Source organism: Pseudomonas sp. B40(2017) (assembly GCF_002112855.1).
Classification (GTDB): Bacteria; Pseudomonadota; Gammaproteobacteria; order Pseudomonadales; family Pseudomonadaceae; genus Aquipseudomonas; species Aquipseudomonas pharyngis.
Map to the genome: position 1 here is coordinate 55,326 of NZ_NEIT01000010.1, position 57,126 is coordinate 112,451.

A 57,126-nucleotide genomic window follows, 5' to 3' on the forward strand; every position below is an offset into this window, starting at 1 on the left:
GCCGTCAGGGCGCCGGTGCACGCACCCACCTGATGAGCCCGGCGATGGTCGCCGCCGCCGCCATCACCGGCCATTTGACTGACGTGCGCAACGTCGCGCTGGAGGCTTGAACCATGCAACCTTTCGACACCGTCAGCGGCAGCGCCGCGCCGTTTCTTGGTTCCAACATCGACACCGACGTGATCATGCCCAAGCAGTTTCTCAAGGGCATCGATCGTCAGGGGCTGGATCGCGGGCTGTTCTTCGATCTGCGCTTTCTCGCCTCCGGCGAACCCAACCCGGAATTCGTGCTGAACCAGCCGGCCTGGCAGGACGCGGTGTTTCTGGTGACCGGCCCCAACTTCGGTTGCGGTTCCAGCCGCGAACACGCGGTGTGGGGCTTGAAGCAAGTGGGGATCCGGGCCTTGATCGGCACCACGTTTGCCGGGATTTTCTACGACAACTGCCAGCGTAATGGCGTGTTGGCGATTCAGCTGGACGACGTGCAGTTCAAGCGTGTGGCCGAGGCGATCAGCGTCCCGGCGACCGCGCGGATCAGCGTCAACCTGGCGCAGCAGACGATCGAGCTGGCGGACGGCACGCGGATCGGATTCGAGATCGATCAGCTGCGCAAACAGTCGTTGCTGCTGGGACTGGACGCCATCGGCACCACGCTGCAACGCACCGAGCAGATCCGCGCTTTTGAAGCGCGGCATCTGGCGGACAATCCCTGGCTGGGTTGATGGCAAAAAAACGGGCGGTTCATTGAACCACCCGTTTTCATTCCACGGACAAATCGCGGAAATACTCTTCCAGAAACTCCACGCACACCCGCAATTTCGCCGACTCGCTGAGCCGGGTCGGATAGACCGCCCAGACGTTGGCGCTCTGGGTGTAGCCGTCCAGCACCTGCACCAGCCTGCCCTGCTCGAGCATCGGTTTGACGTCCCACATCGAGCGCAACAGAATCCCGCCGCCGCTCAAGGCCCACTCCAGCACGATCTCGCCACTGTTGGAGGACAACGGACCATTCACTCGCACCGTTTCTTCCTGTCCGTCCTTGCTCAGGGTCCAGATGCCGAATGCGTTGTTGCGCTCCTTGAGCACCAGACAATCGTGGTCTTTCAGGTCTTCGAGGGACTGCGGCGTGCCTCGGCGTTCGAGGTATTCCGGCGTGGCGCACAGCACGCGCCGGTTGCTCACCAGTTTGCGCGCCAGATGCTGGCCCGGCAGGTCATCGCCGACGAGGATTTCCAGATCGAAGCCCTCGCCTACCAGATCGACCACCCGGTCGAACACGTCCAGCCGGATATCAAGTTTCGGGCAAGCCCGGGACAACTGGCTGATCGCCGGCGCCACATGATTGCGGCCGAAACCGAAGCTGCTGCAAATGTGCAGCGATCCCGCCGGCTGGTGCCGGGCCTGGGAAATCTCGCCGAGAAACTGATCGAAATCCCCCAGCAGTTTCTCCGCCCAGATCCGCACCCGCTCGCCATCGTCGGTCAGCGCAATGCGCCGGGTGGTGCGGTGCAGCAGCTTGGTCGCCAGCGTGGTTTCCAGCACCGAGATGCGCTTGCTGACGTAGGCCGGTGAGAAGCCCAACTCGTCAGCGGCGCTGGCAAAGCTGTTCTTGCGGATGACGGTGAGGAACACCTTGAGGTCTTCGGGCAAGGGAAATTGGTCACGATTCGTGTTCATAGGCCGCATGCTTCCGCTGTTTATCACGCATTTTGCGAAGGATACCATCGAATCACCGCCTCGCCACCCGAGCCCGGTGCACCGTGGTTTCCCGTCCATCCTCGATAAAAACAAACATGAGGACATGCGTCATGAGCGACTCCCTTGAGCAATCCCTGAACGTCGACGGCCCGCGCGCCGGCGGGTTCATCCAGCGCCTGCGCAGCTATGAGATCGGCGTGATTCCGCTGCCGATCTTCCTCGGCATCGCCGTGATCGTGTTTCTGTCGGCCCACCTCGGCTTTCTGCCGAAGAACATGATCGGCGGACTGGCCGTGATCATGACCATGGGCGTGTTCTTCGGCCAGATGGGCTCGCGTCTGCCGATCCTGCGGGAAATCGGTGGCGGCGCGATCCTGTGCCTGATGTTGCCGTCGGTGCTGGTGTTCTACGGTTTCTTCGGCGCGCCGACGATCGACGCCACCAAAATGCTGATGAAGGAAGCCAACTTCCTGTACTTCGTGATCGCCAGCCTGGTGGTCGGCAGCATCCTGGGCATGAGCCGGTTCATTCTGGTCCAGGGCATGATCCGCATGTTCATCCCCTTGCTGGCCGGCACCCTGGCCGCCGTCGCGAGCGGGCTGATTGTCGGCAAGCTTGCCGGCTACAGCGTCTACCACACGTTCTTTTTCATCATCGTGCCGATCATCGGCGGCGGCATCGGCGAAGGCATCCTGCCGCTGTCCCTGGCCTACTCGGCGATCCTCGGCGGCACGCCGGACATCTACGTCGCGCAATTGGTCCCGGCGGCCGTGGTCGGCAACATTGCAGCGATCATCTGCGCCGGTTACCTGGCACGACTGGCGCTGAAACGCCCGGCCATCAACGGTGAAGGGGCGCTGATCCGGGCGAAAGCCGAAAACGATAAATTCAAGGTCAAGGATGAGTCCGCCACCGCCATCGACCTGCGACTCATGGGCGCTGGCGTGCTGGTCATCTGTGCGTTCTTCGTGCTCGGTGGCCTGCTGGAAAAGGTCGTCGGGATTCCGGGGCCGGTGATGATGATTCTCGCGGCGGTGCTGTTCAAATACGTGCGCGTGTTGCCGGAGAAACTGGAAAAAGGCGCGCAGTCTTTCTACAAACTGGTTTCCGCCGCTTTCATCTGGCCGGTAATGATTGGCCTGGGCATGCTGTATGTACCGCTCGACAGCGTGGTGAAGGTGTTTTCGATCGGCTATGTGCTGGTGTGCCTCAGCGTCGTGGTGTCGATGACCGTCGCCGGTTTTTTCATTGGCAACCTGATGAAGATGTACCCCATCGAATCGGCCATCGTGACCTGCTGCCACAGCGGTCTGGGCGGCACCGGCGACGTCGCGATCCTGTCGGCCTCGAACCGGATGTCACTGATGCCCTTTGCGCAGATTTCCACCCGGATCGGCGGCGCTTCGACGGTGATTCTGGCGACGCTGTTGCTGGGTTTTGTCGCCTGAACAAATATCGGCTTGTTGCCGGTGAGCTACCGGCGTTCATCAACCCGGCTCCGCAGTTTTCTGCACGGTTGCCGCTAAAAAACTCGAACTCGCTCCATGGCGCTGCATCCAACGTTTAACCCAACGGAGGTCAACGCCATGAACAACGACAGCAAAGCCCCAGCCACGGATACGTCCGGCAAACCGGTCGATGTGGTGAAACGCGATCTTGAGGATCCGGACGACAAGACCCGCGGCGTGGATGAGGTCATAACGCCCTCGTCGACCCGCACCAAGGAGCAGGACGCTGAGGAGTTGCAACGCAAGGTCGACGAAATCGAACGCAAGGTTGCAGACGGCAACTGATCGGTTCATCGAGGCAGGTCTTGGCCAGGTTTTCGGGCTACAGCGGTCGCGCCGGTTTTCATGGCAATCGCTGAAAAGCCCGAAAAACCTGACCGGCGATACCGTCCGGGAAATAAGTAGCTGTTTTCCCTGAAATTTATTTGTTTCAGGGGTTCACAGAACGCAAGAGCGCTGGTAAAGTGCCGCCCACTGTTGCAGAGGTCCTCCCGGGACTGAAACCAATAGCTACAGGGGCGTCGCCAAGCGGTAAGGCAGCAGGTTTTGATCCTGCCATGCGTTGGTTCGAATCCAGCCGCCCCTGCCATTTTTTTCCTCGTTTCACCCTCCTGCGCTTCACCTCCGCCTCAACGGCAAATCACTTCTTTGAATTCAACGTAATCGCCGAACGCACCAGAGCTTTAAGAGCCTTTGCATCGATCTTGTCGTCTTCGTGAACATCTATCGCCCGCCGGGTATTGCCCTCCAGGCTGGCGTTGAACAGTCCCGACGGATCCTCCAGTGCCGCGCCTTTGGCGAAGGTCATTTTCACCACCGCCTTGTAGGTTTCCCCGGTGCAGATGATGCCGTTGTGCGACCAGACCGGAACGCCGCGCCACTTCCACTCTTCGACTACCTCCGGGTCCGCTTCATGAATGATCGCGCGGATCTCGGCCAGCTTCTGGCCGCGCCAGTCGTTCAGTTCCTTGATTCTTGCGTCGATCAGCACAGAGGGATTCTCGGTCGCCGCGCCGCTGCTGTCCTTCTTCATGTTCTTGTACTCCCGAAAACCTTTTCCGCTATCCAGCGTAGCGCCGACTGCGCCAAACGCCGGGCAAAAAAAAGCCCCGCAAGGTGCGGGGCAAAGGAATTGGTTGGTTGCGGCCAACCAAAGGAGCATCGTCAAAAGCGTTAACCGTCAGGCGTTACAGGCACTCCTGGGCAGCCCGTTCAAAACTCGACGGCATGAAACTCGACGCCAGCAAGTGGCGCTCATACAAAAAGACCTTCCCACCGCCCTGTGCCTTGTAAGCCTCCAGCACGTTGTCCGCTGCGACTTTGCTTGGCACCACGATCCGGTAGCTGCGCTGGGTCTGCGACACGGTCGGATTCAGCGCACTGCCCTGCAGTTTCGGCACCACGCATTCGGCGTACTGGGCGGGCGTCTTGTGCGTCTGCAAGGTCAGCGTCGGATCGTTCGGCGCAGAGGCGCAAGCGGTCAGCAGCAAAGTGGCAGAAGCCATGGCAGGGATAAGAAAGGCACGCATGGGTAAAATCCTGAAAATAAACGGTTCGGTTCTTCGGCAACGTTCAGTGTCACGGGCACTGCCGTTGCCGTTTTTGATTTGGGTGCTCAGCCTGCACTCACCAGGGCTTTGAGCGAGTCATCGAACTGCTTCAAGGCACTCAGTTGCAGATCGCGTTGCTGTTCGATCCCTGCAGCGATTTCGGGCGCTGCCTTGTTGTGCACCCACACCGAAGGCAGTTGCTTCTCCACCGCGCCCTCGGCCTTGCCGATGTATTGCAGGTTGGCGTCGTAGAAGCGTGCGGCGAACCGCGCTTCGACCTGGCTGTTGCGTTGGGTCAGCAGACGGTTGTGGGTGTCGAGCATCACCACCACGTCCGGATGAGCCTGCACCAGCGCATCGAGGCTGTCGTAGACGGTCACCGAGAGAAACTGTTGTTGCAGCGAACTCATCAGCCAGTCGATGGCCAGCTCCGGGTCGGAGCTGTCGACGAAGGCGTCACGGATCCGCGCATCGAGCGCATTCTTGGCTCCGTTCACCGCCACGTCGTGGTAACGCTCAAGGTATTGCAGGTTGTCCAGGGTGTTTTCGCTGTACAGCACACCGACGGTTTGCGAGTGCTGCAACGCGGCGCTGCTGGCGGCGACGGGCAGAAAATGGCACGACTTGGCGTCGTCTGCGTAAGCTGGGGCTACGGTAGCGGCCACCCCTCCCATCAGCAGGGCGACTACAGCCAGTCGGTTCAAAGTCTTCATCGCGCAATTCCTTCAGCGGTGTGTTCGATGGAGGCGATTTTCCGCCCATCGGCACCAAAGCAGAACTTGCGTTTCTTGATGGTCACTATTACTTGAACCGATAGTTGCGCGGCGTGCAGACTGCGGCACACTCAATCACAACGAAAACAGATGAGGATTACCCGTGCGAACCTTTGATCTGATCCGCGATGCCGTCGTGCCCGAATTCCGCGACCGCGTGGCGGAATACCTTGTCGAATACGAAACGGTCCTGGGCCAGAACGTTGCCGATTCCGAATCAGTGCGGGCCGTCGCCTATCAGCTGCGCGGCTATTTACGCGGCCTGAACACCACGCGCGTTTTGGGCATGGCAGATTGGGAGGAACTGGATCGACGCGTGCTTAACACCTGGCTAGCGCCCGCTCGATGACACGCGGACAACCTCGACCCGGTCCTCGCCGGCCCTTTGTTTTGCGCAGGCTCCACAGTCCCCGCTTTCGTAAATATCCTGGCCTGAGGTTCGCTGATGCATCCCAAGGGAACGTCAGATGCTCGACAATAGGAATGCCAATAGCAACAACGCACAGATAGCGACCAGACTCACGGCCATGCTCAGCCACTTGGATCCGCCATACAGAGCCTTCATGCCGAGCTCGCCATTGCGCCCGGCGAGCCTCATGGCTACGCCTATACCGAGCAATGTCACGAGCACTCCGGTTTGATGCTGTTCAACGTATTGATTCAAGAGCATCGCAAGGTCAACTTGAGCCTTCCACTGCCACAAGCCATACACAACGACAGCACTGTAGAGACTCAGCCACAGCCCCCACGCTGCAGTGGTGACGACGAAGTATTTCAGCGGTGGATTGCTCAGATTGGGACGCCATCTGCGTATGAACGAGATAGCCCCGAAGTGATAGCTCCAGCGCAGGCCGGCCAGGGCATAAACCAATACTGCGGAAAAAACGAACGCAAACCAGAAATAGCGTCCCTCGGTATTGTGCAGCATGAGCAGCAAGTCGGCCGCTGGACTGGAAGGATCGGACTTGTTCATTTCACGCCAGAACACCCACTGGTAAAACGACCGGATAGTCGCCGCAACCACGCCGGCCACCAACAGGGGCGTTCCCCAAAGGCCTGGCAGTTTTGCATAGATCGGCTGAGCCTCATGAGGCACTCTCACAAATGCCAAGGGTTTGATAAACATTGGGCCCAGCATCAGCAAAACGTAGGCAGTGGCTTTGGCTCCGCGCAGAAAGCGCCAGGCTCGACGAAGTAAGGGGGGCATCAAGACCATCTCTGAATTTCAAAACACAGACGCTATCCGTCACCTGCGTGAAGACCAACCTAAAATTCGATTTGCCAAATTCGCAGAAAAGAAGCCGAGTATGTATCGCCCCCTTACCGCCGATGACAAAGAAAAATCGGCGAACCGATCAAATAACCAGAAAGCATTAATAAATAAACAATCAGTATTTATCGTTATAAAAATCTCGGCGTACTCTCACCTCATCCCGTCATTGAACACAGTGAAGTGCGCCATGAAACCAACTGACAACCTGATCGACTTCGCCGTCTACCGCAAACGCCGCCACGCCCAGCAACAGGCCCGGCTGATGTGGGAAATGTATGCGCGCAATGCCGGTTATCAGGCTTGGCAGTGGGTGCAGGCCGCTCGTTCCAGCGAGACGCGTCAAGCGTGAACGCGCGTGAACCCTCGCGCTTTCTGGCGAGCGCCGATGAACCTGTGCTGGACCTGAACAATCTCGAATCCCTGGAAGAAGACCCGATCTGTGAACGCGTCGCGCAGAACCTGCAACGGCTGCGCGGCAAGCGGCATCTGTCGCTCGACGCCCTAGCCCGCCAGTGTGGCGTGAGCCGGGCGATGCTGGCGCAAATCGAGTCCGGACGCAGCGTGCCGTCGATCAAGGTGCTGTGCAAAATCGCCAAGGGTTTGAAGGTGTCGGTGGCGGCGTTTCTCGAACATCGCGCGTTTGAAGGCGTAGCCGTGTTGTCGGCGAGCCAGAGCAAGCGGCTGGTCAGCGCCAGCGGTGCCTTTGTCAGCCGTGCGCTGTTTCCCTTTGATGTGGCGCGCCAGTCGGAATTCTATGAACTGCGCCTGAGCCCGCTGGGCGAGGATCAATCCGAAGGCCATGGCCCGGGCGTGCAGGAAAACCTGGTGGTAGCTCAGGGCGTGCTGGAGATCAGCGTCAACGACGAGCGCTATCTGCTGTCGACAGGCGACTCGATCCTGTTTTACGCCGACCAGCCCCACCGCTACCGCAATCCCGCCGACAGTGAAGCGGTGGCGTACCTGGTGGTGACCTACCCCGAACGCCTGGACTGAAAAACAGACAGACATGAAAAAGCCCGACCGGGAATTTCCCGGTCGGGCTTTTTCATGCGCTGGCGAAAATCAGCAGGTGCAGCACATCATCGGCATGCCGTTGCAGCTCATCATCATTGGCATGCTGCAGTCGTTCATCATCTTCATCATCAGGGCGCAGCAGTTTTTCATCATGTCCATGTTCATGCCCGGCATCGGCATGATTTTGCACATCATGCAGTCGGCCATCATGGTGCATTCCATCACGCACTTCATCGATGGCATCGGCATGCCCATCATCGGCATCGGCATCATCATGTTCATCATCGGCATGGCCATGGCCGCCGGGGACATGCACATCATGCTCATGTTGCCGCAATGCATCATCATCGGCATGCCGCAGTCCATCATCATCTGCATCATTTGCGCGCTGTTCTTGAACATGGCCATGTCCATGCCAGCGGCCGGCATCATCTTGCACATCATGCCGTCGTCCATCATGTCGCAGCTCATGGTCGCCATCATCATCGGCATGCCCGTCATCGGCATCATCGGCATGTTGGCGTTCATCGGCATTTGCATCTGCATGGCGTTCATCATGGTGTAGCTCCCTGAGGATTAAGAACTGGATGAGAAGTTGATGGAGCCGATTCTAAGGGTTGGAAAATCCGCAACAAGCTGTCCATCGAGCAGCAAAAAGTGCTGTTCAAACGCTTCAAGTGCAGCGTTCCGTGCGACTTGAACCGTTGCAGCAGCAGAGTAGACGCCATGACAGATCCGGCAAATGCGGGAGCAGGTTTTTAAATGTCATGGATATGCGATCCAACACCAAGCAAATAACTTAAAGAAATAATCGTTCTAACCAACGGGCATTATTTTCACTTTGTTTGCTTATTCCATTAGTTCAACGTTAATCCACTTTTTAATCTTTTATTGCTATTAACCGTCCCCTCTATAATTCGGGACAGTTCTTAACAATAAGGAAGTTCCATGCCGCAACGTTTAGTACTGGCAGCACTGTTTCTGGCGGTCGCCGGGTGTGCCAGCCCTCCTCCGGTTTCCGTGCATACCAAGGATCCCGTCAGTTCGACCCTGCAAGGCGATGCCACGCGACCGGCGCAAGCACAGTGGGTGCGCACCGAGTTGTACTTCTCGGTGGGGCCGCTGGAAGGCAAAGAAGGTGTGGTGAGCCCGGCGCGCTGGCGCGAGTTTCTCGATCAGGAAGTGACGACGCGGTTCCCGGACGGGTTCAGCGTGTTCGATGCGTATGGGCAGTGGAAGGACCACGACGCGAAAGTGCCCGAGCGGCTGGCGACCAAGGTGATTGTGATCCTGCACGAGAGCAGCGCGAAACGTGAGAGTGACATCGAGGCGATTCGTTTGGCTTACAAGCGGATTACCGGGGATTTGTCGGTGCTACGGTTATCTCAGCCGGCGGCGGTGTCCTTCTGATCGCCTGCCCTCACCCTAGCCCTCTCCCGGGGGGAGAGGGAACCGGACGCGGGATGCTTCAGTACTACGCCGACCTGAACCTGCCCTTCTGAATCCATAATCGACTCGTTCTCTCAGGTCGATGTATCTCGCAAGTCACCTCGGTCGGCCCCCTCTCCCTCCGGGCGGTCCGACGTTTCGGGAGGGCTGGGGCGAGGGCCTGGCGTCAGTCGCCCCACCACTGCCAAAAGCACAGCCCCCACCAGCAACACCCCAATCCCCAGAAAAGCGCCAAAACCAACCACCGTAACGCTGGAATACAACATGTAAACGCACAAGCCAAAAAACAGCAGCGGCAAAACCGGATAAAACGGCACCCTGACCGGCCGGGGGATCTCGGGGAAACGCCGCCGCAGAATGATCAACGCCAGACTGCTCAGACTCAGAAACAACCAATACACCGGCGTCAGATACTCAACCATGGTGTTGAAACCGCTCTGGGTAAAACTGCCAAACAGCACCAGCAACAACGCCACCGCGCCCTCGGCCAGCAACGCCTTGCGCGGCACGCCGTCGCGTTCGTCCCATTCGCCGAAACGGCGCAGTTGCGGCACATCGCGGGCGGCGGCGTAGGTGGTGCGGGCGCCGACCAGCAAGGTCGAGTTGATGGTGGCGATGGCCGCGATGCCGACCATCAGCAGGATCAGCAAAACACCGGGGGCACCGAAAGCGCGGTTCAACAGTTCCACCGCCGGCGCGTTGCTCGCCGCCAGGCCTTCGAATCCCAGCCCTCGGACGAACGCCCAGTTCAGCGCCAGATAGATCGCCATCAGCACCGCCAGCGCACCGAGCATGGCAATGAAAATGCCGCGTCGACCGTCGCGCACTTCGGCCGATAACGTCGCCGCATCACTCCAGCCGCCGAAGGCCAGGAACACAAAAATCATCGCCGCAGAAAACCCCGCCTCGCCAGTGTGTTCGGGCACGACCGGATCGCTGGGCAGCGCGGGTTCGATCCCTTGCCACGCCAGCCAGACCCCGGCGCTGGCAATGCTCAGGAACCCGAGAGCAAGCAGCCCGACCAACACAGTCTGAGTAATGAAACCAACGTGCTTGCCCGTCAGATTCAACAGCACCAGCGCGGCAATGATCGCACCGGCAAACAGCCCCGACCCGTAATGTCCCAACGGCACGACCGCATTGAAGTAGTCGGCAAACATGAACGCCGACAATGCGATCCACCCGGTGTGCATCACCGAGAATCGCGACCAGGCAAACAGGAAACCCATGCGCTCGCCGTAAGCGGTGCGCAGGAAATGATAGTCACCGCCCGGATGCGGGAACGCGGTGGCCATCTCGGCAAAGCACAAGGCCCCGGCCATCGACGCCAATCCGCCGAGCACCCAGACCCAATAGAAATGTTCCGGCCCGACGTTCAAGGCAACGGTCGGTGCGGTTTTGAGAATATCGGTGGTGATGACCATGCCCAGCGTTATCAGCAATGCCTGGAACACCGGCAGGTGCCGCTTGGGGCCATTGGTTTGAGTCATGAAGGTTCCCGCTGATGATCCGCCATCCATGGCGGAAAAGACTCAGAAGCCGTAGGTGGCGGTGGCGTAGTAATAAGCGCCGTTGGTGCCGATCGGCGAGAGCACGTCGTACGGCAGGTTGCCGCCGTAGTTGATGGCCGAGCCGGAGCGTTCCGGGTAGTTGTCGGTCAGGTTGTTGCCGCCCAGGGCGATGCTGAATTTCGGGGTGAATTTGTAGGTCACCTCGGCGTCCAGTTGCCACACCGCGCCGTAGGTTTGCTCAGGCTGCGAGTCGCCGAAATCGAACACCCGAGTCGTCTCGCCCTGGCGGGTCAGACGCCCGAGCAAACCCCAGTGTTCGCTGGTCCAGTTGGCAGAAAACACGAAGCGATCCTTGGGCGCGGCGTCGGTCAGGGTATTGCGTTCTTCGACCCCAACCAGCGCGTCGTTGTCGATCCCTAAGGCGGTCAGCTGCGACGGCGTGCCCTTGGTGCTGGTGACCTTGGTGTGGTTGTAGGTGTACGCGGTGGTCAGGCCGAGTTGCCCGTCGTAGAACGGCTGATGGTAGTTGAGCACCAGTTCGGCGCCGTCAGTGCGGGTGTCGGCGGCATTGGTGAAGAAGTTGACGTCGTGCACGCCCGGCACGCCGAAGTTGTCGTTGATGTAGCTTTCCAGCGCGTCGCTGCCGATTCGCTGCGACAGGGTGATCCGGTCCTTGACGTCGATACGGAACACGTCGAGCGACGCATCGAAGCGCTCGTTCAACTGGAACGTCAGGCCGAGGCTGAAGTTCTTCGAGGTTTCCGGATCGAGTTTTTCCGCGCCCAGGGCACGGGCAATCGGGTCGTTGACCGACAGCACGCGGATGTCGGTGAGCGTGCCGCCGTCGCCGAAGTTGCTGGTGGTGTTCTGGAAACCGCTCTGGGCCAGCGACGGCGCGCGGAAGTTGTTCGACACCGCACCGCGCAACGCCCATTGATCGGTCAGTTTGTAGCGACCGCTGAGCTTGCCGGTGAGTTTGCTCCCGGCGTCGTCGTAATGTTCCCAGCGCGTGGCGGCATCGACGAAGAAACGCTCGGTGAGATCACCGGACAATTCGGCGTAGGTGCCGAACACGTTGCGATCCAGATCCGACTCTTCACTCGGGCGCAAGCCGTTAGCGCCATCGGCCCCGGAGCCAATCCAGGAGGCCTCGTCCCCGGCGAAGGTCAGGTAGTTTTCGTAGCGATATTCGCCGCCCAGCGCCAGCACGAACGAGCGGCCGCCGAGGCGCAATTCGCGGCTGAAATCCAGGTTGGTGGTGGTCTGGCGCAGCTCGTAATCGCCGGTGTCGAAACGGGTCGGCGAGTCCGCGCCGAGGCTGACGTTGAGGGTGCGACGGGTCGCCGATTCGAAGCGGTTGCGCCCGTGGGTGACGCTGCTGTCGAAATCCCAGTCGTCGCCGATCAGGCCTTTGTAGCCGGCGGTGGCGGAGATGTCGGTGTTGTCGCCCAACGATTGCGGCAGGTAGCCGTTGGGGTAGAACTGCGGCTGCTCGGACGGGTAGCGATAGAACTCGGCGCCGGTGGTGTGGCGTTCGTTGTAGGTGCCGAAGCTGTAGGCCTTGCCGCCGGCCAACGGCAATTCTCCGTTGAACCAGGCGTTGACGTCCCGCGCCACGCCGTCGCCCATCACGTAGTTGCGCTGGCCCGGGGTGTCGGCGAAGCCGTCGTAGCCGGCGCGGTTGGTCGGGTTGCGATCCTTGTACTCGGTGCCGCCACGAATGAAGCCGCCCTCCTCGCCCAGCCGTGTGCCGATCTTGGCGGTGGTCACGCTGTTCTGGCCGTCGGTGGTGGTTTTGCCGATGGCGTCCTGGCGGGTGTGGTAGGCGCCGTAACTGGTGGAGACTTCGCCGCCTTCGGGGGCGTCGTCGAGGATGATGTTAATCACCCCGGCAATCGCGTCCGAGCCATACTGCGCGCCGGCGCCGTCGCGCAGCACTTCAATGCGTTTGATCGCGCTGATCGGGATCGAGTTGAAGTCCACCGGCGCCGTGCCGCGCCCGATTTTCGATGAGTCGTTGACCACCGCCGAGGTGTGCCGGCGCTTGCCGTTGACCAGCACCAGCACCTGATCCGGGCTCATCCCACGCAGCTGTGCGGCGCGCACATGGTCGGCGCCGCCGGAGTTGGACTGGCGCGGAAAACTGAACGACGGCAACAGCGTCTGCAACGCCTGGCCCAGCTCGCCGCCACTGGCGCCGGCGGTCTTCAGGTCCTCGGCGGTCAACACATCTACCGGCACCGGCGAATCCAGCACTGTACGAGCAGTGCCCCGGGTGCCGGTGACCAGCACGGTACCCAGCCGTGTGTCATCGTCGACGCGCGCGGAAGACTCTTCGGCTTGCGCAGGAAGTTGCCAGATTGCACTGACAACAGCGATGGCGAGTAATGAACGCGAACGGTGAATCATGCGACAGCTCCTTGAATCGCAGTTAATAACCGGCCGCTGCCGAATCATGAAGTGTCGGCAATCGGTGCACGGCAATTTCTGCTGTAGTTTTGATATTCAGAAAGGCAGCCAAGTGTGTTGAGCAACTATCGGCTGTTAGAGCGCAAGAACCCCAAAGTTAGTAGAACCCCCTGTTTACCGATGCTAGACGAGCGGTCCTCTGCCGCAAAAGAACCAATAACGCTTAGGTTATGCCCGACGAACGGAGTGTTGCCTGAGCAACACTTGTGTTTGCGCAACAACATGAATACCCAACTAACCAACAACTAATCACGCACAAAAACGCACTCCAAATTGTTGTAGAGAGCGTTATTAATCTGTGCTTTTTTCGGTGCGAAGTTAGATGCCGTCAGTCGAAGTCCTTTTCCCGCCAGGCATCTTCGGCAATGTCCAGCGCATCGCCGCTGAAGCGCTGTTCAATGAACGGATCGGCGTGCAAGTGAAAACCGTTACGCTCCCAGAAGCCCGGTTGTTCCTGATCGGTGAACTCGAGCCCGCGCAGCCATTTCGCGCTCTTCCAGAAGTACCGCCCCGCCACCACCAGACGCAGCGGCCAACCATGCTGCGCGGTCAGCGGCTGACCGTCGTAATGGGTGGCCAGCAGGCTGTGCGGATTCAGCAGGTCGTCGAGGCGCAGGTTGGTCTGGTAATCGTGATCGGCGTGGGCCATGACGAAGGACGACGTCGGCCGGATATCCAGAGCCTGCAACAGGTCTTGCAGGTGCACGCCGCTCCAGCGGGTGTCGAACTTCGACCAGCGTGTCACGCAATGAATGTCGCATTGCAACGAGCGTTGTGGCAGCGCTTGCAGATCGGCGTAGGTCAGCTCGACCGGGTTGGCCAAAGTGCCGAACAGTCGTAGCGACCACGTCGTCAGGTCATAGGCCGGCACCTCGCCCTCGTGAAGGATCGGGAAGCGCTCCGTCAGCACTTGCCCCGGCGGCAGCCGTTCGCCCAGCGCCACATCGGCTTTCGGCGAACGGCTCTTGCGTAGGCGCGCAGCCTTGTCGTGCATGTCGGTTCCTCAGTTCGCCACGGGAATCCACGGTGCCCGCGCGACATTGGCGGTGTCACCGAAGGCCGGCAGTTTCTGCCCCAGGTCCTGTACGTTTTTCACGTCCAGATCCAGCAGCTGCTGACGGGTGATCAAGGTCGGCGGCACCAATACTTTTGGTCCTGGATTTTCCCCGGCGATCAGCATCGCCAGGCTGCGTACGCTGATCGCCCCGGCCACCTGCGGATTGACCGCGGCGGTGGCGGCCCAGGCGCTGTCCGGTTCTTTCATGATCTGGATGTCGGCGGTGGAAATGTCGGCGCTGTAGATCTTCACCTTGCGGCTCAGACCCGCCTCATCGACGGCGATCTTCGCGCCTTTGGCAAACTCGTCGAACGGCGCAAAAATCACGCTGATCCCCGGATTGGCCCGCAACACGGCGCTGGCCTGATCCGCCACCGAGTTGGCAATCGGCGGATTGAGCGTGCCGAAGCGCGCCTTCTCGATGATCCCCGGATTGCTCGCCTTGACCTGGCTCCAGATCTCGTCGCGGCGCTCCATCGGCGTGAAACCGCTGATGTAGACATACCCGGCGTCGAAGCGGGTGCCGTTGTCCTTGAGCGCTTGATCGAGTGCCAGCCGCGCCAGTGCGTGGTGATCCTGCTCGACCTGAGTCACTTGCGGCGTGTTCAGGTCGACGTCGAATGCGACGACCTTGATGCCTTTGGCCAGCGCCCGCTCAATCGGCCCTTTGAGGGTTTCCGCCAGCCCCAGTTGCACGATGATCCCGTCGACACCGAGATCGGCGGCCTGATCGATCATCTCGCCCTGGCTCGCCGCCTGTTGCCGCGCGTCGAACACCCGCAGGTTGGCGCCCAGCGCTTCGGTCTGTTTCTCCACGCCGCGCAGATAGGCTTCGGGAAAATCCCCGGAAAACAGATAGCCCACCAGCGCGATCTGTACCTGACCTTTATCGAACGGCGCCGGTGCGCCGGGCAAGGCCTTGGCCTGGGCATTGAGGGCCAGCGCCGAGAGCAGCGCCCCGGCGAGGCAATGACGTGCGAACTGTTTGATTGAACCGTGCATGGATCTTTCCTTGAAGCATCAATGAACCGGCTCAGCGCGCCCGATGCGCGAGGCCGAAGGTGAACATCAGGGCCAGCACCAGCACCAATCCCTTGACGAAATCCTGCGCGTAATACGGCGCGTTGAGCATGGTCAGGCCGTTGAGCAACGAGGCCACCAGCAGCGCGCCGACCAGCGTGCCGAACGCGTTGGGCTTCTTCGCCCCGAGCACGGCAAAACCGATCAGCGCAGCACCCAGCGCATCGAGCACCAGACCGTTGCCGGAGCTGACATCACCGCGCCCCAATCGCGCCGCCAGCAGCAAGCCGCCCAGCGATGCGAGCAGCGCCGAAAGCACATAAGCCAGCAACTTGAAGCGCTGCACCGGCGCACCGGCCAGACGCGCCGCCTGCTCGTTGCCGCCAATCGCATAGAACAACCGGCCGATGCGCGTGCGTTCGAGAAACAGCCACACCGCCACCGCGACCACCGCCGTGATCAACACCGGAACCGGCACGATGTCCCACAGCCGTCCACGGCCCAGCGCCAGAAACAACGCACTGAACGATCCTTCGGCTTCGTCGCCATTGGGCAGGGTCATGCCCACCGCAATCGAGCGGCCGCCCGTGGGGATCAGTTGCACGCCGATCACCAGGAACATGCTGCCGAGCGTCGCGAGAATGTCCGGCACGCGCATCTTCACGATCAGCCAGCCGTTGAGCAGCCCGACCAGTGCGCCACCCGCCAGGCTGATCAGTACCGCCGGCACCGCGCCCCAACCGAGCACCACCATCACGTAACTGGCGATCATCAGGCTCATGGCCGCCACCGCGCCGATCGACAGATCCAGCCCGCCGACAGCCATGGTCAGCGTCACGCCCAGCGCCAGCAGCGCGACAATCGACACCGACTGCAAGATGCTGAACAGATTGCCGACCCGCAGAAACGCCGGTTCCGCCACACTGAAAAACACCACGATCAACGCCAGCACCCACAGCAGGCCATAGCGGATCAGCGCTTGCACGAATCGCTCGGACGGCGCCAGGGCGGATGACAACAGGGAACTCGAATCAGGCACTCGCTCTACTCCTTGGCGCGGCATGAACAACAGAATTTTGCGGATCGCTGCCGGCCAGCCCTGCGACCAGAGTGGCGCGATCCAGCCCGGCACGCGGGTACTCGGCCACCACCGCGTGATCGCGCACCAGTAGAATGCGGTCGGCGATCTCCAGCGCTTCATCGACATCGGAACAGATCACCAGCGTGGCGCGGCCAGCGGCGCTGTCGCGCAGCAACTGGCCGATCTCGCGCCGGGCACGCACATCGACGCCCTGAAACGGCTCGTCGAGGATCAGCACCCTGCCCTCGCCGAGCAACCAGCGACCGAGCACGACTTTCTGCTGATTGCCGCCGGACAACGCACTCATCGGCACATCAATGCCGGCGGTCTTGATTCCCAACGCCGAGACTTGCGCCTCGACCGCCGCGGCTTCGGCACGGTTGCGGATGAAACCGCCCCGGGTGAAGCGTTCGAGGAACGGCAAGGTCAGGGTTCGGCGCAATGAAAAATCCGGCACCAGCGATTGGCTCGCGCGATCTTCTGCGGCGAAGAACACGCCATTCTGGATTGCCTGGCGTGGCGAGCCCGGTTGCCACTCGATGCCATCCAGTTGCAGAAAGCCGGACAACGGTTTGCGCAGCCCGAACAGCACTTCAGCGATTTCGCTTTTGCCGGCGCCGAGCAATCCGGTCAGCACCACCACTTCGTTTTCGTGCAAGGTCAGATCGAAAGCCTGGGTGCGCGGCAGGATCTTCACGTCGCGCAGTTTCAGCACTTCGCGCCCCGCCGCTCGCGGTGTGTAGACGTGAGCCTCCAGCGCCTGACCAAGCATCGCCTCCAACGCCTCGGGCAATTGCCGGGCACTGAACTCACCCGCCAGTTGCCCGTCACGCAAGACCACGGCGCGGTCAGCCACTCGTTGCAGATCGGACAGCCGATGAGAGATGTACAGAATCGCCACGCCACGGCTGCGCAAGGTGTCGATCAGCCCGAACAGGCGCCGCGCTTCGGCATCCGACAGGGCCGCCGTCGGCTCGTCGAGAATCAGCAGGCGTGGTTGCAGGGCGAAGGCGCGGGCCAGCACCACCAGTTGCCGCTCGGCCTGGCCGAGGTGTTCGATCGGCTGCTCCAGCGGCAGCACCAGCCCGAGGCCAGCGGCGATACTCGCGGCGCGTTCCAGCAGACGTCTGCGATTGAGCCAGAAGTCCGCATCGGGCCGGCACAGTTCATCGAGCAGCAGGTTTTCCGCCACGCTCAAGCCGGGCGCGATGCCTTCATTGATCTGCTGATGAACCGCGACGATGCCGAAGCGGCGCGCCGACAGCGGCGAACTGAAATGCCGGGGCTGATCATCGATCCAGATCTCGCCGCCATCGTGGGTCTGGCTGCCGGCGAGGATTTTCACCAGCGTCGATTTGCCCGCACCGTTGGCGCCGAGCAGCGCCACCACTTCGGCGGGAAAAATATCCAGGCTGACCCGGTCCAGCGCCCGGTTCGAGCCAAAGGTCTTGCTCAGTTCACGTACACGAATCAGTGGCTCGGAGACCACGGCGACAGGCGCACCCATAAAATTCCTTAACGTCGATGAGCCAGCGAACGCACCAGTCGATCGCCCAGGCTTTGCACGCCCTGGACGAGGATGACCAACACCACGACGGTGGCGACCATCACTTCATTGTTGAATCGTTGATAGCCGTAGCGGATCGCCAGATCGCCCAGTCCACCGCCCCCGATCACCCCGGCCATGGAAGAAAAACCGATCAGCATCACCAGCGTCAGGGTGACGCCCGCCAGCAAGGCCGGCAGCGCTTCGGGCAACAGCACTTTGAAAATCACGTGGCGGATGTCACCGCCCATGGCGAGGATCGCTTCGATCCGGCCCTTTTCGACTTCGTCCAAAGCGTTCTCGACGATCCGCGCAAAAAACGGAAAGGCGCCGATGGTGATCGGCACCACGGCGGCAGTGCTGCCCAACGTAGTGCCGACCACCAGCCGGGTCAGCGGGATCAGGGCAATCAGCATCACCACGAACGGCAGCGAACGACCGAGGTTGATCACCGCGCCCAAGGCCTGGTTGAGCCTCGGCAACGGGTACAGACCCTGACGACGGCTGATGAACAGCAACACCCCCAGCGGCAAACCGATCAGCAACGTGAACAACCCGGCGAGCAGCACCATGTACAGGGTTTCGCCGGTAGCGTTGAGCACCAGTTGCAGGATTTCATTCCAGTCGATCACGCGGTTCATGAGTGGGCCGCCCGTACGCCGTATTGCCGCAGAAAACTCAAACCGGGCGCGTCATGTCCCAGCGGCAAGTCGCAACTGGGCCGCAGGGAAGCGCCGAGGGCGGACTGCGGATCGGCCAGCAATCGAGCGACTGGCCCCGCCTCCACCAGTTTTCCATTGGCCATGGACGCGGCGTGATCGCAGATCGACTTGACCACGTCCAGTTCGTGGGTGATCAGCACGATGGTCAAACCGAGTTGCCGATTGATGTCGCGCAACAGCTCCAGAATCGACGCGGTGGTTTCCGGGTCGAGGGCGCTGGTGGCTTCGTCCGACAGCAGATACGCCGGTCGTGCCGCCAGGGCCCGGGCAATGCCGACCCGCTGTTTCTGCCCGCCGGACAGTTGCGATGGAAAGGCTTCGGCCTTGTCGCCCAGGCCCACCAGATCCAGCAGTTCCCGAACCCGTTCATAACGCTGTGGCTTGGCAACCTTGGCGATTTCCAGCGGCACCGCGACGTTGTCGAACACGTTGCGCGAATGCAGCAGGTTGAAGCCCTGAAAGATCATGCCGATGCGCTGACGCTGGCGGCGCAACTCACGGTCGGACAGCGCGGTGAGGTCTTCGCCGTCCAGCAGAATCCGCCCGGCATCCGGGCGTTCGAGCAGATTGAGGCAGCGCAGCAGCGTCGATTTACCCGCGCCGCTGCGCCCGAGAATCCCGTAGATCGCGCCATCGGGAATGCTCAGCGACACCTGATCCAGCGCCGGAGCCGACGCTGACGGATAGGTCTTGCTCAACTGCTCGACGACGATCATGGCTTGGCATCCGCCACCGGGATCACAGAGCCCTTGAAGTTCTCGGCGATGTACTTGGCGACTTGCGGCGAGGTCAGGTCCTTGGCCAATTGCTGGATGCGCGGATCGTTTTCCAGTTTCGGCGTGGTCACCAGAATGTTGGCGTACGGGTTGTGCTCGGCCTTCTCCAGCCCCAGCGCATCCCTGGCCGGCACCAGCCCCGCTTCCAGCGCGTAGTTGCCATTGATTACTGCCAGGTCCACGTCATCCAACGCACGAGGCAATTGCGGCGATTCGATTTCGAGGATCTTCAGCTGTTTCGGGTTTTCGGCGATGTCCTTGGGCGTTGCCTGATCGGCCGCCGGGTCATTGAAACCAGGCTTGAGCTTGATCAGGCCGTTGTCCTGCAACAGGTACAGCGCGCGGCTCAGGTTGGTGACATTGTTCGGCACCGCGACCGTGCCTTTGTCCGGCACCTGGGCGAAGGTTTTGTGGCGATGGGAGTAAATCCCCAACGGCTCGATGTGCACCGTGGCGGCCACCGCGAGTTTTTCGCCGAGAGCCTTTTCCTGGGATTGCAGGTACGGCAGATGCTGGAAGTAGTTGGCGTCCACATCGCCGTGCACCAGCAGTTCGTTGGAGTTCACGCCCTGCGGGATTTCGATCACCTTGAGGTTGAGCTGCGGATCGAGTTTCTGGATGTACGCCAGAATCTGCGCGTGGGGCACCGGGTCGGCGGCAACGCGCAATGGCTCCAGCGCCTGAGCACTGAACGAAGTCACCAGCGCGCCGAGGACGGCCAGGGTCAGGCCTGCTTTTTTCAACACTGCTGTTTTCAACATGGGAAAAATCCTTTTGCGAGTGATGGATCAGGCGTTGGCGGTCTTGCGCAACGGTGTCGGAGTATTCGCGACATCGGCGTAGAAGCGCTGCGCGACATCGGGATGGGAGCGCAGTCGACCCTTCAGATAATTCCAGCCGACATCGCGGAACAGCGGATTGAGCGGATCACTCGCCGGGCCGCGCGCCTCACGCAACAGCGCCGTCGGCAAGGGATAAAGCGGCACCACTGCATCCAGTTGTGCGCCGAGGAAAAACGCGATGGACAAGCGCTCGCTGCCCACCGGCGGCGACACCACACGATGCACCGTGGCACGCAGGTAACCGTTGGTGGCCAGCTCCAGCAATTCGCCGATGTTCACCACCAAGGTGTTGTCCCGAGGCAGCGCATCGATCCAGCGCCCCTCTTCGATTTCCACTTGCAGACCGGCCTGCTGGTCTTGCAGCAGGAAGCTGAGAAAACCCGAATCCTTGTGCGCGCCGACGCCCTGATTGCTCGCCGTCGAGGCTTGCCCCGGATAGCGCATCAGCTTGATGTGTTCGTTGGGTTTGTCGCCGTACAACCGGTCAAAAGCGTCTTCCGGCAAGGACAGCGCCTGAGCGAATGCGCGCAGCAGGCGCAGCGACATTTGGGTCATCGCCTGCTGCCAGTCGAGCAACAGCGGCTTGAGTTGCGGCAACGCCTCGGGCCATTGATTCGGCCCTTGCAGCCGCGCCCACAACGGACTGTCGGCGTTCAACGGCAAGACCTCACGCTCGGCGCCCAGATCGAATTGCTCACGCTGATCGGGCTGACCACGGGTGATCTCGGAGGCGGCGCTGTTGTAGCCGCGAAAGTGCGGCGAATTGATCATGCCGACAGCGGTTTTCTCGCTGTCAGGCAAAGCAAAGAACTGGCGCGCGTGGTCCTGCACTTGCTCGAGCAGGCCGGCGTCGATGCCATGACCGGTCAGGTAGAAAAAACCCACATCGCGGGCGGCATGGCGCAAGTCATCAAGAAATGCCTGGCGTTGCGACGGCGTACCGTCGAACAGGGACAGGTCGAGGATGGGTAATGCGGTGATGTCTGAAGTGTGCGGCATGATTCACTCCCGTGTGAATCAAACCTGAAGAGTCCGTGATCGATTCAGCGTGTGCCGTCATGGCAATCGGGGGTCTGTCGGTTTGATGCTTTTGGTTCGTCTATGAAACAAAACTAAACGATATTAAAAACACCGAACAAATATCTTTTTTGCATTAGCTTAGGTCTGTCTGACTACGGAGCTCAGCTGACTAACACGCCTTTCGGGCCGCTGGCGATAAGCGCCGCCCCACACGCAGTTTTCATCCCACCCAGCGCAATGGGCGTGCCATCGACGGTATAGGTGCTGCTGCCCCGGTGCGGAAATGAAGAAGTGAATAAGAGCCGGGCGCTGGCCGTGTTTGCGCGAATCAGAATTGACGGCCCCAACGAAAAAACCACCTGCGAACAGGTGGTTTGATCTGGCCGGCACACCCGATCACTCAGCGATCGGCATGCTGCTCCAGCATCGCATAGGCCTCGCCGGTGAAACGGTAGCTTTTGTCGGGCTGAAACACGATGACGCCCTCTTCGCACAAACGCTTGAGCACTTCCCTGACGCTGATGAACTGAATGCCGCTGACAAATGCCTGCAGATACCCATGCACCCCGCGCCCGCCAACGGCGCGTCCTTCCCGTGTGGCAACCAGCAAGGCATCGATCACCTTGATCCGGATCAGGCTGGTGCGCAGCCCGTAATAATGCAGCAGCTCACGGATATGCTCGTTGGTGCTGCGCTCGAAATCGAAGGCTCGCTGGACTTTCGGAATCGGCAATGGCGTACCAGAGGAAGTCGATGCCGGGCTGGTTAACATTCGAATACTCCTTTCCTTGAAGGCTCTATGATCAACCGCTGTGCGTAGCTCTATATAGAAGAAGGCGCACCCGACAGTGCGCCCCCGGATCAGAAGTCGACGGTCGCCGACAACTGCAACGTGCGTGGGTAGCCCGGGGAGAACGCGCCATAGGACGCCACACCCGACCAGTACTCGCGATCAAACACGTTCTGCACCGTGGCGCGGAATGTCGTTGGCCGACCTTCGATCTTGGTGGCGTAGCGAGCGCCGGCGTCGATGCGGGTCCAGGAAGGCAGTTCCTGGGTGTTGGCCTGATTGACGTATTGGCTGTCGGTGTAGATCGCGCCGCCGGTCAGGGTGAAACCTTCGACCCACGGTGTGTCCCACTCGGCCCAGAGGTTGGCCTGGACATCCGGCACGCCCACCGGTTTGTTGCCACGGTTGGCGGCGGTGGCCGAATCCGTCAGTTCGCCATCGAGCAAGGTCACGCCGCCCATCAGGCGGGTGCCCGGCGCGACTTCACCGAACATGCTCAGCTCGACACCACGGTTACGTTGTTCGGCTTGCACCGAGAACACGTTGCCGGCGCCGATTTCGCCGCTCGGCTTCTCGATCTGGAACAGCGCCAGGGTGGTCATGAACGTGCCGTGTTCGTACTTCACGCCGATTTCGTGCTGCTTGGACTTGTAGGGTGCGAAGGTTTCGCCGGAGTTTGCTGCAGTGCCCGGAGCGATATCACCTTTGCTCAGGCCTTCGACGTAGTTGTAGTACAGCGAAACGTCGTCCCACGGTTTGACCACCACGCCTGCCAACGGCGTCGTCGCGTTGTCGTCGTAACGGGAGCTGACCGCACCCGAAGCGTTGTAGTTACGCGATTCGATGTCCTGACGGCGCACGCCGAGGGTCAACTGGATCCGGTCATCGAGAAAGCCCAGGGTGTCGGTCAACGCGATGCCGGACAGTTCCGATTCGGAAATGCGCAGCACTTTCGGCGAGTTGATGTACTGCTTGGGCACGTCCACCGGGTGGTAGATGTTCGAGCGGATCTCTGTGCCGTTGTTGATGCCACGGGACAACTCGTCCTGATAACGGGTCGCCATGATCGTGGTCGTGTGGGTGACCGGGCCGGTGGCGAACAGCGCACGCATGCCCACGTCGGCCGTCGAACGGTCGACGTTGAATTTGTAGTAGCCGGGGATGTTGCTGGTGTCGCCGGCGTCGTTGAGGATTCGCGGCACCTGGTCGGACATGCGCTTGACGTCGGAGCGGCCACCGCCGGCGTGGGCGAATACCGTCAGATTATCGTTGAGGTCGTACTCGCCGCCGAGCAAGGCCGACTGCTCCTTGGTGTCCGACCAGCCCCAGTCCTGCGGCAGGTTGGTGCGGCCGTTGGGCGCCGATGGAATCTCGACGCCCGGTGCGATGGTGAACGGGCGCGACGCCGCCTCGAAGCTCTCTTTCTGGCTGATGAAATCCAGGTTCAGACGCAAGCGCTCGCCCTGGTAGTCGAGGGCGATGGCACCGATGTTGAGGTCCCTCTCCTGATCATCCACCGCAGTGTCGCCGCCCTGAAGGCTGCCATTGAAACGTACGCCGAACTGGTTTTCGTCACCGAAACGCCGACTGATGTCCAGATGCCCGCCCACTTGCGAGTCCGACGCGTAACTGCCGGTGAAGCGGGTCAGGTCTTCGGCCAGCGGCCGTTTGGGTACGATGTTGATCACGCCGCCAACGCCACTGTTGGGCGAAATCCCGTACATCAGCGCGCCTGGACCCTTGAGCACTTCGACGCGCTCGGCGTATTCGGTGAACACGCGATAGTTGGGCGCAACGCCGTACACACCGTCATAGGCCAGCTCGCCGAGGTTGCCCTCGCCTATCGCAAATCCCCGGATGAAAAACGAATCGACGATCCCACCGGTCTGCCCGGTCGAGCGCACCGATGGGTCGCGCTCCAGTGCATCAGCCACGGTGACCGTTTGCAGATCCGCGAGGGTTTTGGCGGTGTAGCTGGTCACGCTGAACGGCGTGTCCATCACGTCTTTGTTGCCCACCATCCCCAGCCTTGCGCCTCGGGCAACCTGCCCGCCGGCGAGGACTTCCGGCAATGCGGTTGCGCCGTTGTAACGGGCGTTGACGTTGGTGGTGTCCAGCGTCAGCCCTTCGGTGGCGGCGGCGTCCTGTTGCTCGGGTTGCTTGGGGTCTGCTGCCCAGGCAGTGGCGCTTCCTGCGGCCAGGATAGAACTCAGCATCGCGGTGCGAATGGCCAGTGTGAGGGCGCGTTCACTGCAGGGTCGGCGTGCAACAGACATGACGATTGGGTCCTTCTCGAATGGCTGAAAATGGTAATGACTCCTATTTGCCAGTCGACAATCGAAAAAGTATCAGCGTGGCCGAATATTTTTTTGCGCGGATCGCCCGCAGGGGAAAACGCCGGAGGATGGGGCAGTGAAACCCACCCTCCGACGCCGATCAGTCATACAGGCAGTGCAGCGGGATGGAGACCACCGGCAGCGCGGGGTCGAACGCGTGGCGGGTGGTCTTGTACGGGAACAATTCGCCACGCTCGATGGTGGTGAAAATCTGCGCCACTTCGAACGCTTGTCCGGTTTGCCAGTGGCGCACACAAACCCGTGGGTCGGCGTAGTCGAGCTGGATGCACGGCACGCGTTTCAACCCCAGTGCCCGCGCTGCGTTGAACCGGTGGTTGCCGTCCATCACGATGCCCCGGGAACGCTCGACGATGATCGGTTCCAGCCAATGCCCGGCCTGGATGATCGCCTCGCGCAGACGTTGCACGTTGAGCGGATCGACCTGCTCGGATTGCCGCACGTCGCACAGCGCACGCAAGGCAATCTGGTAACCATGTCCCATGCTTCACCCCCGGTTTCAGCAGGCATCCGCGTTGGCGAGCAGCGCGTACTGGCTGGCCATGTCCCGCAGGCGCTGGGCCTGTTCGATGAGCGGCAGATCGACCATTTCGCCGTCGACCTGCACCGCGTGACTGCCCCCGGCCACCGCGCTCAGGACCCGATCCGCCCACGCCAGTTGGCGGGCGTTGGGCAGGAAGGCTTTCTGCACCGTGGTGATTTGCGAAGGATGGATACACAGCTTGGCGCCGAACCCCAGCGACCGGGCGTAACGCGAGTCGCGCTCGACCAACGCCATGTCGCTGATGGCCGGGGTCACGCCATCGATCGGCGCCGGTAACCCGGCCACCCGCGAAGCCAGCACGATGCGATTGCGGGCGAACAGAAACGCTTCGGGAATCTGGCTGCAATCGATGTCCAGGGAAAAATCCAGCGAACCGAATGCCAGCCGCGCCAACCCGGGAATCGCCGCAATCGCCTCGACCTGATGCAAGCCCTTGGCGGTCTCGATGATGGCGACGATCTGCAGCTCTGGGTTCCATTCCAGCAGGCGCCCGACGACATGGGACAGGCTCTGCGGGCATTCGGCCTTGGGCAGGAAAATCCCCGCGCAGCGCTCGGGGTAGCGCATATCGCCCAGCCACGTCATGTCCTGGCGAAACAGCGAACTGCCGACGCTGTTCAGCCGGATGTAACGCCGGCAGGCGGTTTCAGGCGTGCTCTGTTGCCAGGCCCAGATCGACGCCCGGGCCACGGCTTTGCTGTTCGGATGAACGGCATCTTCGAGGTCGAGAATGATCGCGTCCGGCCCGGCTTCGACCGCTTTGGAAAAACGCTCCGGGCGGTTGCCGGGAACGAACAGGTAGCTGATGGGAAGCGTAGCGTTGGTGCTGTGACGAACAGTCATCGGGACTCTCCTGAGCGTGCTTCAGTCGTGGGTTTAAAAAAAATTCGAACACCTGTTACAGGGGAAAAACCGGGTTGATTTCAGGCGCATTGAATCAATCGTCAACACCTTGAATAACAAGGCGTTAAGAGAATTTTTAATCAATACGCGAGCGCTTACTTGAGCATGCGAATAAGCGGCTTCGCACTCCCCTGTTGTGTGTGTTCATTCAAAAATATTTGAAAACCTTACTTGATAATCGTTCCCGTTCGCAATATTGTTCGAGCCGCTGACAGGGTCGAGACTCAAATCAAGACTTGCGATTTTGTTCACGGAAAGTTCGGCGCAATGATGTCATTTACATGTCAGGCAATGGCACTTCAAAAGCGACAAGGCCATATTTTATTGGCCTTCTCCTTGCCTGCCTGAGCCTTAAGGAGTGGGGTTCTCATGAAACAGATTTGTGAAAATTTTATGAAAGAGCATGCCCCTTGTTTAATTCCAGAGCGGATCTGTCATCCGCCTCCACCTTTTTAAACATTCGTATCTGACGAGCAGCAAGAACACGCAACATACATATGGCGATTATTTACGCCAGAGGTTTTCTATGCCTGAATTAATTGCGCCGCCCATTAAAGAAACAACTGTAGCTCAGTACACAAAAGTGCTGAAACCGTTACTCGACCCTATTATCGAAAACTTTCTTCAACATTCACCGGGAAAACTTGTTGAGCTTGTTAAACAACACGGATCGCCGCTGAATCTGGTGTGGCCACATGCCTTTGAGGCCAACGCCCAGGCGCTGCAATCGGTGCTGAAGAAGCACAACGTTGACTACGCGATTTTCTACGGCGCCAAAGCCAACAAGTCCCAGTGCCTGCTGGCTGCGGCTGCGTCGTCAGGCATCGGCACTGACGTATCGAGCCTGTTTGAACTGCAAGCTGCGCTGCGCGCCGGGACCGAAGCGGAACATCTGTGCGCAACCGGGCCGGCGAAGACGACCGCGTTTCATCAAGCGCTGGTGCAAGGCGGTTCGCTGATTTGTGTGGATTCCCGAGAGGAATTCAGCGAGCTAACAGCGTTGCTCGACACCTCGCCGTCACCGGCAAAAGCCCGAGTCCTGCTGCGTTACAGGCCAACAAATTGCTCGTCGAGCCGCTTCGGAATGGGCGCCGATGACGTGTTTCAGTGCCTGCAATGGCTGACGGAACATCGGGAGTCGTTGCACTTCGAAGGGTTCCATTTCCACCTCGGCGGATACGGCTACGAAACCCGGGTGCAGGCTTTCCGTGAAGTGACCGGTTTTTTCGATGCAGCCAGGGAAATGGGCCTCGACCCGGTCATGATCGACATCGGTGGTGGCCTGCCGATGCGCTATGTCGACCCGCAGGAGTACGACAGTTTTTTGCAGAACGACAACAACCCTGGTCATTATCAGAATCGTCGAGTACCCAACTCTTATTACCCTTATGGCAGCAGTCTGACGGCTTGCCAGTGGCTGGACTTATTCCTGGCGTCGGAGCATTCCCCGGAAAAAACCATTGCCGGTTACTTGAAGAGTCAGAATATAAAACTGGCACTGGAGCCCGGCCGAAGTCTGGTGGATCAAGCAGCGGTCACCGTCTTTCGCGTAACGCGCACCAAACAATTGGCCGACAACAAAGTTGTGATATTCGCCGAAGGCAGCAGTTTCAGCGCGTGCGAAACCTGGTTTTCATCTGAATACCTTGTCGATCCAATCCTGATCACTTCGAAAGAATCGAGACACGTTCCGATGCAAGCCTACATCGCCGGACATAGTTGCCTGGACGATGATGTGATTACTCATCGATTGATCAACTTCGAAACAACACCGCAAACCGGCGATTTATTGATCTATGCCAATACCGCCGGTTATCAGATGGACTTGCTGGAAAACGAATTTCATCGCCACCCGTTGCCACGGCGACTGATGGCGACTTGTTGTACGGAAGGTAACTACGCATTCACACCTGACTATTAAGGGAAGACGTCCAGATGATACTGAATAAAGTTTCGGATCTTATTGGCAATACACCAATGTTGGGCATTGATGTTCCGGATAGCAACGCTCGACTTTTGCTCAAGATAGAGAAGAACAACCCCGGCGGCAGCATTAAAGACCGTATGGCGCGCAACATGGTATTGGCGGCGCTCAAGTCCGGAAAGTTGAAACCCGGTGGCGTGGTCGTGGAATCGTCCTCCGGCAATACCGGCATCGGCCTGGCGATGGCAGCCGTGGAGTTCGACCTGCATTTCATTGCGGTGGTCGATCACCATGCGGCGCAGGACAAGATCGCGGTGATGAAGGCTCTGGGCGCCGAAATCCGTTTTGTCGCCGGCACTTACCGCGAAGACGAAGTGGCCGTGGTCGAGCGTCAACGGTTGGCGGCCGAACTGGCTTCGCAGATCCCCGGCGCGGTGTTCATGAACCAGTCCGACAACGCGGCCAACGCTGGCGGCTACAGCGATTTTGTGCGTGAAACCATCGCCCAGGCCGGTGGCCACATCGGCGCGTACGTTGGCTGCGTCGGCACTGGCGGTTCGATGACCGGCATCGCCCGCGGTCTGAAACTGCACAACCCGGACATCGTTACCGTCGCCGTCGAACCGGCCGGTTCCATCGTCTTCGGCCATCCCGGCTATCCCTATTACCAATCGGGAACCGGCACGCCTGCCGGTGACACCGTCGGTCTGGTGCTCGACTACAGCTGCATCGACCTGGGCTTGCAGGTCACCGATTCCCAGGCCTTCGAAACCGCCCGCTACATCGCGCGCAACCTGGCACTGCTGGTCGGCGGCTCCACCGGCGGAGCGATCTTCAAGGCGCTGGAGCTGATTCACAAAGGCACGTTGACCGGCAACGTTGTGGTGCCGATTGCCGACGGCGGCGAGAAGTACTTGCACACCGTGTTCGACGACAAATGGCTGCAAGAGCGGGATCTGCTCGACCCGGACGTCGCCCCGCAACTGGACCGCTGGCTGGGCAAGACCCGCTGGCTGGAATCCGACGCTACTCCCTTGCAATTGAGCGTCGCCTGACGCGTCTCCCACACAGGAAAGTCTCTGTATGAAACCGCTGAAAGTCGCCATCTGCGGCGCAGGCCGGACCGGGCATCTGAATGCCATCCTGTTTAAACAGTTGCCCAATGTTCACGTTTCGATACTCACCAATAATCAAGAGGTGGTTGATCGTCACCTCGCCAATCTGCCGATGCTGGCGCTGATGCCGGACGGCTCGACGCTGAGCGCGCGACCGAACCAGGTCAGCAGCGATGCGAGTGTTGTAGTTGCCGACGCTGACATCGTGATCATTACGGTTCCGGCCCACGCACGACCGCAGACCCTGCAAGCCATCGCACCGCATTTGAGTTCAGGCAAACCGGTGTACGTCGGCGCAATCCCGGGTTTCTGCGGCTTCGACTGGCTGGCGGAAGCTTCGCTGGGCGAACACTCGAACGTGGTGATCTGGGGCATGAAGGATGTGCCGCATACCGCGTTCGATCTGAAGCCGGGCGTGTCGGTCAAGATGGGCGGCGGCAAGAGCCAGTTGTATGTCGCGTTGCACGACCGCGAATCAGCGCAATCACGGCAACACCTGGAACAAATCCTCACCACGCTGTACGGCCCCTGCGTGACGATGCTCGACCACTACCTGGAAATCACCCTGACACCGGGCAACCCGATCATGCACAGCTCGGTGATCTACGGTTTGATCGGTCCTTACGGCCAATGGCATCGCAAGATCTTCCCGCAACGAATGTGCTGGTGGACCGAATGCCCCGAGCTGGGCGCCTATTTTCTGGAGCGCATGGATCAGGAAAGTCAGGAACTGTGCAGCGTGATCAGCCAGCGCATGGGCATCGACCTGTCATCGGTCAAATCCCTCAAGCAGGAAATCGTCGAGGCCTATGGCGAGCAGATCCGCGATCAGAGCAGCATGCTGTCGATCCTGCGCACCAACCAGGCCTACAACGACATCCTCGCGCCAATGATTCCGGCCGACGACAACCGCGCCGGCTACGTGATCGAGCGCGAAAGCCGCGCCTTCAACGAAGACGTTGCCTACGGCCTCGTGCTGCTGGTGGAAATGGCCCGGCGCTTCGAACTGAAAGTCCCCTACATCGAAGAAGTCCTGCAATGGAGCGTTTCCTATATGCAGGGCCTGCGCGACTCGGCGCTCGACTACTTCCCCCGCCATTGGCCGCGCACGGCGTGAGCGGGTTCAACTTTTCATTAATTTCTCGACGAGCAGATAGCTGATATGGATGACTTCAAGACACTCATCGCCTACTCCCGCAAGAACGCCCTGCGACGGATGATCCGTTGCCTGTTTGCCGAAAACATTCTGGATCGCGCGGGCCTGCGCTTCTCTGAGGCCGGTAACGAGGCCACGTACGCGCTGAAAGACGGTCGTTCCCATGTGTTCTTTTCCAACATCGCCAAGGGCCCGGCCGATACCGTAGTCAATGACGGCGACGTGATCCTGATGACCGATGAAGGCGTACGACAGGTGATCTACACCCATCAGGACCTGCTGGATGTGCTGCGCGACAGCTTCGATTTCGAACCCACCGATGAAGGCATCGCCGGGCTCAAGTCGGACATGGAAAACAGCCTGATGAACGACGCCCACGCGCGTCAGCATCGCCAGCAATGGAACGCTCGACTGGCCGCCGCCGCCCGGGAACAGGGCCTCGACAGCCTGACCGATTACCTGCGCCAGCACGCCAGCACCAAGGACGCCGCGATCCTTCTCGACCAGTGGGGCTCGCTGGAAGGTCACCCCTACTATCCAACCTGGAAAGCCCGCCCGGGCCTCAGCGATGAGGAAGTCGAGCAACTGTCACCGGAGTTCAACGCCCAGGTGCCGCTGCGCATTGCCGCGCTGCGGGCCGACATGGCGAAAAGCGAAAGCATGCCTCACGTCAGCGATTACCACAGCTGGTTCGCCAGTAACTTCCCAACACAATGGGCGCAATGGAAGGCGTCGCTGAACGACAAGGGCCTGGACGAATCCCAGTGGTTGCCGCTGCCGATTCACTCATGGCATTTGCAGGCTTACGTGCTGAAAAACTTTGCGGCGGAAATTGCAGAAGGCATTCTCATCACCGACGGTCCGGACATCCAGACCCTGCCGACCATGTCCTACCGCACGATGATGCCGGTGCTCAAGGAGAGCGCGCCGCTGATCAAGTTGCCGATTGCCGTGTGGATGACCAGCGAACTGCGCAGCCTGCAAGCCAAGTCGATTCACATGGGGCCACGCATCAGCACCGTCATCACGAAGATCCTCGAGGTCGAAAACGGTTTCGAGCAACGCCTGGAAATCTTCCCGGAGGAGATCGGCGTGCGTTACAAGCACGCGATCACTCAGGACGACCACCCCGGCCGGCATCTGTCGGTGGTGTTCCGTGCCAGCCAGCAAGCGTTCGAGCGTAACGACGATTGTCTGCCGATCACCGTGGCTTCTCTGTTCACTCGCTTGCCGGGCAACGGTCGACCACTGTTCACCGAGCTGATCGAGCGCGACGGCGTTCGGGCCAATGCCGCTCAGGTGGAAGACTGGTTCCGTCAGTACGCCAAAGTGGTCACCCATCCGGTGGTGGCGATCTACCTGATGTACGGGATCGGGCTTGAGGCGCATCAGCAGAACACGATGGTGCTGTTTGCCCCGGATGGCAAAGCACGTAGTCTGCTGATCCGCGATTTCGGCGACGGCAGGACCTACGCCCCATTGCTGGAGGGACGCGGCTACACCCTGCAACCGCATGTGCAGCCGGGCATTCTGCCAACGGTGTTCGAGGGCGATATCGAGCCGGTGCGCATGTTCGTGCTCGACGCTGCATTCCTCACGCACCTGCATGAAATGGCCCTGTGGCTGACCAAGGAGTACGCGCTGGACAACAACCGGATGTGGGACATTCTGCGTGAAGAGACCGAGCAGGCGTTTGCGGCGGTACGCGAGCGTGTCGCGCCGGATCTATGGGAAGTCGAACGCAAGGCCTTCCTCAATGATCCATGGCCGACCCGTTCGTTGCTGCGCATGCACATGATGCAGTATTCCAACTACCGGATTCAGCACACGCTGACCAACCCGCTCAATGTCGTTCAATAACCGAGGCTGACTCATGACCCAAGCAGGTGCCATCGCGGGTTCGCGCGTAAGAGTCCTGATTTATCTTCTGTTCGCGATCCAGCTCATTTCGATGGGCGCGATGGAAATGAGCGGGCCATTCTGGCCTGTCCACCTGCGCGGGCTGACCTCGTCAGACTCGCTTTTCAGCTTCGCCAGCATCGCCGTGTACGTCGGGCCGATGCTGGGCATTATTCTGACCAGCGCATTCTGGGGCCGTATCGGCGACCGCTACGGCCACAAGTTGATGATGATCCGCGCCCTCGCCGGCCTGTCATTGACCCAGCTTGGGCTGGCCCTGTGCAGTGACATCTGGGTGATCCTGATCCTGCGCTTCCTGCAAGGCGCCTTCGCCGGCTACATCGCCCCGGCCCAGGCGTACGGCGTGAGCATTGAAGCACCTTCGCGGCGGGCACGGCTGTTCGCGATCCTGCAGATCTCCACCAACGTCGGCTCGTTGCTCGGCGCAGTGGTCGGCGGACTGATCCTCGATTACGCGACATTCTTCTGGATCAACATGATCGCCGCTGTGTTATGCGCCATCTGCACCGTGGTCGCAGCCGTGACGTTGCCGGATGTACCGCCAGTGAAGAAAGCGCCGGTCGCTGATAAAGCGGCTCCTGCCAGCCATAACACCAGCGTCTGGCAAGGCACGCCCCTGCTGTCGCTGCTGGGTGTCATGGGCATCCTGCTGCTGGCGCGGATGCTGCCGCAGACGTCGTTCTCGCTGTACGTCAGCTCGGTGTTCGAGGTCAGCAACTCGGTGGTCGGGCTGTGTTATGGCTTGCTGGCGCTGGGTTTCATTCTGTCGGCAACCGCATGGTCGCGTTACTTCGAGCACCGTACCCAGCAGGACACCCTGCAACGCATCACTTATGTCGTCCTCGGCTGTATTGCGCTGACGGCCCTTGCCGGCTACACGCGCAACCCGATCGTGTTCGTCGGTGCCTATTTCATCTGGGGCGTATTGCTGGGGGCCACCACGCCGGTGCTGATGGCCCTGATTTCCAAAACCGCCGACAGCTCGCGCCAGGGCTACGTGCTGGGCATTGCCCAAAGCACTGCGCAATTCGCGTCCATCGCCGGCATTTCGGCCGGTGGGTTACTCAGCCAGGTCTATGGTTTGCAGTACACCTACCTGTTTGTCTGCCTCGCCTACATGCTCGCGCTGATGCCCATCGTTGCCTTGCGCTACCGGCCGATGGTCATGCAACCGAGCCAGATGCCGCCGGGCGACTGACCAAGGAGTTTTCGTTGAACATTGAACAACTGCGCGCCGACACCCCTGGTGTCGAGCAACTGATTCACTTCAACAATGCGGGCGCGGCGCTGATGCCCAATCCAGTCATCGAAGCGGTGACCCGTCACTTGCAACTTGAAACCCGGATCGGCGGTTACGAAGCCGCCGGGCAACAGGCCCGGGAAGTGGAGGATGTCTACGACGCCATCGGCCAACTGATCAACGCGCGTCCCGATGAAATCGCGGTGATCGAAAACGCCACCCGCGCCTGGGACATGGCCTTCTATTCATTGCCGCTGCGGCCTGGTGATGTGGTGCTGACGTCGACTACCGAATACGCCGGCAACTACATTCCCTATCTGCAACTCAAGCAGCAGCGCGGCATCGAGATCAGGGTGATTCCCAACGATGAACAGGGACAGGTGTCATTGCCGGCGCTGCGGGACATGCTCGGCGATGATCGGGTCGCCCTGGTGTCGCTGCCGGTGATCGCCACCAACGGCGGCCCGGTGCAGCCTATCGAGCAGATCGGCGCCCTCGCCCGCGCGGCCGGGGTTCTGTTTCTGCTGGATGCCTGCCAGGGCGTCGGGCAGATGCCGATCGATGTGCAGAAAATCGGCTGTCATATGCTGGCGGCCACCAGCCGCAAATACCTTCGTGGCCCTCGGGGCATGGGGTTTCTCTACGTCGAAAAAACCTTGTGCGAAAACCTCGAACCGACGTTTCTCGACCTGCACGCGGCCTCATTGCTGACCCCGGATACCTTCAAGATCCGAGGCGATGCCCGACGATTTGAAAACTGGGAATGCAACGTTGCCGCGAAACTGGGCATGGGGGCGGCAGCCCGTTACGCCCTGGCGCAAGGCATCGAACCGATGTGGCAGCGCATTCAACGATTGTCGGCACACTTGCGCAATCGCCTGACCGACCTGCCCGGGGTGACACCGCAGGATCGAGGGGCGGTCAAGTCAGGCATCGTCACCTTCACCTGCCAGGGCACCAGCGCGGCGCAAGTCCAGACATGGCTGGCGCAGCAGGAAAAACGCGTCAATGTCACCACCTCGACTTTCCGCTCGACGCTGCTCGACATGCAGCAGCGGGACCTGCTGGAAGTCAGCCGCGCATCGCTGCACGCTTACAACACCGAGGATGAAATCGATGCCATGGTAAACACGTTGTTGAGAATGCCCCGCGCCTGAAAACGGATGCTGATTCGCGCTTGCGTCGCGGGCTCTTTGTACACTAGCATTGGGAATACTTCTCAATTGCAAAACACTGCAGCCATGAGCGAAACCCTTCCCGCGAACAACGACAACCATCTGCGCGTGATCGAAGCGCTGTACAGCGGCCATCACGGCTGGCTGTACGCCACGCTGAAGAAAAAACTGGGTAACGCCATGGATGCGGCGGATCTGGCGCAGGATACTTTCACTCGGATCCTCGCTTCTCAGGTCACGACCATCGAGCAACCCCGGGCGTACCTGAGTTGCGTGGCGAAGGGCATTCTCATCAACTGGTATCAGCGCAAGGCACTGGAACGCGCCTACCTCGATGCCCTCGCGCATTTGCCGGCGCCGGAAGTGCCCTCCCCCGAGTTGCGCTTCGTGGTGCTGGAAACCCTGCACGAAATCGACGCGATGCTCGACACCCTGCCGCCGCTGGTCAAACGCGCGTTCCTGCTGTCGCAGATCGGCGGCTTGAAATACGCCGACATTGCCGAGCAGCTGGACGTCTCGCTGATCACCGTCAAGCGCTACATGAAACAGGCTTTCGTGCAGTGCCTGATGCTGGTGGAATGAATGCTTACGCGCCGCAGTGAACCGCCGCTCGATCCGAAAATCCTCGAAGAAGCCGCCGAGTGGCTGATGCGCCTGAGCGAAAACGACCTCAGCGAAACCGAGCGTGCAGAGTGGGAATACTGGAAAGTCAGCAGCCCCGAGCGCAACCGGGCATGGGCCCGCGCGCAGTTGCTGCAAAGCAAGTTCGGCGGTCTGCCACCGTCGCTGGCGATGTCGGCGCTGGATCGTCCGAGCAACCCGGAACGTCGCGCAGCCCTCGGCAAACTGGCCTTGCTGCTGGCAGCGGTACCCGCCGGCTGGGGCAGCTGGAAACTCGCGCAATCGCAGCAATGGTCCGCCGATTACCACACCGCCGTCGGCCAGCGCCGCGAACTCACCCTGGCCGACGGCTCGCAAATCACCCTGAACACCGACACGGCCATCGACATCCTGTTCGACACCCGGCAGCGGCTGATCCATTTGCGCGAAGGCGAAATCCTGGTGCAGACCGCGCCGGACAACGCCGCGCAGCCTCGACCCTTTCTGGTCAGCACCCGTCAGGGCCGGATGCAGGCGCTGGGCACGCGCTTCACCGTTCGTGAATGGCAGCCGCACACCCAACTCGCAGTGCTCGAAGGCGCTGTGCAAGTCGAGCTGGCCGACAGCCCACAGAGCGCGCCAATCATCGTCAACGCCGGGCAACGTACCGACTTTTCATCACAGGCCTTTGGCTCGCTGAACCCGACCGACCGCAACGTTGGCGCTTGGACCGAGGGCATGCTGATGGCCGACAAGATGCGGCTGGCGGATTTCGTTGTCGAACTGGCGCGCTATCGCCGAGGCTTTGTGCGGTGCGATCCAGCCATTGCCGACCTGCGCATTTCCGGGGCCTTTCCCATCAGTGATACCCAACGCTCGCTGAACATGCTGGCGCAGACCTATCCCGTGCGCGTCTCCGGGCACTTGAGTGGTTACTGGGTGACGCTCTCACCCGCCTGAGCAAAAAAATCACCGCACGGGTGATACTTTTTTTGATCTCGGCTGGCTATGAAAGGAACAACCATTCCACCTCGTCCATAGGGTCATCCCTTCATGCTCGTTGCACGACCCTTGCTTGCGGATCGTCTGCTAAAGCCCGTTATGCGCGGCGTGTTGCTCAGCGTTGTGCTGGGCCTGGCCAGCAGCGCCCTCGCCGAGGCAGCCAGGCCGGAGCAGCTGGACGCGGTCACTGTGCGAGCCTACAACATCGGGCCCGGCCCGCTTGGCGTGACCCTCTCGAGCTTTGCCGTGGACGCCGGTATCGCCTTGTCGTTTCAGCCGTCGATCACCGAAGGCCTCGTCAGCCCTGGGTTGTCCGGCAGCTACTCGGTGCAGGAAGCGGTGTCTCGACTGCTCGAAGGCAGTGGCCTGGAGATGGTCGCTCGCAGCGACGGGACCTGGACGCTGGTAGTGCGCCGGGTCACGTTGGCGGACACCACGGTCGAAGGCATCGACACGCGCACCGACAGCTTGCCGCCGGTGCTTGCGGGCGGTCAGGTCGCCCGCGGCGGACGCCTTGGCATTCTGGGCAACCGCGATGCGATGGACGCTCCGTTCAGTGTCAGCAGCTACACCTCGACACTGATCAAGGACCAGCAGGCTGTCACCGTCGGCGACTTGCTGGAGCGCGACTCATCGGTGCGTTCCACAGGGCAGACAGGCGGGATTGTCGACTCGTTCTTCATCCGTGGTTTTCCGGTCGGCGAAGGCAACCTCGGTGAACTGGCGTTCGACGGCGTGTACGGCGTGGCCTCCAACTACCGGGTGTTCACCGAGTACGCCGAACGGATCGAACTGGTCAAAGGCCCCGGCGCCCTGCTCTACGGCATGTCGCCCAACAGCGGTGTCGGCGGCGTGATCAACGTGGTACCCAAGCGTTCACTGGACGAAGACCTGACTCGTTTCACCACCAGTTACGCCTTGAATACCCAGCTCGGCGGCCACCTAGATGTCAGCCGACGCTTCGGTGAAGAACGCCGCTTCGGCGTGCGGATCAATGGCAGCGTCCAGCAAGGCGATACGGCTATCGACAAGCAATCCCGAGAGGTCGGTATCGGCGCGATGTCCCTCGACTACCAGGGCGAACGCCTGCGCACCACCCTGGACCTGATCAATCAGAAAGAGAGTTTCGACGCCGCATCCCGCCCCTTCCTGATTGCCTCCGGCGTGGAGATTCCGTCCGCAGCCAACGGCCGCACCAGCGTCAGCCAGGAATGGGGCTGGTCGGAAACCCGCGACAAATCGGCGTTGCTCGGCGGCGAATACGACCTCAACGACAACCTGACCGTGTTCGCCCACGCCGGCGGTGGCCGATCGGATGTCGCGCGCATGTCCGACCAGACGCCGACCATCATCAACGAAGCGGGCGACACCTCGTCGATCCCCGGCTATTACAAATTCGAAGTCCAGCGCTACACCGTCGATGCCGGTGCGCGGCTGCGGTTCGACACCGGGCCGATCAGTCATAGCACGGCGCTACAAGTCACCCGCTACCGCGATAACTTGTCCCGGGGGATTATTTCCGGCCCGGCGATCCTGTCGAACATCTATCACCCGCTCGATCGCCCGAAACCCGCGATCGCCAAGCCGGATACCCCGAAGGTTTCCGAAAGCGAGCTGTCGGGCGTGGCCCTCGCCGACACCCTGTCGGTGCTCGATGAACGCCTCCAGGTCACGCTCGGCGTGCGCCAGCAGAACATCAAGTCGGATAACTACAACACGGCCGGCTCAATCACCACGTCCTACGACAAAAGCAAATCCACGCCGCTGTTCGGGATCGTCGCCAAGCCCTGGGACCATGTCTCGTTCTACTACAACTACGTCGAAGGCCTGAGCAAGGGTGACATCGCGCCGTCCGCCGCTGCCAACGCGGGCGAGATTTTTTCCCCTTATGTGTCGCGCCAGCAGGAAGTCGGGGTCAAGCTCGACTACGGCCGTTTCATGTCCACCATCGCCCTGTTCCAGCTTGAAAAGCCCAGCGGTGAACTGGCATCCGGGGTGTTCTCGGTCAATGGCGAACAGCGCAACCGGGGCGTCGAACTGAACATGGCGGGCGAGATTGCAACAGGCACACGCCTGATCGGGGGAGTGACGCTGCTCGACGGCGAACTGACCCGAACCGGTGTCGCTGCCAACCGTGGCAACAAACCGGTCGGGGTTCCCGAAGTGCAAGCCAACCTCTGGGCCGAATGGGACGTGCCGCAAGTCGAAGGCCTGACATTGACCAGCGGCGCGATCTACACCGGCAGCCAGTACGTCAATCAAGCCAACACCCAACAACTGGACGCCTGGACCCGCTTCGATGTCGGCGCGCGCTACGCCACTCGCATCGCCGAACGGCCGACCACTTTGCGGGCCACCGTGCAGAACGTGTTTGACCGTGAATACTGGTCGGGCGTCGCCTCCTACGGCGCGTTCTCCCAGGGCGCGCCTCGGACCTTATTGCTCTCGGCCACTGTCGATTTCTGAAACGTCCGGCCCGGAGCGGCGCCTGGCGTCGTGGTCCGATCCGGCTTTTGCAAAGGCATACACCATGGTTAATGTTTTTCGCCGCCGCCAGACCTTCGCCGCCCTGCTGATCGCCGGGCTGCTGGGTTTGTCGATTTCTTCCTTGATGCCAAGCCGCGTACAGGCTGGCGAAGCGGATCCGGCACTGGGCACCGTGACTGACTTGCAGGGCCGCACGGTCAAGGTTCATCTGCCGGTGCGCCGGGTGATCCTGGGTGAAGGTCGCCAGTTGTATCTGGTGGCCGCGCTGGATACGCAGAACCCTATCGAACGCATCGTCGGCTGGCGCAAGGATTTGATCCAGTCCGACCCGGATACCTATAACGCCTACCTGCGCAAATTCCCCGACATCGCGAAAATCCCGACCTTCGGCGGTTTCGAGAGCGGCACCTTCGACATCGAGCAGGCGATCTCGCAGAAGCCTGACGTGATCATCCTCAACATCGAAGCGCAGCACGCAACCGAGGATGCCCGCTACATCGAGAAACTCGATGCCCTGGGCATCCCGGTGGTGTACGTCGACTTTCGCAACAACCCCATGCAGAACACCGAGCCGACCATGCGTCTGTTCGGCAAGTTGTTCGGCAAGGAAGAGCGCGCCGAAGCGTTCATCGATTTTCGTAACCAGCAGATCCACCGCGTCACCGACGTGATCGAGAAATACCATCCTGCCCGTCCCAAAGTGTTCATCGAGCGCATCGGTGGCTATACCGATGATTGCTGCCTGAGTTTCGGCAACGAGAACTTTGGTCAGTTCGTCGACATGGCCGGTGGCAATAACATCGCCCGTCGGATCATTCCGAGCACCTTTGGGCAACTGAACCCTGAGCAAGTGATCGTCGCCAATCCCGACCATGTGGTGGTTACCAGCGCCGACTGGGAAGCCTTTGCGCCGGGGGGCCATTGGGTCGGCGTCGGCCCGGGCGCAGACCTGACCGAAGCCCGGCGCAAACTGGCCTGGTACACCCAGCGCCCGGCCTACGCCGGCATCAAGGCGCAGAACACTCAGGCGTTTCATGCGATCTGGCACCAGTTTTACAACAGCCCTTACCAGTTCGTGGCCATTCAGCAATTGGCCAAATGGTTCCACCCGGAACTGTTCGCCGATCTTGATCCCGATGCGGAATTTCGCGAGATGCACGAGCGCTTCCTGCCGGTGCCGTATGAACCGGGCTATTTCGTCAGCCTGCAAAAAACCGAGGACAAGCCATGAGTTCGCTGGGCGAAGCACCGATTGTGCAGAGCGTCACCTACCGGCGACTGGTGCTGCGTAAACGGCTGATTCTGCTAGGGCTGGCCGTGCTGCTGATCTTCAGCGTGTTGCTCGATCTGGCGCTGGGCCCGGCCCGTTACAGCCTCAGCAAAGTGCTCGGTGCTTTGTTATCGCCGGAAACCGCATCGGCACAAGTGCGGGTGGTCATGTGGGACATCCGCCTGCCGGTGGCGTTGATGGCGGTCGCTGTCGGCGCGGCGCTTTCGCTCGCCGGGGCGCAGATGCAGACCATCCTCAACAACCCGCTCGCCAGCCCGTTCACCCTCGGTATTTCGGCGGCGGCCGGTTTCGGCGCGGCGCTGGGGCTGGCCTTCGGCGTGGCGCTGTTTCCGCTGGCGGCGCAATACATGGTGCCGCTCAACGCGTTCATCATGGCGATGCTCTCGGCGCTGTTGATTCACTTCATGAGCATGCGTCGTGGCGTGACCGCCGAAACCATCGTGCTGCTCGGCATCGCCCTGGTGTTTACCTTCAATGCGTTACTGGCGCTGGTGCAGTTTTTCGCCACCGAACAAGCCGTGGCAGCCGTGGTGTTCTGGACCATGGGCAGCCTGACCAAGGCCACATGGCCGAAACTCGGGGTGATCTGCGTGGTGATCCTCATCACCCTGCCGATCTTCGCCAAACGTGCGTGGGCGATGACGGCCCTGCGCCTGGGCGACGACAAGGCTGCGAGTTTCGGCATCAACGTGCGCAGCCTGCGCTTTCAAACGCTGATCATGGTCAGTCTGCTCGCTTCGTTTCCGGTGGCGTTCGTTGGCACGATCGGTTTCATCGGGCTGGTTGGGCCGCACATTGCGCGGATGCTGATCGGCGAGGATCAGCGGTTTTTCCTGCCGGCCTCGTTGCTGACCGGTGCGCTGATCCTGTCCGCCAGTTCGGTGGTCAGCAAGACCCTGATCCCGGGAGCGATATTCCCCATCGGTGTGGTCACGTCACTGATTGGCGTGCCGTTCTTCATTTCTCTGATTCTCAACGGTAAGAAAAACTCATGGTGAAGATCCGGCTCGACAACCTCGGCGCCCGCTACGGTCAGCGCGAGATCATTTCCGGCGTCAGTACCGCAACGTTTACCGGCGGCCAGGTCGTGGCCGTCGTCGGTCCCAACGCGGCAGGCAAATCGACGCTGTTCAAGCGCATGGCCGGGCTGATCGACGGGCCGGGCGAAGTGATTCTGGAAGGCTCGAAAAAAGGCACTCAAGGCATCAGCTACATGCCCCAGGGCCTGAACGCCAGCGCCCGGCTCACGGTGTACGAATCGGTGCTGCTGGCGCGCAAGCAACTGACGCCCAACTGGGCGGTTCACGATGATGAACTGAAACTGGTGGACGAGATTCTCGAAGCGCTCGGGATCACCGAACTGTCGTTTCGCAACCTCGGTGAGCTGAGCGGCGGCCAGCAGCAATTGGTGTCAATCGCCCAGACGCTGGTGCGCGAACCGGAAATCCTGCTGATGGACGAACCCACCAGCGCACTCGACATGCACCGGCAGGTTCAGGTTTTGAACTTCATGAAAGCCCTCGCGCGCCGTCGCGAAGTGATCGTGTTCATCGCCATCCACGACCTGAATCAGGCGCTGCGTTTTGCCGATCAGGTGCTGGTCATCGCGGGTGGCACGGCCCATGGCAGCGGACCCAGCCATGAAGTCATCACCGAGCCGATGCTGCGCACGGTCTACAAGGTCGAGGCGCGGATCGAGCAATGCAGTCGCGGGCAGCACCATATTCTGATCGATGACATTGTTTGAGGGTTGGCCCTCAGAGCAGACTCCACGACACCCCGACATACATCGCCATGCCCTCACCCGGTGTGGAGCGTGCGGCGTCCAGTCCTTTATCGTCATAGCCCGGCGTAACGGTAGCGGCGTAGTGCTTGTCGGTCAGGTTGCGCATGTCCAGCCAGGTCTGCCAGTCGCCTTTCGGTGCGTTGTAACCGAGGGTCGCGCCGAAGGTGGCGTAAGGATCGGCGTAATAGCTGTTGGCGTAATCCACTGCGGTTTTCGAGACCAGTTGCGTGTTGACCGCCGCGAAGAAACCCTGCGGAAAGTCGTAGCGCAGTTCGCCCTGGTAGTAATGCATCGGCAAGCCCGGCAGGCGGTTGTCGCCGAAGCGGTCGTCGTCGCGGTAGTGGAAATCGCTGAAGGTGTAGGCCTGCCGCAGGCTCAACTTGCCGCCATCGTTTGCTGACCACAGGTTGCTGTTCAGGCTGGCTTCAATACCTTGGTGCACGGTCGGGCTGGCGTTGAGTTCGTAAGGCGTGGTCGCGTTGGCGTCCGGCAATACCGAGAGCAATTCGTGGCGCACCTGAGCGTAGTACCAGGCCAGGCTCCATTCACCGAGCGCACTGTCGCCACGGCCGCCGAGTTCCAGGGTGGTCGCGGTCTGATTCTGCAGCTTGACCGGGTCGCGCTGGGTGCCGGTGGCGGCGCCGCTGCCGGCCGGGAACCGTACGTTGGAGCTGTAGATCAGCGACCACGGATGCGGCGCTTCGACCGAACGGCTCAGGTTGCCGAACAGTTGCAGGTCCGGCGTCACCTGATAACGCAAGCCCAGGCGCGGCGCGTAATCCCAGTCGCCGAGGCTGGTTTTGCCGCCACCCTCAGGGTAGGTCACCGCGCTTTCGCGACGGGTGTAGATCGCGGCGAGGCCGGTGGTCAGCCACAGGTCATCGGCGATTTCCAGGTCGTTGCCCACGTGCAGGACAGAATCCGACCCCTGATAAGTGAAGTTGCGCATGTGGGTGCCCAGCGCGTAACCGGCGGTGTTGCCGGTGGGAATCCGCACCCGTTCGCTGGCACCGTCGTTGGGCAGGTGTTTGGTCACTCGCAGGCCCACGGTGCTGTTGCTCTCCATGCCCCAGAGCGTGTCGCGGCGCTTGTAGTCGAACGTGCCGCTGACATCGGTGTAGGCGACCTTCAGGCGATTGGGGCCTTCGCGCAGGTCCATCGGGTAATCGTGATAGACCAGACCGGTCTGAATGCTCGAATCGTCGTCGATGTAGTACGTGGTCTTGTTGCCGATGAAGGTGCTGCCGGGTTGGTCGCGGCTGTCGTTACGCGTCACGTAGGCCGGGTTGGCTGCGCGCGGATCGTGCTCGATGGAGTGTTTGGTCACCCGCCCGGCGAGGTCGTTGTCGGTCTCGCGGTGACGGATGTAGAAGCGGGTTTCCAGATTCGGATTGAAGCGATAGCCGAAGTTGGCGATGACGCCCTGGCTCTTGCTCGCGGTGTGATCCTGATAACCGTCGGAATGCGCGTCGGTCATCGACAGGTAGTAATCGAAATCGCCCAGCACCTGGCCGGAGCTGACTTGTCGCTGAGCGTAACCGTGGCTGCCCATGACGTAACGCACATTCAGCAGTGGCGCGTTATAGCCTGTGTGGCTGACGTAATCGACGGCGCCACCGAGGGCCAGCGCACCGCGATCAAAACCGTTGGCGCCGCGTAGCACTTCCACATGATCCAGCCACAGCGGCTCCAGCAGTTCATAAGGCGTGCCGCCCGGGCCGGTCAGCGGCAGGCCGTCGAGCATCGTGTACAGCCCCGAGGCGTGGGCGCCGGGAGCGCGATTGATGCCCGAGCCACGGATCGAGATTTTCGTCCCTTCGTTGCCCGCTGACTGGGCATAGACACCCGGTTGATACGCCAGCACGTCCTGATTGCTCGCGACCCGGCCCTGCAATGGCTGGCGCATATCGACCACGTTGCTGCCACCCGGCACCTGGGCCAGACGAGCCTTCGCCTCTTCCACCGACAGGTCGTCAGCGCTCTGATCCTCGGCCCCGATCAGCACTTGCCCCAGTTCCAGCCCCTGGGATTGCGCCTTGACCGGACAGACAAGGGCCAGCCCCAGCAAGGCAGCGGGCAGGGTTTTGAGCGAAGGCATCGGGTGAACTCCAGACAGGCGGGAACGGACAGTGACAACTGCGACGCATGAATGAACGAAGGAAACACATGGCGATTTGGTTTTTTGTCAGGTAAACAGGCCTGTGGTTTTCCAACAGCAATCAAACAAGGGAGCGTCTGAGGTGGCTGAAGAAGTGCTGAAGTCCAGGCTGGCTAATTTTCTCGTGCCCGGCGGACTCTGGGTGGGTGGGAAAGTGGTGATCACGCCGTCCGGGATTCGTATGAGTGCCAATGCCATGAACCGCGCGGTGCCCGGCGGAGTTCTGGACGTTGAAGTCCCGATAGCCACGATTCGCAAGGTCACTCTGGAGGGGGGATTCATTACCCGGATCGTCAGTCTGGAGACCGACAACGGTTACGTTTACTTCCGTTGTTTCGGAGCGAAGGCAATGGCCGGGCTGATCACAAAACTGTACGTCGCACACACGCTGAAACGAGCGGGCTGATCGCCCACCGAAACCCGCTCATTGCTCTGTCGCCTGCCGGTACTGACGCGGGGTAAACCCGGTCGACGCCTTGAACTGGCGGGTGAAGGCGCTGTGATCGGTGTAGCCGCATTGCAGCGCCACCTCGGTGATCGGCAGTTCGGTATGCAACAAGCGATGGGCATGTTCCAGCCTTACTTTCTGAATCATCTGCCTCGGCGTAAGGTGAAAGACCCGTTTGCAGTAGCGCTCCAGCTGCGCCACCGAAATGCCGGCGATCCGGGTCAGCTCGCCCAAGGTGACACGCCGATTGAAATGCGCGCGGATGTGTTCGTCGACCGCCGCCAGGCGCTGAAACGCCGGGTGGGTTTCGCTGGCCGATTGCAGGTCCACCGAAATCCCCGCGAGGCCGATGATCTCGCCGTCGCGGTTGTACAGCGGACGCTTGTGCGTCAGGCACCAGCCCGGTTCGCGACTGCCGTACAGGTGCAGTTCCAGCTGATCCTCCAGCACGAAGCCTTCTTCCAGCACCCGCCGATCCTGCTCGGTATAGCCCGGCCCCAGTTGCGCCGGAAACACCTGCGCACTGGTTTTGCCGAGCAGCGGTTTCAGGTCTTTCAAGCCGCAGCGCTGCACCAGCGTGCGATTGGCCAGGACGTACCGCGCCTGCACATCCTTGATGAAAATCGCCGCGTTCGGAATCACGTCCAGCATCGGCAACAGCGGCGCCACCCCCGCCAGCAGCGCCTCGAGGGTGTAGGGACGATTGTGCGCATCGCCCTGGCTCAGGATCGCAAATGCGTTCTGCATGGTGACGGTTTTCCCCGGTGAGTGGATCGGGCTGAGGCGTTCGCGTGCAGATTGCAGCAACGTTCGAAGCGTGTCGAGCGCCGCTGGCTTTCTTCGCAACTGTGCCGAATTCGTCATCCGGAGCTGCGCAAAACATCAATCGCCCGACGCCCGATGAGTTCACTGTTTAGCCGTTCCAGTGACTCACACCTGCCTATCCAATAACTCACAAGAAGGCGATGCCATGTCAGACCAAGGCAAGTTCAAAAAACAACTTTCATTGATCGACCTCACCTTTATCGGACTGGGGGCGATCTTCGGTTCCGGCTGGTTGTTCGCGGCCAGTCACGTGTCGGCGATTGCCGGGCCGGCGGGGATTTTTTCCTGGTTGCTGGGCGGGTTCGCGGTGTTGCTGCTGGGCATCGTCTACTGCGAACTGGGCGCGGCATTGCCAAGGGCCGGCGGTGTGGTGCGCTACCCGGTTTACAGCCACGGGCCGCTGCTCGGTTACCTGATGGGTTTTATTACGCTGATCGCGTTTTCCAGTCTGGTGGCGATCGAGGTGGTCGCTTCGCGCCAATACGCGGCAGCCTGGTTTCCAAGCCTGACCAAGGCCGGCAGCGGTGACCCGACCCTGCTCGGCTGGCTGGTGCAGTTCGGCCTGCTGTGCGTGTTCTTCCTGCTCAACTACCGCAGCGTGAAGACCTTCGCCAAGGCCAACAATCTGGTCAGCGTGTTCAAGTTCATCGTGCCGCTGCTGGTGATCGGCGTGCTGTTCACCTTCTTCAAACCGGAAAACTTTCAGGTTCAGGGCTTCGCCCCATTCGGACTCTCGGGCATCGAGATGGCCGTCTCCGCCGGCGGCGTGATCTTCGCCTACCTCGGCCTGACCCCGATCATCTCGGTGGCCAGCGAAGTGAAGAACCCGCAACGCACCATCCCGATTGCGCTGATCCTGTCGGTGCTACTTTCCACCGCGATCTACGTATTGCTGCAAACGGCTTTCCTCGGCGGCATCCCGACCGAACTGCTCGCCAATGGCTGGGACGGGGTTTCCAAGGAATTCGCCCTGCCGTACCGCGACATCGCCCTGGCACTGGGCGTGGGCTGGCTGGCGTATCTGGTCGTCGCGGACGCGGTGATCTCCCCCAGCGGCTGCGGCAACATCTACATGAACGCCACGCCTCGGGTGATCTACGGCTGGGCGCAGACCGGCACCTTCTTCAAGGTCTTCACCCACATCGACGCGAAGTCCGGCATCCCGCGTCCGGCGTTGTGGCTGACCTTCGCCCTGTCGGTATTCTGGACCCTGCCATTCCCGTCCTGGGAAGCGCTGATCAACGTGGTGTCCGCCGCGCTGGTGCTGAGCTATGCCGTCGCCCCGGTGACCGTCGCCGCGCTGCGTCGCAATGCCCCCGACATGCCGCGCCCGTTCCGGGTCAAGTGCATGGGCGTGCTGGGGCCGGTGTCGTTCATCATCGCTGCGCTGATCGTTTACTGGTCCGGCTGGAACACCGTGTCCTGGCTGCTGGGCCTGCAAATCCTGATGTTCGTCGTCTACCTGATCTGCGGCCGCTTCGTGCCGACCGCCCACCTCAGCCTATCCCGCCAAGTGCGCTCGTCCGCGTGGCTGATCGCCTTCTACGCCGTGACCATCGTCCTGTCGAAACTCGGCACCTTCGGCGGCCTGGGCGTCCTCACCCATCCGTTCGACACCCTGGTCGTCGCAGCCTGTGCGATGGGCATCTATTACTGGGGCGCCGCCACCGGCGTACCGGCACACCTGCTGCGCCTGGAGTCCGAAGAGGATGAGAGCGAAGTCGCTTCGCCGTCACCCGCCTCCGCCGCCAATCCTCGCGCTGCCGGCGCTTACTGAAATCACTCAACGGGACCTGTCCATGAAACGAGTACACGTCATTGATTCCCACACCGGCGGCGAACCCACGCGTCTGGTGATGAAAGGTTTTCCCGACCTGCCCGGCCGCACCATGGCCGAGAAACGCGACGCCCTGCGCAATCAGCATGACCAGTGGCGCCGCGCCTGCCTGCTGGAACCGCGTGGCAACGATGTGCTGGTGGGCGCGCTGTATTGCGAGCCGGTGTCGCCGGACGCCACCTGCGGGGTGATTTTCTTCAACAATGCCGGTTACCTCGGCATGTGCGGCCACGGCACCATCGGCCTCGTTGCATCGTTGCAGCACCTGGGGCTGATCGCACCGGGGGTGCACAAGATCGACACACCGGTCGGCCCGGTCAGCGCAACGTTGCATGAAGACGGTGCCGTGACGCTCGGCAACGTGCCCGCCTATCGCTCACGCAAACAGGTAGCGGTGGAAGTGCCGGGATACGGCCGCTTCCTTGGTGACGTGGCCTACGGCGGCAACTGGTTTTTCCTGGTCTCCGAGCACGGCCAGACGCTGACGCTGGACAACGTCGAAACCCTGACCGACCTCACCTGGAAAATGCTCAAGGCCCTAGAGGACCAAGGCATCCATGGCGAGGACGGCGCGCTCATCGACCACATCGAACTGTTCGCCGATGACGCCGAGGCCGACAGCCGCAATTTCGTGATGTGCCCCGGCAAAGCCTACGACCGCTCCCCTTGCGGCACCGGCACCAGCGCCAAACTCGCTTGCCTGGCCGCCGACGAAAAACTCGCGCCCGGCGAGCGCTGGGTGCAGGCGAGCATCACCGGCAGCCAGTTCGAAGGCCGCTTTGAATGGGAAGGCGATCGCATCCGCCCCTACATCACCGGCCGCGCCCACATGACCGCCGACAGCACGCTGCTGATCGACGAAACCGATCCGTTCGCGTGGGGCATCTGAGCCGCTGCGCTGCACTTCAAACCCCTCTGAATGACCGTTCCAAGGAGAACAATAATGAGCGACAACATCTTCACCGGCTGCATGCCCGCCCTGATGACCCCGTGCACCGCCGCGCGCAAACCGGACTTCGACGCCTTGGTGGCCAAGGGTCGCGAGCTGATCGACATCGGCATGAGCGCGGTCGTGTATTGCGGCTCCATGGGCGACTGGCCGCTGCTCACCGAAGCCGAGCGTCAGGAAGGCGTGGCGCGGCTGGTGGCCGCCGGGATTCCGACCATCGTCGGCACCGGCGCGGTCAACACCCGTGAAGCAGTGTCCCACGCTGCACACGCGGCGAAAGTCGGCGCGCAGGGCTTGATGGTGATTCCTCGGGTGCTGTCCCGTGGCGCTTCGGCGGCGGCGCAAAAAGCCCACTTCGCGGCGATTCTGCAAGCCGCGCCGAACCTGCCGGCGGTGATCTACAACAGCCCTTACTACGGCTTCGCCACCCGCGCCGATCTGTTCTTCGAGCTGCGCCGTGAATACCCGAACCTGATCGGCTTCAAGGAATTCGGCGGTGGCGCCGACCTGCGCTACGCCGCTGAAAACATCACCTCCAAGGACGATGACGTGACTCTGATGGTCGGTGTCGATACTCAGGTGGTGCACGGTTTCGTCAACTGCAACGCCACCGGCGCCATCACCGGGATCGGCAACGCCCTGCCCCGCGAAGTGCTGCAACTGGTGGCCCTGAGCAAGCAGGCCGCCAAGGGGGACGCCAAGGCCCGGCGTCAGGCCCGCGAGCTGGAATCAGCGCTGGCGGTGCTGTCCTCCTTCGACGAAGGCACGGATCTGGTGCTGTATTACAAACACCTGATGGTGCTCAACGGCGACAAGGAATACACCCTGCATTTCAACGAAACCGATGCCTTGAGCGACTCGCAACGCCGTTACGCGGAAGCCCAGTACGCGCTGTTCCGTCACTGGTACGAAAACTGGTCGGCGGAACAGAACTTCGCCTGACCTGCCGCTGCGCTCCAGCCCGCCGCCACCCACGGCGGCGGGCCTTATTCGTGACCTGTTTTATTGATAAGGAATGCGCCATGACCCTGACGGGCCAACTGCTGATCGGTCAGCAAACCCTCACCGGCGACCGCGACGTCATCCACGGGATCAATCCCGCCACCAACTTGCCTTTGGAGCCGGGCTACGCCGGCGGCTCTGCCGAACATGTCGAGCAGGCCTGCGCACTGGCCTGGGCGGCGCTCGACCGTTATCGCGAGACATCGCTCCAGGCACGGGCGGAATTCATTGAAACCATCGCCTGCGAAATCGAAGCGCTCGGTGATGAACTGATCGACCGCGCCCTGGCCGAAACCGGCCTGCCGCGTCCGCGCCTTGTGGGTGAACGGGGCCGTACCTGCCAGCAACTGCGCTTGTTTGCCCGCACCGTACGGGCCGGTGAATGGCTGGATGTGCGAGTCGACAGCGCGCAACCGCAGCGCCAGCCGATGCCGCGTTCGGATCTGCGTCAGCGGCAGATCCCACTGGGCCCGGTGGCCGTGTTTGGTGCGAGCAACTTTCCACTGGCGTTCTCGGTGGCGGGCGGCGATACCGCTTCTGCGCTGGCCGCCGGTTGCCCGGTGATCGTCAAGGCCCACGGCGCCCATCCCGGCACCAGCGAACTGGTTGGCCGTGCCGTTGCGCGGGCGGTCAAGGCCTGTGATTTGCCGGAAGGTGTGTTCTCGTTGTTGTACGGCTCCGGTCGTGAAGTGGGGATTGCGCTGGTCAGCGATCCACGGATCAAGGCGGTCGGCTTCACCGGTTCGCGCAGTGGCGGCCTCGCGCTGATCAAAGCGGCCCAAGCCCGGCCCGAGCCGATTCCGGTGTACGCGGAAATGAGTTCGATCAACCCGGTGTTGCTGTTTCCGGCAGCGCTGCAGAATCGCGCCGAGGCGTTGGCCCAAGGGTTTGTGGCTTCGCTGACGCTGGGCGCCGGTCAGTTCTGCACCAATCCCGGTCTGGTCATCGCCCGTAAGAGCCCAGCGCTGGACGCCTTCATTGGCGCCACCAGCGAACTGATCCAGCGCAGCCCCGCGCAGACCATGCTGACGCCGGGAATTTTCAACGCCTACGAATCCAGCGTGAATGCCCTCGCGGAAAACCACCGAGCGCGTATTGCCGCCGTCGGCCAGCGCGCGACGGATCCGAATCAGGGACAGGCTCATGCGTTCGTCACCGACGCCGCTGACTTTCTCGCCGACCACACCTTGCAGGCCGAAGCGTTCGGCGCCGCGTCCTTGATCGTGCAATGCGCCAGCGACGCTGAAATCCGTCAGGTGCTCGAACAGTTGGAAGGCCAACTGACCGCCACGCTGCACTTGGATGACGAGGATCTGCAACAGGCCCGCGCCTTGCTGCCGACCCTGGAGCGCAAGGCCGGACGCCTGCTGGTCAACGGCTGGCCGACCGGCGTTGAAGTCTGCGATGCGATGGTGCATGGCGGGCCGTTCCCGGCGACTTCCGATTCACGCACCACCTCGGTAGGCACCGCGGCGATCCTGCGTTTCCTGCGCCCGGTCTGCTATCAGGATTTTCCCGACAGCTTGCTGCCGATCGCGCTCAAACACGCCAATCCACTGTCGCTGCGTCGCTTGCTCGATGGCCAAAGGGAAACCGCGAAAAATGCCGAATAACCCGCACGACATCGCCGTGGTCGGCGCCGGCATCATCGGCGTCGCGAGTGCCCTGCGCCTTGCCCGTCAGGGTTTGCGGGTGGTGGTGATCGACCCGCAGGAACCGGGCCACGGCGCCTCGTTCGGCAACGCCGGGCACCTGGCGACCGAGCAAGTGTTCCCGATTGCCGACAGCTCGATCCTCAAACGCCTGCCGGCCATGCTCATGGATCCGATGGGGCCACTGCGCCTGGACTGGAAATACCTGCCCCGCGCCCTGCCCTGGTTTGCGCGGCTGTTGCTGAACCTGCGCTCGGCACCGTTTCAGCGCACCGTTGCCGGGTTGCGGGCGCTGAATGAAAGCTCGCTCGACGCTTGGCACCGCTTGCTCAACGACATTCAGCGCCCCGAGCTGTTGAAGATGGAAGGTTCGCTGCTGGTGTTCGAACGCCCCGACTCACGCCCGGCACTCGAAGCACTGCAGCGACGCATGCAACAGCAACAAGTGCCAGTCGATTGGTGGCAGGCCGGAGCGGTACGCGAGACCGCGCCGCAACTCAGCGAACAGATTCAGGGCGGACTGTTTTTCCCGAACACCGGGCATTTCATCGACCCCTACCGCGTCGTGCGTGAGTTGGTGGAAGCGGCGAAAGCCAGCGGCGTGCAGTTTGTGAAGCAGGCGGTTCAGGGCGGGCAACTGCATGAGCATGGCGTCAATCTGATAACCGGAACCGGCGCCCTGTCCGCTCGCCAGGTACTGATCGCCTGTGGCGCCCACTCGGCAAAACTCACCGCTGCACTGACTGGCAAAAAAGTACCGCTGGACACCGAACGCGGCTATCACCTGATGCTGCCTCACGAACACAACCGGCTGCCCTTCCCCGTCACCTCGCTGGAGCGCAAATTCATCATGACCCCGATGTCCGACGGGCTGCGCCTGGCCGGCACCGTCGAATTCGCCGGCCTCGAAGCCCCACCCACCATGGCCCGCGCCTGGCAGTTGCATCGGTTGAGCAAGGGCTTGTTTCGTGATGAGTTGAGTGTCGAAGCAGCCACACCGTGGATGGGGTTTCGGCCGTCGCTGCCGGACTCGCTGCCGGTGATCGATCGGGTGTGTGACGGGAGGGTGTTGCTTGCGTTCGGGCATCAGCATCTGGGGCTGACGCAGGCGGCGGTGACGGCGGAGATGGTTGAAGATATGGTTTCACCATCGGCGCAGGACACGGCGAGCATTCTGCCGGTGCGCGAGCCCTATCGACTGGATCGCTTTTGAGTGGCCATCTATCGGGCGCCCTGCTGGTATTCACGGGGCGTACACCCGAACTCTCGGCGAAACACCGTGTGCAGGTACTGAGCGGATTTGAAACCGCACGTGCGGGCAACGTCCGCAATCGGCGTGTCGGTTTTTTCCAGCCCGCGGGTGGCCGCCGCCAGTTTGAAACGCAGAATCTCGTCATGCACGCTGCAACCACGCACCGCACGAAAATGCGACTCCAGCGAGGAACGCGACACGCCGACATAAGCCGCCACTTGCGCGGTCTTGATGCCCTGGCAGGCATATTGGCGGATGAACAGCAGCGCCTGCATCACGTAGGGGTTGCCCAACGGTTGATGCAGGCTCGACACCTGGACGTTGATCGCTTCGGGCGGGATCAGGACATGCGCGCCCGTTGACGGTTTGCCGTGGAGCATCTGGTGCAGCAGTTGCGCGGCGGTGCGGCCCATGGTTTCGGTGCCCTGGATCACCGAACTCAGGGGCACTCGGGTCAGGCTGCGGGTCAGCGGGTCATTGTCAATGCCGATCAGCGCCACCTGCTCTGGCACGGCGATGCCGGCGGTCAGGCAGGCTTGCAGCAACTGCCGGGCGCGGGCGTCACTGACCGCGATGATGCCAATGGGCTTGGGCAGGCTTTGCAGCCAGGCGATCAACTGTTCGACGGCGCTGTCCCACAGCGGTGCACTGGTGCCCATGCCGCGATAGACCTCGGCGTGCAAACCGTCCCGCTGCATCAATTTTAGAAAAGCCTTTTCGCGCTCCTGGGCCCATCGGTTCGCCTGCGCCTCAGGCAGGCTGAAGCAGGCAAACCGTTGCAGCCCGGCCTCGATCAAGTGCTCATAAGCCATAGTGATCAGCGCGTTGTTGTCGGTGGCGACGTACGGGATTCCTTTCGGATAAGCCCGCTCATCCTGATAAGAACCACCTACCGCTACCACGGGCAGCTTGATATCGGCCAGCGCCTCGCCAATCAGCGGGTCGTCGAAATCGGCAATGATTCCGTCACCTTGCCAACGCTCGATCCCCTTCAAGCGGCAGAGAAAATCCTCTTCCAGAAACAGGTCCCAGGACGCGCGCGTGCTGCTCAGGTAGTTGCCGATGCCGCTGATGATGCCGCGGTCATAGATCTTGCTCCCGTTGAACAACAGGGCGATACGGTGAACAGGCGGTACGGTTTTCATTGTTTTCAGGCTTGTTCCGGGCCCCTTGCCGTAGAGGCGGTCTGCACAGACTAGGCGCGCAGAGGGCGAATCTCAATACGCAAAATCGCACTGCGTGTTGGTGATTTTCGCAATCGGCAGGCACAGGGCCGTTGCTAGTATCGGGACACGCCCAAGAACAACAACCAAGAACAACAAGGACATTGCCAATGCCGTACTTCCCCGATGTCGACCGGATTCGCTACGAAGGTCCTGCCAGCGATTCTCCCTTTGCCTTCCGTCACTACGACGCCGAGAAGATCATCCTCGGCAAGCCCATGCGCGAACACCTGCGCATGGCCGCCTGTTATTGGCACACCTTTGTCTGGCCGGGCTCCGACGTGTTCGGCGCAGGGACTTTCAAGCGCCCATGGCAACACGCCGGTGACCCGATGGAGCTGGCCATTGGCAAAGCGCAGGCCGCATTCGAATTTTTCTCCAAGCTGGGTATCGACTACTACTGCTTTCACGACACGGATGTCGCCCCCGAAGGCCACTCGCTGAAGGAGTACCGCAACCACTTCGCCCAAATGGTCGATCACCTGGAACGCCATCAGGAAGAAAGCGGAATCAAGCTGCTGTGGGGCACCGCCAACTGCTTCAGCAATCCGCGCTTTGCCGCCGGCGCCGCCAGCAACCCGGATCCTGAAGTGTTCGCCTGCGCCGCGGCCCAGGTTTTCAGCGCCATGAACGCGACTCAACGCCTCAAAGGCTCCAACTATGTGTTGTGGGGCGGTCGCGAAGGCTACGAAACCCTGCTCAACACCGACTTGAAACGCGAGCGCGAACAACTGGGCCGCTTCATGCGCATGGTGGTCGAGCACAAGTACAAGATCGGTTTCAAAGGCGACCTGCTGATCGAACCCAAACCGCAGGAGCCGACCAAACACCAGTACGATTACGACAGCGCCACCGTGTTCGGTTTTCTCCAGCAGTTCGGTCTGGAAAAGGAAATCAAGGTCAACATCGAAGCCAACCACGCGACCCTGGCCGGTCATAGTTTTCATCACGAGGTGGCGACGGCCGTCTCGCTGGGGATTTTCGGCAGCATCGACGCCAACCGGGGCGATCCGCAAAACGGCTGGGACACCGATCAATTCCCCAACAGCGTCGAGGAAATGACCCTGGTCACCTATGAAATCCTCAAGGCCGGCGGGTTCGGCAATGGCGGGTTCAACTTCGACTCCAAGGTACGCCGCCAGAGCCTCGACGAGGTCGATCTGTTTCACGGTCACGTCGGGGCCATGGACGTCCTCGCCCTGTCGCTCGAGCGGGCCGCCGCCATGGTCCAGAACGACCAGCTGCAACGGCTCAAGGACCAACGCTATGCCGGCTGGCAGCAGCCCTTCGGCCAGTCGGTGCTGGCGGGTGAGTTCAATCTTCAATCCCTGGCCGAGCACGCCTTCGCCAACGAACTGAACCCGCAGGCCGTCAGCGGCCGGCAGGAAATGCTCGAGAACGTCGTCAACCGGTTTATCTATCGCTGATCGCCAATGAGGACTGCGGACGCTGTGACATTTGCGCGACAAATCTGTAGTCCGTTTCGCCTGCTGATTCTCTACAGTTCCACCAGCCCGATATTCATCGTCAGGCCGTGTCTTTCAAACAAAAATAAAAGGACGCACCACCATGAAGAACGTAAAACGCACACTGCTGGCCAGCGCCCTGGCCCTTTTGTCGCTACCGGTTATGGCCGATGCTGCCCACCCGAAAATCGGCTTCTCCATCGATGACCTGCGGCTGGAACGCTGGTCCCGTGACCGGGATTACTTCGTCGCAGCGGCGGAAAAAATGGACGCCAAGGTCTTCGTGCAGTCGGCCGATGCCAACGAGCAGAAGCAGATTTCGCAAATCGAAAACCTGATTTCCCGTGGTGTCGATGTCATCGTCATCGTGCCATTCAACGCCACCGTGCTGACCAATGCGGTGGCCGAGGCGAAGAAAGCCGGGATCAAGGTCGTGTCCTATGACCGTCTGATACTCAACGCCGATATCGACGCCTACATTTCCTTCGATAACGAAAAGGTCGGCGAGATGCAGGCCAGCGGCGTACTGCACGCAGCGCCCAAGGGCAATTACTTCCTGCTGGGTGGTGCGCCCACCGACAACAACGCGAAAGTCCTGCGCGAAGGTCAGATGAAGGTGCTGCAACCGGCCATCGACAAGGGTGATATCAAGATCGTCGGCCAGCAATGGGTGAAGGAATGGAACCCGACCGAGGCGCTGAGCATTGTTGAAAACGCCTTGACCCGCAACGACAACAAAATCGACGGCATCGTCGCCTCCAACGACGCCACGGCGGGCGGCGCCATTCAGGCCCTGGCCGCTCAGCAACTGGCCGGCAAGGTGCCGATCTCCGGACAGGACGCGGACCTGGCAGCGGTCAAGCGGGTCATCGCCGGCACGCAAACCATGACGGTGTACAAGCCGCTGAAACTGATTGCCTCCGAAGCCGCCAAACTCTCGGTGCAACTGGCGCGTAACGAGAAACCTGTCTACAGCTCGCAGTACGACAATGGCAGCAAAAAAGTCGACACCATCCTGCTCACCCCGACCCCGTTGACCAAGGACAACATCGACCTGCTGGAACAGGACGGCTTCTACACCAAGGCGCAGATCGCTGGACAGTAACCAAGGCATCAATCCCTGGTTATGCGAAACCTCTTGTGGGAGCGAGCCTGCTCGCGAAGACGGTGGTTCAGCCTGCATCACGATTGAATGTGCTGACGCCTTCGCGAGCAGGCTCGCTCCCACAAAGATCAGTGCCATGTGAGTCTTTGCTATGCGAGCCCTCTCCATGTCCGACTACCTGCTGCAAATGAACGGCATCGTCAAAACCTTCGGCGGTGTCAAAGCGCTCAATGGCATCGACCTCAAGGTCCGGCCGGGTGAGTGCGTCGGGCTGTGCGGCGAGAATGGCGCCGGCAAGTCCACGCTGATGAAAATCCTGTCTGCGGTTTATCCCCATGGCACCTGGGACGGTGAAATCCTCTGGGACGGTCAACCGCTCAAGGCGCAATCGATCAGCGAAACGGAAGCCGCCGGCATCGTCATCATTCACCAGGAGCTGACGCTGGTTCCCGACCTCTCGGTGGCCGAAAACATTTTCATGGGCCATGAGCTGACGCTGCCGGGTGGGCGGATGAATTACCCGGCGATGATCCACCGCGCCGAAGCCCTGATGCGTGAACTGAAAGTGCCGGACATGAACGTTTCGCTGCCGGTTTCGCAGTACGGTGGCGGTTATCAGCAACTGGTGGAAATCGCCAAGGCCCTGAACAAACAGGCGCGCCTGCTGATCCTCGATGAACCTTCGTCGGCCCTGACACGTTCGGAAATCGAGGTGCTGCTGGACATCATCCGCGACCTCAAGGCCAAGGGCGTCGCCTGCGTTTACATCTCGCACAAGCTCGATGAAGTGGCCGCCGTGTGTGACACCATTTCGGTGATCCGCGACGGTCAACACATCGCTACGACCGCCATGGAGAACATGGATATTCCACAGATCATCACTCAGATGGTCGGCCGGGAAATGAGCAACCTCTACCCCACCGAACCCCACGACATCGGCGAGGTGATTTTCGAGGCGCGCCACATCACCTGCTACGACGTCGACAACCCCAAACGCAAACGGGTCGACGACGTTTCCTTCAGCCTCAAACGCGGGGAAATCCTCGGCATCGCCGGGCTGGTCGGTGCCGGCCGCACGGAGCTGGTGACCGCGCTGTTCGGCGCCTACCCCGGTCGCCACGAAGGCGAAGTCTGGCTGGACGGCAAACCCATAGACACCCGCACGCCGCTCAAATCAATCCGCGCCGGCGTGTGCCTGGTGCCCGAGGACCGCAAGCGTCAGGGCATCATTCCCGACCTGGGTGTCGGCCAGAACATCACCCTGGCCGTGCTGGACAGTTTCTCGAAACTGACCCGCATCGACGCCGAAGCCGAACTGGGCAGCATCGATCGGGAAATTTCCCGCCTGCACCTCAAGACCGCGAGCCCGTTCCTGCCGATCACCAGCCTGTCCGGGGGCAATCAACAAAAAGCCGTGTTGGCGAAGATGCTGCTGACCCGGCCCCGGGTGCTGATTCTCGACGAGCCGACCCGAGGGGTGGACGTCGGCGCCAAGTACGAGATCTACAAATTGATGGGGATGCTGGCCGCCGAAGGCGTGTCGATCATCATGGTGTCTTCGGAACTGGCCGAGGTGCTCGGCGTTTCCGACCGCGTCCTGGTCATCGGCGAAG

52 protein-coding genes, 1 tRNA gene and 1 pseudogene (2 of these 54 running past the window's edge) are annotated in these 57,126 nt (G+C 61.1%); 30 read left to right on the forward strand and 24 right to left on the reverse strand.

Annotated elements, in window-relative coordinates:
• Together leuC and leuD are read left to right on the forward strand one after the other, a co-directional pair.
• Positions 1-110, forward strand: the 3' end of a protein-coding gene (leuC, locus tag CAF76_RS25905; protein WP_085649092.1) for a 3-isopropylmalate dehydratase large subunit. It extends 1,312 nt beyond the left edge of the window; the window shows 110 of its 1,422 coding nt (coding positions 1,313-1,422); its start codon lies beyond the left edge, outside the window; its stop codon occupies positions 108-110.
• A 3-nt stretch (positions 111-113) separates the two neighbouring features.
• Positions 114-722: a 3-isopropylmalate dehydratase small subunit gene (gene leuD / locus CAF76_RS25910; RefSeq protein WP_085649093.1), complete on the forward strand. Its 609-nt coding sequence runs from the start codon at positions 114-116 to the stop codon at positions 720-722.
• A 37-nt stretch (positions 723-759) separates the two neighbouring features.
• Here leuD and CAF76_RS25915 read toward each other — a convergent pair whose 3' ends face one another.
• Complete coding sequence (locus CAF76_RS25915; RefSeq protein ID WP_039773187.1) at positions 760-1,677, reverse strand: LysR substrate-binding domain-containing protein; 918 nt, start codon at positions 1,675-1,677, stop codon at positions 760-762.
• A gap of 131 nt (positions 1,678-1,808) precedes the next feature.
• Here CAF76_RS25915 and CAF76_RS25920 point away from each other — a divergent pair, with 131 nt between their 5' ends.
• From CAF76_RS25920 to CAF76_RS25930, 3 genes are all read left to right on the forward strand, one after another.
• Positions 1,809-3,146: a 2-hydroxycarboxylate transporter family protein gene (locus tag CAF76_RS25920; RefSeq protein ID WP_085649094.1), complete on the forward strand. Its 1,338-nt coding sequence runs from the start codon at positions 1,809-1,811 to the stop codon at positions 3,144-3,146.
• Between the two features lie 138 nt (positions 3,147-3,284).
• On the forward strand, positions 3,285-3,491 hold the full coding sequence (locus CAF76_RS25925) for a hypothetical protein (RefSeq protein WP_039773079.1): 207 nt from the start codon (positions 3,285-3,287) through the stop codon (positions 3,489-3,491).
• 229 nt (positions 3,492-3,720) lie between these two features.
• Positions 3,721-3,795 (forward strand) — tRNA-Gln (locus tag CAF76_RS25930).
• Positions 3,796-3,846: 51 nt separating this feature from the next.
• Here the strand turns inward: CAF76_RS25930 and CAF76_RS25935 are convergent.
• The 3 genes from CAF76_RS25935 to CAF76_RS25945 form a co-directional block, all read right to left on the reverse strand.
• Entirely contained in the window at positions 3,847-4,239 is a 393-nt protein-coding gene (locus tag CAF76_RS25935) for a DUF1801 domain-containing protein (RefSeq protein ID WP_085649095.1), read from the reverse strand.
• A 154-nt stretch (positions 4,240-4,393) separates the two neighbouring features.
• Positions 4,394-4,735: a hypothetical protein gene (locus tag CAF76_RS25940; protein ID WP_085649096.1), complete on the reverse strand. Its 342-nt coding sequence runs from the start codon at positions 4,733-4,735 to the stop codon at positions 4,394-4,396.
• A gap of 86 nt (positions 4,736-4,821) precedes the next feature.
• Positions 4,822-5,469 carry a hypothetical protein gene (locus CAF76_RS25945; RefSeq protein WP_064595804.1) on the reverse strand — a complete coding sequence of 216 codons (648 nt, stop codon included), beginning with the start codon at positions 5,467-5,469 and terminating at the stop codon, positions 4,822-4,824.
• A 163-nt stretch (positions 5,470-5,632) separates the two neighbouring features.
• Here CAF76_RS25945 and CAF76_RS25950 point away from each other — a divergent pair, with 163 nt between their 5' ends.
• Positions 5,633-5,878, forward strand: a complete 246-nt coding sequence (locus CAF76_RS25950; protein ID WP_039773074.1) for a hypothetical protein — start codon at positions 5,633-5,635, stop codon at positions 5,876-5,878.
• A 114-nt stretch (positions 5,879-5,992) separates the two neighbouring features.
• Here CAF76_RS25950 and CAF76_RS25955 read toward each other — a convergent pair whose 3' ends face one another.
• Entirely contained in the window at positions 5,993-6,736 is a 744-nt protein-coding gene (locus CAF76_RS25955) for a hypothetical protein (RefSeq protein WP_143491854.1), read from the reverse strand.
• Between the two features lie 253 nt (positions 6,737-6,989).
• Here CAF76_RS25955 and CAF76_RS28775 point away from each other — a divergent pair, with 253 nt between their 5' ends.
• Both CAF76_RS28775 and CAF76_RS25960 read left to right on the forward strand, forming a co-directional pair.
• Positions 6,990-7,151, forward strand: coding sequence for a hypothetical protein (locus tag CAF76_RS28775; RefSeq protein WP_170928274.1), 162 nt, complete (start codon positions 6,990-6,992; stop codon positions 7,149-7,151).
• Between the two features lie 53 nt (positions 7,152-7,204).
• Positions 7,205-7,795 carry a helix-turn-helix domain-containing protein gene (locus CAF76_RS25960; RefSeq protein ID WP_165369529.1) on the forward strand — a complete coding sequence of 197 codons (591 nt, stop codon included), beginning with the start codon at positions 7,205-7,207 and terminating at the stop codon, positions 7,793-7,795.
• A gap of 69 nt (positions 7,796-7,864) precedes the next feature.
• On the opposite strand, the gene CAF76_RS28925 is transcribed toward CAF76_RS25960, so the two are convergent.
• On the reverse strand, positions 7,865-8,374 hold the full coding sequence (locus CAF76_RS28925) for a hypothetical protein (protein WP_074690788.1): 510 nt from the start codon (positions 8,372-8,374) through the stop codon (positions 7,865-7,867).
• Between the two features lie 390 nt (positions 8,375-8,764).
• Between CAF76_RS28925 and CAF76_RS25970 the strand changes: the two genes are divergently transcribed.
• On the forward strand, positions 8,765-9,226 hold the full coding sequence (locus CAF76_RS25970) for a DUF3574 domain-containing protein (protein ID WP_085649098.1): 462 nt from the start codon (positions 8,765-8,767) through the stop codon (positions 9,224-9,226).
• A 113-nt stretch (positions 9,227-9,339) separates the two neighbouring features.
• Here CAF76_RS25970 and CAF76_RS25975 read toward each other — a convergent pair whose 3' ends face one another.
• The 15 genes and pseudogenes from CAF76_RS25975 to CAF76_RS26045 all read right to left on the reverse strand — a co-directional run bounded on the left by CAF76_RS25975 (position 9,340) and on the right by CAF76_RS26045 (position 25,840).
• Positions 9,340-10,755 (reverse strand): APC family permease, encoded by a 1,416-nt coding sequence (locus tag CAF76_RS25975; protein WP_085649099.1) that lies wholly within the window; start codon positions 10,753-10,755, stop codon positions 9,340-9,342.
• Positions 10,756-10,797: 42 nt separating this feature from the next.
• Positions 10,798-13,185 carry a TonB-dependent siderophore receptor gene (locus tag CAF76_RS25980; RefSeq protein ID WP_085649100.1) on the reverse strand — a complete coding sequence of 796 codons (2,388 nt, stop codon included), beginning with the start codon at positions 13,183-13,185 and terminating at the stop codon, positions 10,798-10,800.
• Positions 13,186-13,573: 388 nt separating this feature from the next.
• On the reverse strand, positions 13,574-14,239 hold the full coding sequence (locus CAF76_RS25985) for a sulfite oxidase-like oxidoreductase (protein ID WP_085649101.1): 666 nt from the start codon (positions 14,237-14,239) through the stop codon (positions 13,574-13,576).
• A 9-nt stretch (positions 14,240-14,248) separates the two neighbouring features.
• Entirely contained in the window at positions 14,249-15,304 is a 1,056-nt protein-coding gene (locus CAF76_RS25990; protein ID WP_085649102.1) for a substrate-binding domain-containing protein, read from the reverse strand.
• Positions 15,305-15,335: 31 nt separating this feature from the next.
• The gene (locus CAF76_RS25995; RefSeq protein WP_085649103.1) at positions 15,336-16,361 is read right to left on the reverse strand and encodes an ABC transporter permease; all 1,026 of its coding nucleotides are present in this window, start codon (positions 16,359-16,361) and stop codon (positions 15,336-15,338) included.
• Positions 16,354-17,910, reverse strand: a complete 1,557-nt coding sequence (locus CAF76_RS26000) for a sugar ABC transporter ATP-binding protein (protein WP_085649104.1) — start codon at positions 17,908-17,910, stop codon at positions 16,354-16,356. Before CAF76_RS26000 ends, CAF76_RS25995 begins: the two co-directional genes overlap by 8 nt.
• A gap of 8 nt (positions 17,911-17,918) precedes the next feature.
• The gene (locus CAF76_RS26005; RefSeq protein WP_085611877.1) at positions 17,919-18,590 is read right to left on the reverse strand and encodes a methionine ABC transporter permease; all 672 of its coding nucleotides are present in this window, start codon (positions 18,588-18,590) and stop codon (positions 17,919-17,921) included.
• A complete protein-coding gene (locus CAF76_RS26010; RefSeq protein ID WP_085649105.1) occupies positions 18,587-19,387 on the reverse strand; it encodes a methionine ABC transporter ATP-binding protein in 801 nt (266 codons plus the stop codon). The genes CAF76_RS26005 and CAF76_RS26010 overlap by 4 nt, the downstream gene beginning before the upstream one ends.
• The gene (locus tag CAF76_RS26015; RefSeq protein ID WP_039771213.1) at positions 19,384-20,193 is read right to left on the reverse strand and encodes a MetQ/NlpA family ABC transporter substrate-binding protein; all 810 of its coding nucleotides are present in this window, start codon (positions 20,191-20,193) and stop codon (positions 19,384-19,386) included. The genes CAF76_RS26010 and CAF76_RS26015 overlap by 4 nt, the downstream gene beginning before the upstream one ends.
• Before the next feature lie 42 nt (positions 20,194-20,235).
• On the reverse strand, positions 20,236-21,288 hold the full coding sequence (locus CAF76_RS26020) for an isopenicillin N synthase family oxygenase (RefSeq protein ID WP_085649106.1): 1,053 nt from the start codon (positions 21,286-21,288) through the stop codon (positions 20,236-20,238).
• A 182-nt stretch (positions 21,289-21,470) separates the two neighbouring features.
• Positions 21,471-21,581 (reverse strand): annotated as a pseudogene (locus CAF76_RS28930) (PAAR domain-containing protein); the annotation flags it as partial.
• A gap of 128 nt (positions 21,582-21,709) precedes the next feature.
• Positions 21,710-22,081, reverse strand: coding sequence for a fe2+ zn2+ uptake regulation protein (locus CAF76_RS26030; RefSeq protein WP_074690768.1), 372 nt, complete (start codon positions 22,079-22,081; stop codon positions 21,710-21,712).
• An 89-nt stretch (positions 22,082-22,170) separates the two neighbouring features.
• Positions 22,171-24,375, reverse strand: a complete 2,205-nt coding sequence (locus tag CAF76_RS26035; RefSeq protein WP_085649108.1) for a TonB-dependent siderophore receptor — start codon at positions 24,373-24,375, stop codon at positions 22,171-22,173.
• A 160-nt stretch (positions 24,376-24,535) separates the two neighbouring features.
• The gene (locus CAF76_RS26040; RefSeq protein ID WP_039771147.1) at positions 24,536-24,937 is read right to left on the reverse strand and encodes a ParB N-terminal domain-containing protein; all 402 of its coding nucleotides are present in this window, start codon (positions 24,935-24,937) and stop codon (positions 24,536-24,538) included.
• Positions 24,938-24,952: 15 nt separating this feature from the next.
• Positions 24,953-25,840, reverse strand: coding sequence for a CoA ester lyase (locus CAF76_RS26045; RefSeq protein ID WP_085649109.1), 888 nt, complete (start codon positions 25,838-25,840; stop codon positions 24,953-24,955).
• 586 nt (positions 25,841-26,426) lie between these two features.
• On the opposite strand from CAF76_RS26045, the gene CAF76_RS26050 reads away from it, so the two are divergent.
• From CAF76_RS26050 to CAF76_RS26105, 12 genes are all read left to right on the forward strand, one after another.
• Positions 26,427-27,821: a Y4yA family PLP-dependent enzyme gene (locus CAF76_RS26050; RefSeq protein WP_085649110.1), complete on the forward strand. Its 1,395-nt coding sequence runs from the start codon at positions 26,427-26,429 to the stop codon at positions 27,819-27,821.
• A gap of 14 nt (positions 27,822-27,835) precedes the next feature.
• Positions 27,836-28,879 (forward strand): PLP-dependent cysteine synthase family protein, encoded by a 1,044-nt coding sequence (locus tag CAF76_RS26055; RefSeq protein WP_064595772.1) that lies wholly within the window; start codon positions 27,836-27,838, stop codon positions 28,877-28,879.
• Between the two features lie 28 nt (positions 28,880-28,907).
• The gene (locus CAF76_RS26060) at positions 28,908-30,056 is read left to right on the forward strand and encodes an NAD/NADP-dependent octopine/nopaline dehydrogenase family protein (RefSeq protein WP_085649111.1); all 1,149 of its coding nucleotides are present in this window, start codon (positions 28,908-28,910) and stop codon (positions 30,054-30,056) included.
• A gap of 45 nt (positions 30,057-30,101) precedes the next feature.
• Positions 30,102-31,955 carry an IucA/IucC family siderophore biosynthesis protein gene (locus CAF76_RS26065; protein WP_085649112.1) on the forward strand — a complete coding sequence of 618 codons (1,854 nt, stop codon included), beginning with the start codon at positions 30,102-30,104 and terminating at the stop codon, positions 31,953-31,955.
• A 13-nt stretch (positions 31,956-31,968) separates the two neighbouring features.
• Entirely contained in the window at positions 31,969-33,213 is a 1,245-nt protein-coding gene (locus tag CAF76_RS26070; protein WP_074690762.1) for an MFS transporter, read from the forward strand.
• A 14-nt stretch (positions 33,214-33,227) separates the two neighbouring features.
• Positions 33,228-34,412, forward strand: a complete 1,185-nt coding sequence (locus CAF76_RS26075; protein WP_085649113.1) for an aminotransferase class V-fold PLP-dependent enzyme — start codon at positions 33,228-33,230, stop codon at positions 34,410-34,412.
• Between the two features lie 84 nt (positions 34,413-34,496).
• Positions 34,497-35,012, forward strand: coding sequence for a sigma-70 family RNA polymerase sigma factor (locus CAF76_RS26080; RefSeq protein WP_039771138.1), 516 nt, complete (start codon positions 34,497-34,499; stop codon positions 35,010-35,012).
• A complete protein-coding gene (locus CAF76_RS26085) occupies positions 35,013-35,990 on the forward strand; it encodes a FecR domain-containing protein (RefSeq protein ID WP_085649114.1) in 978 nt (325 codons plus the stop codon). It begins immediately after the preceding gene.
• Between the two features lie 93 nt (positions 35,991-36,083).
• The gene (locus CAF76_RS26090; RefSeq protein ID WP_085649115.1) at positions 36,084-38,498 is read left to right on the forward strand and encodes a TonB-dependent receptor; all 2,415 of its coding nucleotides are present in this window, start codon (positions 36,084-36,086) and stop codon (positions 38,496-38,498) included.
• Between the two features lie 64 nt (positions 38,499-38,562).
• Positions 38,563-39,750: an ABC transporter substrate-binding protein gene (locus tag CAF76_RS26095; RefSeq protein ID WP_085649116.1), complete on the forward strand. Its 1,188-nt coding sequence runs from the start codon at positions 38,563-38,565 to the stop codon at positions 39,748-39,750.
• Positions 39,747-40,808 (forward strand): iron ABC transporter permease, encoded by a 1,062-nt coding sequence (locus tag CAF76_RS26100; RefSeq protein WP_085649117.1) that lies wholly within the window; start codon positions 39,747-39,749, stop codon positions 40,806-40,808. Before CAF76_RS26095 ends, CAF76_RS26100 begins: the two co-directional genes overlap by 4 nt.
• A complete protein-coding gene (locus CAF76_RS26105) occupies positions 40,802-41,557 on the forward strand; it encodes an ABC transporter ATP-binding protein (RefSeq protein ID WP_085649118.1) in 756 nt (251 codons plus the stop codon). Before CAF76_RS26100 ends, CAF76_RS26105 begins: the two co-directional genes overlap by 7 nt.
• Before the next feature lie 10 nt (positions 41,558-41,567).
• Here CAF76_RS26105 and CAF76_RS26110 read toward each other — a convergent pair whose 3' ends face one another.
• Positions 41,568-43,694, reverse strand: coding sequence for a TonB-dependent receptor domain-containing protein (locus tag CAF76_RS26110; RefSeq protein WP_085649119.1), 2,127 nt, complete (start codon positions 43,692-43,694; stop codon positions 41,568-41,570).
• 142 nt (positions 43,695-43,836) lie between these two features.
• Here CAF76_RS26110 and CAF76_RS26115 point away from each other — a divergent pair, with 142 nt between their 5' ends.
• Positions 43,837-44,160, forward strand: coding sequence for a hypothetical protein (locus CAF76_RS26115; protein ID WP_082934460.1), 324 nt, complete (start codon positions 43,837-43,839; stop codon positions 44,158-44,160).
• A gap of 18 nt (positions 44,161-44,178) precedes the next feature.
• Here the strand turns inward: CAF76_RS26115 and CAF76_RS26120 are convergent, their stop codons facing one another.
• Positions 44,179-44,949 carry an AraC family transcriptional regulator gene (locus CAF76_RS26120; RefSeq protein WP_085649120.1) on the reverse strand — a complete coding sequence of 257 codons (771 nt, stop codon included), beginning with the start codon at positions 44,947-44,949 and terminating at the stop codon, positions 44,179-44,181.
• Between the two features lie 223 nt (positions 44,950-45,172).
• Between CAF76_RS26120 and CAF76_RS26125 the strand changes: the two genes are divergently transcribed.
• From CAF76_RS26125 to CAF76_RS26145, 5 genes are all read left to right on the forward strand, one after another.
• Entirely contained in the window at positions 45,173-46,804 is a 1,632-nt protein-coding gene (locus CAF76_RS26125; RefSeq protein WP_085649121.1) for an APC family permease, read from the forward strand.
• A 22-nt stretch (positions 46,805-46,826) separates the two neighbouring features.
• Positions 46,827-47,753: a 4-hydroxyproline epimerase gene (locus CAF76_RS26130; protein WP_085649122.1), complete on the forward strand. Its 927-nt coding sequence runs from the start codon at positions 46,827-46,829 to the stop codon at positions 47,751-47,753.
• Positions 47,754-47,807: 54 nt separating this feature from the next.
• Complete coding sequence (locus CAF76_RS26135) at positions 47,808-48,755, forward strand: dihydrodipicolinate synthase family protein (protein WP_085649123.1); 948 nt, start codon at positions 47,808-47,810, stop codon at positions 48,753-48,755.
• An 80-nt stretch (positions 48,756-48,835) separates the two neighbouring features.
• Positions 48,836-50,428 carry an aldehyde dehydrogenase (NADP(+)) gene (locus tag CAF76_RS26140; protein WP_085649124.1) on the forward strand — a complete coding sequence of 531 codons (1,593 nt, stop codon included), beginning with the start codon at positions 48,836-48,838 and terminating at the stop codon, positions 50,426-50,428.
• Positions 50,418-51,680 (forward strand): FAD-binding oxidoreductase, encoded by a 1,263-nt coding sequence (locus CAF76_RS26145; RefSeq protein ID WP_085649125.1) that lies wholly within the window; start codon positions 50,418-50,420, stop codon positions 51,678-51,680. Before CAF76_RS26140 ends, CAF76_RS26145 begins: the two co-directional genes overlap by 11 nt.
• A gap of 8 nt (positions 51,681-51,688) precedes the next feature.
• Here CAF76_RS26145 and CAF76_RS26150 read toward each other — a convergent pair whose 3' ends face one another.
• Positions 51,689-52,864: a XylR family transcriptional regulator gene (locus CAF76_RS26150; RefSeq protein WP_085649126.1), complete on the reverse strand. Its 1,176-nt coding sequence runs from the start codon at positions 52,862-52,864 to the stop codon at positions 51,689-51,691.
• Positions 52,865-53,052: 188 nt separating this feature from the next.
• On the opposite strand from CAF76_RS26150, the gene xylA reads away from it, so the two are divergent.
• From xylA to xylG, 3 genes are all read left to right on the forward strand, one after another.
• Complete coding sequence (gene xylA, locus CAF76_RS26155; protein ID WP_085649127.1) at positions 53,053-54,369, forward strand: xylose isomerase; 1,317 nt, start codon at positions 53,053-53,055, stop codon at positions 54,367-54,369.
• Positions 54,370-54,511: 142 nt separating this feature from the next.
• On the forward strand, positions 54,512-55,513 hold the full coding sequence (gene xylF / locus CAF76_RS26160; protein WP_064595737.1) for a D-xylose ABC transporter substrate-binding protein: 1,002 nt from the start codon (positions 54,512-54,514) through the stop codon (positions 55,511-55,513).
• A 166-nt stretch (positions 55,514-55,679) separates the two neighbouring features.
• Positions 55,680-57,126: the 5' portion of a D-xylose ABC transporter ATP-binding protein gene (gene xylG, locus CAF76_RS26165; RefSeq protein WP_085649128.1), read on the forward strand. 110 nt of this gene lie beyond the right edge of the window; only the first 1,447 of its 1,557 coding nucleotides appear in the window; it begins with the start codon at positions 55,680-55,682; its stop codon lies off the right edge, out of view.

What these genes read in the sequence shown, in the direction of transcription:
- leuD (WP_085649093.1), top strand. Translation starts at nt 114, where the DNA reads ATGCAACCTTTCGACACCGTCAGCGGCAGCGCCGCGCCGTTTCTTGGT.
- CAF76_RS25915 (WP_039773187.1), bottom strand. Translation starts at nt 1,677, where the DNA reads ATGAACACGAATCGTGACCAATTTCCCTTGCCCGAAGACCTCAAGGTG.
- CAF76_RS25920 (WP_085649094.1), top strand. Translation starts at nt 1,809, where the DNA reads ATGAGCGACTCCCTTGAGCAATCCCTGAACGTCGACGGCCCGCGCGCC.
- CAF76_RS25925 (WP_039773079.1), top strand. Translation starts at nt 3,285, where the DNA reads ATGAACAACGACAGCAAAGCCCCAGCCACGGATACGTCCGGCAAACCG.
- CAF76_RS25935 (WP_085649095.1), bottom strand. Translation starts at nt 4,239, where the DNA reads ATGAAGAAGGACAGCAGCGGCGCGGCGACCGAGAATCCCTCTGTGCTG.
- CAF76_RS25940 (WP_085649096.1), bottom strand. Translation starts at nt 4,735, where the DNA reads ATGCGTGCCTTTCTTATCCCTGCCATGGCTTCTGCCACTTTGCTGCTG.
- CAF76_RS25945 (WP_064595804.1), bottom strand. Translation starts at nt 5,469, where the DNA reads ATGAAGACTTTGAACCGACTGGCTGTAGTCGCCCTGCTGATGGGAGGG.
- CAF76_RS25955 (WP_143491854.1), bottom strand. Translation starts at nt 6,736, where the DNA reads ATGCCCCCCTTACTTCGTCGAGCCTGGCGCTTTCTGCGCGGAGCCAAA.
- CAF76_RS28775 (WP_170928274.1), top strand. Translation starts at nt 6,990, where the DNA reads ATGAAACCAACTGACAACCTGATCGACTTCGCCGTCTACCGCAAACGC.
- CAF76_RS28925 (WP_074690788.1), bottom strand. Translation starts at nt 8,374, where the DNA reads ATGATGAACGCCATGCAGATGCAAATGCCGATGAACGCCAACATGCCG.
- CAF76_RS25970 (WP_085649098.1), top strand. Translation starts at nt 8,765, where the DNA reads ATGCCGCAACGTTTAGTACTGGCAGCACTGTTTCTGGCGGTCGCCGGG.
- CAF76_RS25975 (WP_085649099.1), bottom strand. Translation starts at nt 10,755, where the DNA reads ATGACTCAAACCAATGGCCCCAAGCGGCACCTGCCGGTGTTCCAGGCA.
- CAF76_RS25980 (WP_085649100.1), bottom strand. Translation starts at nt 13,185, where the DNA reads ATGATTCACCGTTCGCGTTCATTACTCGCCATCGCTGTTGTCAGTGCA.
- CAF76_RS25985 (WP_085649101.1), bottom strand. Translation starts at nt 14,239, where the DNA reads ATGCACGACAAGGCTGCGCGCCTACGCAAGAGCCGTTCGCCGAAAGCC.
- CAF76_RS25990 (WP_085649102.1), bottom strand. Translation starts at nt 15,304, where the DNA reads ATGCACGGTTCAATCAAACAGTTCGCACGTCATTGCCTCGCCGGGGCG.
- CAF76_RS26000 (WP_085649104.1), bottom strand. Translation starts at nt 17,910, where the DNA reads ATGGGTGCGCCTGTCGCCGTGGTCTCCGAGCCACTGATTCGTGTACGT.
- CAF76_RS26005 (WP_085611877.1), bottom strand. Translation starts at nt 18,590, where the DNA reads ATGAACCGCGTGATCGACTGGAATGAAATCCTGCAACTGGTGCTCAAC.
- CAF76_RS26010 (WP_085649105.1), bottom strand. Translation starts at nt 19,387, where the DNA reads ATGATCGTCGTCGAGCAGTTGAGCAAGACCTATCCGTCAGCGTCGGCT.
- CAF76_RS26020 (WP_085649106.1), bottom strand. Translation starts at nt 21,288, where the DNA reads ATGCCGCACACTTCAGACATCACCGCATTACCCATCCTCGACCTGTCC.
- CAF76_RS26030 (WP_074690768.1), bottom strand. Translation starts at nt 22,081, where the DNA reads ATGTTAACCAGCCCGGCATCGACTTCCTCTGGTACGCCATTGCCGATT.
- CAF76_RS26035 (WP_085649108.1), bottom strand. Translation starts at nt 24,375, where the DNA reads ATGTCTGTTGCACGCCGACCCTGCAGTGAACGCGCCCTCACACTGGCC.
- CAF76_RS26040 (WP_039771147.1), bottom strand. Translation starts at nt 24,937, where the DNA reads ATGGGACATGGTTACCAGATTGCCTTGCGTGCGCTGTGCGACGTGCGG.
- CAF76_RS26045 (WP_085649109.1), bottom strand. Translation starts at nt 25,840, where the DNA reads ATGACTGTTCGTCACAGCACCAACGCTACGCTTCCCATCAGCTACCTG.
- CAF76_RS26050 (WP_085649110.1), top strand. Translation starts at nt 26,427, where the DNA reads ATGCCTGAATTAATTGCGCCGCCCATTAAAGAAACAACTGTAGCTCAG.
- CAF76_RS26055 (WP_064595772.1), top strand. Translation starts at nt 27,836, where the DNA reads ATGATACTGAATAAAGTTTCGGATCTTATTGGCAATACACCAATGTTG.
- CAF76_RS26060 (WP_085649111.1), top strand. Translation starts at nt 28,908, where the DNA reads ATGAAACCGCTGAAAGTCGCCATCTGCGGCGCAGGCCGGACCGGGCAT.
- CAF76_RS26065 (WP_085649112.1), top strand. Translation starts at nt 30,102, where the DNA reads ATGGATGACTTCAAGACACTCATCGCCTACTCCCGCAAGAACGCCCTG.
- CAF76_RS26070 (WP_074690762.1), top strand. Translation starts at nt 31,969, where the DNA reads ATGACCCAAGCAGGTGCCATCGCGGGTTCGCGCGTAAGAGTCCTGATT.
- CAF76_RS26080 (WP_039771138.1), top strand. Translation starts at nt 34,497, where the DNA reads ATGAGCGAAACCCTTCCCGCGAACAACGACAACCATCTGCGCGTGATC.
- CAF76_RS26085 (WP_085649114.1), top strand. Translation starts at nt 35,013, where the DNA reads ATGCTTACGCGCCGCAGTGAACCGCCGCTCGATCCGAAAATCCTCGAA.
- CAF76_RS26090 (WP_085649115.1), top strand. Translation starts at nt 36,084, where the DNA reads ATGCTCGTTGCACGACCCTTGCTTGCGGATCGTCTGCTAAAGCCCGTT.
- CAF76_RS26095 (WP_085649116.1), top strand. Translation starts at nt 38,563, where the DNA reads ATGGTTAATGTTTTTCGCCGCCGCCAGACCTTCGCCGCCCTGCTGATC.
- CAF76_RS26100 (WP_085649117.1), top strand. Translation starts at nt 39,747, where the DNA reads ATGAGTTCGCTGGGCGAAGCACCGATTGTGCAGAGCGTCACCTACCGG.
- CAF76_RS26105 (WP_085649118.1), top strand. Translation starts at nt 40,802, where the DNA reads ATGGTGAAGATCCGGCTCGACAACCTCGGCGCCCGCTACGGTCAGCGC.
- CAF76_RS26110 (WP_085649119.1), bottom strand. Translation starts at nt 43,694, where the DNA reads ATGCCTTCGCTCAAAACCCTGCCCGCTGCCTTGCTGGGGCTGGCCCTT.
- CAF76_RS26120 (WP_085649120.1), bottom strand. Translation starts at nt 44,949, where the DNA reads ATGCAGAACGCATTTGCGATCCTGAGCCAGGGCGATGCGCACAATCGT.
- CAF76_RS26125 (WP_085649121.1), top strand. Translation starts at nt 45,173, where the DNA reads ATGTCAGACCAAGGCAAGTTCAAAAAACAACTTTCATTGATCGACCTC.
- CAF76_RS26130 (WP_085649122.1), top strand. Translation starts at nt 46,827, where the DNA reads ATGAAACGAGTACACGTCATTGATTCCCACACCGGCGGCGAACCCACG.
- CAF76_RS26135 (WP_085649123.1), top strand. Translation starts at nt 47,808, where the DNA reads ATGAGCGACAACATCTTCACCGGCTGCATGCCCGCCCTGATGACCCCG.
- CAF76_RS26140 (WP_085649124.1), top strand. Translation starts at nt 48,836, where the DNA reads ATGACCCTGACGGGCCAACTGCTGATCGGTCAGCAAACCCTCACCGGC.
- CAF76_RS26145 (WP_085649125.1), top strand. Translation starts at nt 50,418, where the DNA reads ATGCCGAATAACCCGCACGACATCGCCGTGGTCGGCGCCGGCATCATC.
- CAF76_RS26150 (WP_085649126.1), bottom strand. Translation starts at nt 52,864, where the DNA reads ATGAAAACCGTACCGCCTGTTCACCGTATCGCCCTGTTGTTCAACGGG.
- xylA (WP_085649127.1), top strand. Translation starts at nt 53,053, where the DNA reads ATGCCGTACTTCCCCGATGTCGACCGGATTCGCTACGAAGGTCCTGCC.
- xylF (WP_064595737.1), top strand. Translation starts at nt 54,512, where the DNA reads ATGAAGAACGTAAAACGCACACTGCTGGCCAGCGCCCTGGCCCTTTTG.